At 71.5% G+C, this 57,142-nt stretch carries 42 protein-coding genes, 3 tRNA genes and 2 pseudogenes (2 of these 47 only partly in view); 28 read left to right on the forward strand and 19 right to left on the reverse strand.

Going from position 1 to position 57,142, the window contains the following annotated elements; all coding sequences use genetic code 11:
* Nucleotides 1–790: the 3' portion of a carboxyl transferase domain-containing protein gene (locus ACLVWQ_RS12745; RefSeq protein WP_414108568.1), read on the forward strand. The gene continues 596 nt to the left of window position 1, outside the view; the window shows 790 of its 1,386 coding nt (coding positions 597–1,386); the start codon falls outside the window, past its left edge; the stop codon is at nt 788–790.
* Nucleotides 791–801: 11 nt separating this feature from the next.
* Here ACLVWQ_RS12745 and ACLVWQ_RS12750 read toward each other — a convergent pair whose 3' ends face one another.
* Nucleotides 802–4,527 carry a S8 family serine peptidase gene (locus tag ACLVWQ_RS12750; protein ID WP_414108569.1) on the reverse strand — a complete coding sequence of 1,242 codons (3,726 nt, stop codon included), beginning with the start codon at nt 4,525–4,527 and terminating at the stop codon, nt 802–804.
* Nucleotides 4,528–4,883: 356 nt separating this feature from the next.
* Between ACLVWQ_RS12750 and ACLVWQ_RS12755 the strand changes: the two genes are divergently transcribed.
* On the forward strand, nt 4,884–5,921 hold the full coding sequence (locus ACLVWQ_RS12755; RefSeq protein ID WP_414108570.1) for a rod shape-determining protein: 1,038 nt from the start codon (nt 4,884–4,886) through the stop codon (nt 5,919–5,921).
* Between the two features lie 10 nt (nt 5,922–5,931).
* Nucleotides 5,932–7,536, forward strand: coding sequence for a GAF domain-containing protein (locus ACLVWQ_RS12760; protein ID WP_414108571.1), 1,605 nt, complete (start codon nt 5,932–5,934; stop codon nt 7,534–7,536).
* A gap of 13 nt (nt 7,537–7,549) precedes the next feature.
* Here the strand turns inward: ACLVWQ_RS12760 and ACLVWQ_RS12765 are convergent, their stop codons facing one another.
* Nucleotides 7,550–8,482 carry a LysR family transcriptional regulator gene (locus tag ACLVWQ_RS12765; protein ID WP_414108573.1) on the reverse strand — a complete coding sequence of 311 codons (933 nt, stop codon included), beginning with the start codon at nt 8,480–8,482 and terminating at the stop codon, nt 7,550–7,552.
* 133 nt (nt 8,483–8,615) lie between these two features.
* On the opposite strand from ACLVWQ_RS12765, the gene ACLVWQ_RS12770 reads away from it, so the two are divergent.
* Both ACLVWQ_RS12770 and ACLVWQ_RS12775 read left to right on the forward strand, forming a co-directional pair.
* Complete coding sequence (locus ACLVWQ_RS12770; RefSeq protein ID WP_414108575.1) at nt 8,616–9,014, forward strand: YybH family protein; 399 nt, start codon at nt 8,616–8,618, stop codon at nt 9,012–9,014.
* Nucleotides 9,015–9,225: 211 nt separating this feature from the next.
* On the forward strand, nt 9,226–9,381 hold the full coding sequence (locus ACLVWQ_RS12775; RefSeq protein WP_414108577.1) for a DUF6131 family protein: 156 nt from the start codon (nt 9,226–9,228) through the stop codon (nt 9,379–9,381).
* 43 nt (nt 9,382–9,424) lie between these two features.
* Here ACLVWQ_RS12775 and ACLVWQ_RS12780 read toward each other — a convergent pair whose 3' ends face one another.
* On the reverse strand, nt 9,425–10,252 hold the full coding sequence (locus tag ACLVWQ_RS12780; RefSeq protein ID WP_414108578.1) for an aldo/keto reductase: 828 nt from the start codon (nt 10,250–10,252) through the stop codon (nt 9,425–9,427).
* 239 nt (nt 10,253–10,491) lie between these two features.
* Nucleotides 10,492–12,903, reverse strand: a complete 2,412-nt coding sequence (locus tag ACLVWQ_RS12785; RefSeq protein WP_414108579.1) for a hypothetical protein — start codon at nt 12,901–12,903, stop codon at nt 10,492–10,494.
* A gap of 600 nt (nt 12,904–13,503) precedes the next feature.
* On the opposite strand from ACLVWQ_RS12785, the gene ACLVWQ_RS12790 reads away from it, so the two are divergent.
* Nucleotides 13,504–16,176: a glycoside hydrolase family 97 catalytic domain-containing protein gene (locus ACLVWQ_RS12790; protein ID WP_414108580.1), complete on the forward strand. Its 2,673-nt coding sequence runs from the start codon at nt 13,504–13,506 to the stop codon at nt 16,174–16,176.
* Between the two features lie 216 nt (nt 16,177–16,392).
* Nucleotides 16,393–16,658 (forward strand): annotated as a pseudogene (locus tag ACLVWQ_RS12795) (hypothetical protein); the annotation flags it as partial.
* A 19-nt stretch (nt 16,659–16,677) separates the two neighbouring features.
* On the opposite strand, the gene ACLVWQ_RS12800 reads toward ACLVWQ_RS12795, so the two are convergent.
* Nucleotides 16,678–17,667 carry a zinc-dependent alcohol dehydrogenase family protein gene (locus ACLVWQ_RS12800; protein ID WP_414108581.1) on the reverse strand — a complete coding sequence of 330 codons (990 nt, stop codon included), beginning with the start codon at nt 17,665–17,667 and terminating at the stop codon, nt 16,678–16,680.
* A gap of 124 nt (nt 17,668–17,791) precedes the next feature.
* Here ACLVWQ_RS12800 and ACLVWQ_RS12805 point away from each other — a divergent pair, with 124 nt between their 5' ends.
* Complete coding sequence (locus tag ACLVWQ_RS12805; RefSeq protein WP_414108582.1) at nt 17,792–18,736, forward strand: AraC family transcriptional regulator; 945 nt, start codon at nt 17,792–17,794, stop codon at nt 18,734–18,736.
* Between the two features lie 968 nt (nt 18,737–19,704).
* Here the strand turns inward: ACLVWQ_RS12805 and ACLVWQ_RS12810 are convergent.
* The 3 genes from ACLVWQ_RS12810 to ACLVWQ_RS12820 all read right to left on the reverse strand — a co-directional run bounded on the left by ACLVWQ_RS12810 (nt 19,705) and on the right by ACLVWQ_RS12820 (nt 20,110).
* Nucleotides 19,705–19,781: transfer RNA gene (locus ACLVWQ_RS12810), tRNA-Ile, on the reverse strand.
* Nucleotides 19,782–19,958: 177 nt separating this feature from the next.
* Nucleotides 19,959–20,031 (reverse strand) — tRNA-Asn (locus tag ACLVWQ_RS12815).
* 6 nt (nt 20,032–20,037) lie between these two features.
* Nucleotides 20,038–20,110, reverse strand: a tRNA-Asn gene (locus ACLVWQ_RS12820).
* 182 nt (nt 20,111–20,292) lie between these two features.
* Between ACLVWQ_RS12820 and ACLVWQ_RS12825 the strand changes: the two genes are divergently transcribed.
* From ACLVWQ_RS12825 to ACLVWQ_RS12840, 4 genes are all read left to right on the forward strand, one after another.
* The gene (locus tag ACLVWQ_RS12825) at nt 20,293–20,601 is read left to right on the forward strand and encodes a YtxH domain-containing protein (protein WP_414108584.1); all 309 of its coding nucleotides are present in this window, start codon (nt 20,293–20,295) and stop codon (nt 20,599–20,601) included.
* 129 nt (nt 20,602–20,730) lie between these two features.
* On the forward strand, nt 20,731–22,185 hold the full coding sequence (locus ACLVWQ_RS12830) for an FGGY family carbohydrate kinase (RefSeq protein WP_414108585.1): 1,455 nt from the start codon (nt 20,731–20,733) through the stop codon (nt 22,183–22,185).
* 141 nt (nt 22,186–22,326) lie between these two features.
* The gene (locus ACLVWQ_RS12835) at nt 22,327–24,060 is read left to right on the forward strand and encodes an ABC transporter ATP-binding protein (RefSeq protein ID WP_414108586.1); all 1,734 of its coding nucleotides are present in this window, start codon (nt 22,327–22,329) and stop codon (nt 24,058–24,060) included.
* On the forward strand, nt 24,060–25,988 hold the full coding sequence (locus ACLVWQ_RS12840) for an ABC transporter ATP-binding protein (RefSeq protein WP_414108587.1): 1,929 nt from the start codon (nt 24,060–24,062) through the stop codon (nt 25,986–25,988). The genes ACLVWQ_RS12835 and ACLVWQ_RS12840 overlap by 1 nt, the downstream gene beginning before the upstream one ends.
* A 223-nt stretch (nt 25,989–26,211) precedes the next feature.
* On the opposite strand, the gene ACLVWQ_RS12845 is transcribed toward ACLVWQ_RS12840, so the two are convergent.
* The 5 genes from ACLVWQ_RS12845 to ACLVWQ_RS12865 form a co-directional block, all read right to left on the reverse strand.
* Complete coding sequence (locus tag ACLVWQ_RS12845) at nt 26,212–27,552, reverse strand: RNA polymerase sigma factor (protein ID WP_414108588.1); 1,341 nt, start codon at nt 27,550–27,552, stop codon at nt 26,212–26,214.
* A 213-nt stretch (nt 27,553–27,765) separates the two neighbouring features.
* Complete coding sequence (gene dnaG / locus ACLVWQ_RS12850) at nt 27,766–29,673, reverse strand: DNA primase (protein ID WP_414108589.1); 1,908 nt, start codon at nt 29,671–29,673, stop codon at nt 27,766–27,768.
* Between the two features lie 87 nt (nt 29,674–29,760).
* A complete protein-coding gene (locus ACLVWQ_RS12855; RefSeq protein WP_414108590.1) occupies nt 29,761–31,026 on the reverse strand; it encodes an NAD(P)/FAD-dependent oxidoreductase in 1,266 nt (421 codons plus the stop codon).
* A 185-nt stretch (nt 31,027–31,211) separates the two neighbouring features.
* A complete protein-coding gene (locus ACLVWQ_RS12860) occupies nt 31,212–32,624 on the reverse strand; it encodes a deoxyguanosinetriphosphate triphosphohydrolase (protein WP_414108591.1) in 1,413 nt (470 codons plus the stop codon).
* 108 nt (nt 32,625–32,732) lie between these two features.
* Nucleotides 32,733–33,635 (reverse strand): sirohydrochlorin chelatase, encoded by a 903-nt coding sequence (locus ACLVWQ_RS12865; protein ID WP_414108592.1) that lies wholly within the window; start codon nt 33,633–33,635, stop codon nt 32,733–32,735.
* 210 nt (nt 33,636–33,845) lie between these two features.
* Between ACLVWQ_RS12865 and ACLVWQ_RS12870 the strand changes: the two genes are divergently transcribed.
* The 3 genes from ACLVWQ_RS12870 to ACLVWQ_RS12880 all read left to right on the forward strand — a co-directional run bounded on the left by ACLVWQ_RS12870 (nt 33,846) and on the right by ACLVWQ_RS12880 (nt 38,839).
* Nucleotides 33,846–34,568, forward strand: a complete 723-nt coding sequence (locus ACLVWQ_RS12870; protein WP_414108593.1) for a vancomycin high temperature exclusion protein — start codon at nt 33,846–33,848, stop codon at nt 34,566–34,568.
* Nucleotides 34,569–34,717: 149 nt separating this feature from the next.
* Nucleotides 34,718–36,868 (forward strand): molybdopterin oxidoreductase family protein, encoded by a 2,151-nt coding sequence (locus tag ACLVWQ_RS12875; protein ID WP_414108594.1) that lies wholly within the window; start codon nt 34,718–34,720, stop codon nt 36,866–36,868.
* A 324-nt stretch (nt 36,869–37,192) separates the two neighbouring features.
* On the forward strand, nt 37,193–38,839 hold the full coding sequence (locus tag ACLVWQ_RS12880) for a M4 family metallopeptidase (RefSeq protein ID WP_414108595.1): 1,647 nt from the start codon (nt 37,193–37,195) through the stop codon (nt 38,837–38,839).
* A 164-nt stretch (nt 38,840–39,003) separates the two neighbouring features.
* Here ACLVWQ_RS12880 and ACLVWQ_RS12885 read toward each other — a convergent pair whose 3' ends face one another.
* On the reverse strand, nt 39,004–39,489 hold the full coding sequence (locus ACLVWQ_RS12885) for an Rrf2 family transcriptional regulator (RefSeq protein ID WP_414108596.1): 486 nt from the start codon (nt 39,487–39,489) through the stop codon (nt 39,004–39,006).
* A 306-nt stretch (nt 39,490–39,795) separates the two neighbouring features.
* On the opposite strand from ACLVWQ_RS12885, the gene ACLVWQ_RS12890 reads away from it, so the two are divergent.
* Nucleotides 39,796–40,266 (forward strand): nuclear transport factor 2 family protein, encoded by a 471-nt coding sequence (locus ACLVWQ_RS12890; protein ID WP_414108597.1) that lies wholly within the window; start codon nt 39,796–39,798, stop codon nt 40,264–40,266.
* A gap of 474 nt (nt 40,267–40,740) precedes the next feature.
* A complete protein-coding gene (locus ACLVWQ_RS12895; RefSeq protein ID WP_414108598.1) occupies nt 40,741–41,133 on the forward strand; it encodes a VOC family protein in 393 nt (130 codons plus the stop codon).
* A gap of 7 nt (nt 41,134–41,140) precedes the next feature.
* Here the strand turns inward: ACLVWQ_RS12895 and ACLVWQ_RS12900 are convergent, their stop codons facing one another.
* On the reverse strand, nt 41,141–41,644 hold the full coding sequence (locus ACLVWQ_RS12900) for an ATP-binding protein (protein ID WP_414108599.1): 504 nt from the start codon (nt 41,642–41,644) through the stop codon (nt 41,141–41,143).
* Between the two features lie 193 nt (nt 41,645–41,837).
* Here ACLVWQ_RS12900 and ACLVWQ_RS12905 point away from each other — a divergent pair, with 193 nt between their 5' ends.
* Together ACLVWQ_RS12905 and ACLVWQ_RS12910 are read left to right on the forward strand one after the other, a co-directional pair.
* Entirely contained in the window at nt 41,838–42,725 is an 888-nt protein-coding gene (locus ACLVWQ_RS12905; RefSeq protein WP_414108600.1) for a helix-turn-helix domain-containing protein, read from the forward strand.
* Between the two features lie 3 nt (nt 42,726–42,728).
* Nucleotides 42,729–42,902: a DUF397 domain-containing protein gene (locus ACLVWQ_RS12910; RefSeq protein WP_414108601.1), complete on the forward strand. Its 174-nt coding sequence runs from the start codon at nt 42,729–42,731 to the stop codon at nt 42,900–42,902.
* Here ACLVWQ_RS12910 and ACLVWQ_RS12915 read toward each other — a convergent pair.
* Nucleotides 42,870–43,157: pseudogene (locus ACLVWQ_RS12915) on the reverse strand (transposase); the annotation flags it as partial. The gene ACLVWQ_RS12910 and the pseudogene ACLVWQ_RS12915 sit on opposite strands and share 33 nt — an antisense overlap.
* A 47-nt stretch (nt 43,158–43,204) precedes the next feature.
* Between ACLVWQ_RS12915 and ACLVWQ_RS12920 the strand changes: the two are divergent.
* From ACLVWQ_RS12920 to ACLVWQ_RS12935, 4 genes are all read left to right on the forward strand, one after another.
* On the forward strand, nt 43,205–43,939 hold the full coding sequence (locus ACLVWQ_RS12920) for an SDR family NAD(P)-dependent oxidoreductase (RefSeq protein WP_414108602.1): 735 nt from the start codon (nt 43,205–43,207) through the stop codon (nt 43,937–43,939).
* Nucleotides 43,940–44,603: 664 nt separating this feature from the next.
* Nucleotides 44,604–46,208, forward strand: coding sequence for an MFS transporter (locus ACLVWQ_RS12925; RefSeq protein ID WP_414108603.1), 1,605 nt, complete (start codon nt 44,604–44,606; stop codon nt 46,206–46,208).
* Between the two features lie 50 nt (nt 46,209–46,258).
* Nucleotides 46,259–46,756: an FBP domain-containing protein gene (locus ACLVWQ_RS12930; RefSeq protein ID WP_414108604.1), complete on the forward strand. Its 498-nt coding sequence runs from the start codon at nt 46,259–46,261 to the stop codon at nt 46,754–46,756.
* A 588-nt stretch (nt 46,757–47,344) separates the two neighbouring features.
* A complete protein-coding gene (locus ACLVWQ_RS12935) occupies nt 47,345–48,601 on the forward strand; it encodes a cytochrome P450 family protein (RefSeq protein ID WP_414108605.1) in 1,257 nt (418 codons plus the stop codon).
* A 12-nt stretch (nt 48,602–48,613) separates the two neighbouring features.
* Here the strand turns inward: ACLVWQ_RS12935 and ACLVWQ_RS12940 are convergent, their stop codons facing one another.
* On the reverse strand, nt 48,614–49,348 hold the full coding sequence (locus ACLVWQ_RS12940) for a translation initiation factor IF-2 (protein WP_414108607.1): 735 nt from the start codon (nt 49,346–49,348) through the stop codon (nt 48,614–48,616).
* A 116-nt stretch (nt 49,349–49,464) separates the two neighbouring features.
* Here ACLVWQ_RS12940 and ACLVWQ_RS12945 point away from each other — a divergent pair, with 116 nt between their 5' ends.
* Entirely contained in the window at nt 49,465–49,962 is a 498-nt protein-coding gene (locus tag ACLVWQ_RS12945) for a GNAT family N-acetyltransferase (RefSeq protein ID WP_414108608.1), read from the forward strand.
* A 43-nt stretch (nt 49,963–50,005) separates the two neighbouring features.
* Here ACLVWQ_RS12945 and ACLVWQ_RS12950 read toward each other — a convergent pair whose 3' ends face one another.
* Nucleotides 50,006–50,605 carry an NADPH-dependent FMN reductase gene (locus tag ACLVWQ_RS12950; protein WP_414108610.1) on the reverse strand — a complete coding sequence of 200 codons (600 nt, stop codon included), beginning with the start codon at nt 50,603–50,605 and terminating at the stop codon, nt 50,006–50,008.
* Between the two features lie 313 nt (nt 50,606–50,918).
* On the opposite strand from ACLVWQ_RS12950, the gene ACLVWQ_RS12955 reads away from it, so the two are divergent.
* Both ACLVWQ_RS12955 and ACLVWQ_RS12960 read left to right on the forward strand, forming a co-directional pair.
* Nucleotides 50,919–51,470 carry a hypothetical protein gene (locus ACLVWQ_RS12955; protein WP_414108612.1) on the forward strand — a complete coding sequence of 184 codons (552 nt, stop codon included), beginning with the start codon at nt 50,919–50,921 and terminating at the stop codon, nt 51,468–51,470.
* A gap of 110 nt (nt 51,471–51,580) precedes the next feature.
* Nucleotides 51,581–52,207, forward strand: coding sequence for a class F sortase (locus ACLVWQ_RS12960; RefSeq protein WP_414108613.1), 627 nt, complete (start codon nt 51,581–51,583; stop codon nt 52,205–52,207).
* Between the two features lie 24 nt (nt 52,208–52,231).
* Here ACLVWQ_RS12960 and ACLVWQ_RS12965 read toward each other — a convergent pair whose 3' ends face one another.
* Nucleotides 52,232–53,014 carry a sulfite exporter TauE/SafE family protein gene (locus ACLVWQ_RS12965; protein WP_414108614.1) on the reverse strand — a complete coding sequence of 261 codons (783 nt, stop codon included), beginning with the start codon at nt 53,012–53,014 and terminating at the stop codon, nt 52,232–52,234.
* 720 nt (nt 53,015–53,734) lie between these two features.
* Here ACLVWQ_RS12965 and ACLVWQ_RS12970 point away from each other — a divergent pair.
* Nucleotides 53,735–54,973: an NAD(P)/FAD-dependent oxidoreductase gene (locus ACLVWQ_RS12970; RefSeq protein WP_414108615.1), complete on the forward strand. Its 1,239-nt coding sequence runs from the start codon at nt 53,735–53,737 to the stop codon at nt 54,971–54,973.
* Nucleotides 54,973–57,142, forward strand: the 5' portion of a protein-coding gene (nirB, locus tag ACLVWQ_RS12975) for a nitrite reductase large subunit NirB (protein ID WP_414108616.1). It continues 467 nt past the right edge of the window; only the first 2,170 of its 2,637 coding nucleotides appear in the window; it begins with the start codon at nt 54,973–54,975; its stop codon lies off the right edge, out of view. Before ACLVWQ_RS12970 ends, nirB begins: the two co-directional genes overlap by 1 nt.

Below are 57,142 nucleotides of genomic sequence, written 5' to 3' on the forward strand. Positions count from 1 at the left end.
GGCCGAGGCGCAGCTGGCGGCGGGCGCGGTCGACGCGGTGGTGCCGGAGCGGGAGCTGCCGGACGCACTCGCGCTCTGGCTGCGCCTGCTGAGCCACCCGACGGCCGACCCCGTGCCACCTCCCCGGGCCCTCTCCCGCACCGGCCTCCCGGCCACCGGCTGGGAGGCCGTGCACCACGCCCGTGCCCCCGAACGCCCGCACGCGCACGCCTACTTGGATGCCCTCTTCGCGCACCGCGCGGCGATCAGCGGCGACCGCTGCGGCGGCACCGACGACGGCATGCTCTGCGGTTTCGGCATCGGCGTCGGCAACGGGCCCGAGGACGGCCGTACGGTCGCCTACGCCGCCCAGACCGGCACCGCCACGCGCCCCGCCGGCTACCGCACCGCCGCCCGGCTGATCCGGCTCGCGGACCGGCTCCGTATCCCGGTGCTGACGCTGGTGGACACCCCGGGGGCCGCCAATGACGCGGAGGCGGAACGGCAGGGCGCGGGCGCGGCGATCGCGGACCTGTTCGCAGCCGTGGCGGCCGCCCGGACCCCGGTCACCACCCTGCTGATCGGGGAGGGCGGCTCGGGCGGTGCGCTGGCCCTCGCGGCACCGGACAACACGTGGGCCACGCCGGACAGTTACTTCTCCGTCATCGCCCCCGAGTGGGCGGCCGCCATCCTCAAGCGCCCGGCGGCGGAGGTACGGGCCACGGCCGACCAACTCCGTATCCGGCCGCAGGACTTGGTGGAGCTGGGCGTGGTGCGCGGCGTCGTCGAGCCCTTGGCACCGCCCTCGTAGCGGGCGTGGGCCTACCGCACGCCCACCGCCCGGATGATCTCCTGCGTCACCGAGCCGCCCCGGTCGTCGCCGGCCGAGGCCCGCAGCGACACGTACTCGGCGTCATGCGGCACGCTGAGCACGCCCTGCCAGGCGGCCTCACCGGCGTCACCCACACCTGTGCGGGAGAGGCGGACCGTCCGCCACGACGTGCCGTCGTCGTACGACACTTCGAGCTTCCCTCCGTCGAGGGTCCCGGTGGCTCCGGTGGCCGGTGCGCCCGCCACGTACGCGGAGTGGATGCCGACGGGCAGCCGGCCCCCGCCCCGCACGTTCCCGGCGAGATCGGTGTCGACGTCGAAGCCGAGGTTGATCAGCGGCAGGGTCGTCCAGCGGTCCTCCGGGGTGGCCGCCGACCTGAAGGTCCACTCGGAGTGGCCCCTGGTGCCGAGCCTCCAGCGGTCCGCGTCCAGGGTCGTGTCGGTGACGACCTTGTACGCGTGCTCGTCGGCGGGCGCGTCCCAGACGTACGCGCCGGAGCTGGTCCGCCGGTCCACCAGCTCCCCGTCGAGGTACGCCTCGGTGAACTGGGTCATGCCGGTGCTCTCGTCCCATACGTTGCCGAAGCCGGTGTGGTCGGGCCCGGAGTCGCCCCAGCCCGGTGTGTTGAACTGCAGTGTCGTGCCCGAGCGTTGCTGTCCCCAGCCGAGCCCCGAGCCGAGCCAGGGGTGCCAGACCGGCTTGAACCAGTCGAGGTCCGCACGCGTACCCCCGCGGTACCGGACGAGCCCGCTGCGCTCCTCCAGGTCACCGGCGCCCAGGTTGACGGACTCGTGCCACAGCTGGCCGGGGCCCGTGGACACGTAGTCGGTCCGCTCGGCCGGGAAGGCGGCCCGCTCCTGGAAGCCCAGCCCGACGGGGAACGAGTCCTCGGTGAGCGAGTACCGGAACTCGCTGCCCGCGACGGGCTTCACCGCGTGGAACGAGGTGTCCAGCACGGCCAGTTCACGGCGCGACGGCTCGTAGGTGAGGTCGCCCGACGGGATGCGCCCCTTGTGGCCTTCCGAAAGGTCGTACATGTAGGGCGTGTCGACTGTTCCCTTCGTCTCGACCTTCCTGGCCGACCGGAGCCGCTTGGCGTCCGCCGCGTCGACGGTGGCGATCTGGAGGGGCCGGTCGGCGTTGTCGTCGGTGCCGAACCAGGCGTTGAGCCGGCCCGGTACGTCGTCCGTCACGAACAGCGCCTCGGCGCCCGCGTCCTGGGCGGCCCGGGCCACCTCGGAAGGCACGGCGCCGTCAGCCATCCGGACGAGAACGGCCTTGCCCCGTACGGACTTTCCGTCGTACCGCCCACGCGTCCCGCTGCCGACGTCGACGAGCGACAGCGTGCGGCGCCCCTCGACGAGCGTGCCCCCGGGCTGGACCACGGCCTCCTCGACGCCCTTGACCTCCAGCTTCGGCTTCCCGAGCCGCCACACGGTCCGGTACTCGAAGCTGCCCTCCGTCACCTTCGCCGTGGGCGCCGCGAAGACGCTGTCGTACCTGATCGGCACCTGGACGGCCCCCGACACGTCCGAGCCGTTCGCCGCCCGGTGGTACTCCATGAGCAGCTGCCGGGTCTCGGTACGCCGGTCGACCCGCGCCGAGAGCTCCCTCAACCCGCGCCCGTCCAGAGTGACTTCGCGGTCCCGGTCGAGCCGGATCTCGGGCGCCGCCAGGAAGCCGAGCCCGAGCGAGTCGGCGCCGCGGCTGCCGCGTACGTCGAGGAAGGAGCTCAGGCTGTACGTGCCCGGCCTCAGCCTCAGCTCCGCCGTGCCCGTGTCACCGACCCGCTCCGAGAACGGGGCCGTGTCCTCGGCGAGTCGCTGCACCGCGACGTCGGCGGCGGTGGCGTCGCCGTCCCGGTCCTTGACGTGGACGGTGAGCGTGTACCGCTCCTCCTCCTTGACCAGCCCGAAGGCGGTGTGCGCGACAGGCGTGCCGTCCGCCGTCGAGGCGACGATCCGCCCAACGCTGTTGCCGACCGGGGCCTTGACCCCGTCCCCGGTCACGTCCGTCGACGCGGTCCCATGTGCGGGCACGGCCAGCGTGGTGTCGGCGAGCGTCGCGACGCCCTCGGGCGCGCCCTGCACCGCGAGGTTCAACTCGACCGGCGCGGCGGAGGAGTTGGTGTAGGTGAGGGTCCGCGTGACCGGCTCGTCCGACGCGTACGGCCAGCGGTGGAAGCCCAGATCCACGCTGCCCGTGGCCGTGACCTCGGCCGCCACCGCGCCGGGGACGTTCACCCGTCCGGCGCCCAACACGTAAGGGGAGGCGTCGAGTTGCCTCGACGTCGACATCAGCGCGTCCTTGAGCCGCGCGCCGGTCCAGTCGGGGTGCCGCTCGGCGAGGAGCGCGGCCACGCCCGCGACATGGGGCGCCGCCATCGACGTACCGCTCATGGTGGTGTAGTCGCCGCTGCCCGCGGAGAGCCGGGAGCGGGCGGCGAGGATGTCGACGCCCGGCGCGGACAGGTCGGGCTTCAGCGCGTTGTCACCGTGGCGCGGGCCCTCGCTGGTGAAGTACGCGGCGGTGTCCCGCGCGTCGACCGCGCCGACGGTGAGTGCGGAGTCGGCGGCGCCGGGCGAGCCGATGGAGGAGGGGGCGCCGGTGTTGCCCGCGGCGACGACGAAGAGGGCGCCGGTCTCCTCGGTGAGGGTCTCGACGGCCTGGGCCATGGGGTCGGTGCCGTCGCTGGGCTCCGTCGTGCCGAGGCTCATGGAGACGACCGTGGCGCCGACGTCCCGCGCGGCCCACTCCATGCCGGCGATGATCTGCGACTCGCTGCCCGTGCCCTGGTCGCCGAGCACCTTCCCGACGGCGAGCGTGGCGCCGGGCGCGACGCCCCGCTCCGCGCCGCCGGACGCGGCGCCGCTGCCGCCCACGGTCGAAGTGACGTGGGTGCCATGGCCGTTGCGGTCGGCAACCTCTTCCCCCTCGATGAAACTCCTCGTGGCGGCGACCCGCCCGGCGAGATCGGGATGACCGGCGTCCACCCCCGTGTCCAGCACCGCGACGGTGACGCCCTTGCCGGTGAGCCCCGCCTCCCAGGCCTCGGGCGTGCCGATCTGGGCGTTGCTCTCGGCCATGTCGGCACGGACCCGCCCGTCGAGCCAGACCTTGTCGATCCCCTCTTCGCCGGTGGCGTCCTGGTGGGTGAAGGCCTGCCAGAACGTCCGCCCCCTGCCTGCGTCGACGGCGATGCCGCGGACGCTCGGCAGCCCGCGCGTCCTCTCGGTGCCGCGCGGGGCCGCCACCCGCGCGCTCTTCCCGTAGGTGACGATCAGCGGCAGCTCGTCCGTCGTCCCGGCGGTGAGCCCTTGGCGTATCAGCTCACCCACGTCGAACAGCCGCCGGTCGAGGGTGCCCGCCCGCAGATACGGCAGGGCCTCGTCCGGTACGACGGACAGGGCGCCGTTCGCCGTCCGCGTACGGACCGCTCCGGTCGCCCCCTTCGGCCGTTCGACGGCCACCGTCCGCCTGCCGCCGCCGAGTTCGGTGACGGTCACCCGGTCGCCTGTGACGAGGGTGACGGTGTGGGCGGAGGAGCCGGGGTGGGCGCGGGACGGCGTACCCGCATCGCCATGCGCACCCAGACCGGTCTTCGAACCGAGGCCCGGACCGATGTCCTGTGCGTGGGCGCCGCCCGCGGGGAGCAGCGCGAGCACGAGCCCGGCCGCCGCGAGCGCCGCCCCGCGTCTCGCAGATCCTCTGATCATCCGTGTCCCTCTCCTCGAACCCGGGTGATGCCCGGGGCTGCGAAGAGTGTCGGGGGCCAGTGTTTCGGCAGCGCTGACGGAGGCTGGCGGGAAGCTGCCCTGGCGGCTATCCGCCAGGCCGGGAGGTGACCTGACGGATGGTGACCTGGGACCGTCCCCGGCCCCGCCCCTCGGTCCCGGCCCCCGTCACTCGGCCCCCGTCACCCGATTGCCCCGCCGCCGCCGAGAACCACCCGTCCAGCCGCACCCCGCCCGGCCCACCAGAAAAGGCGACACCCCGTCAGCTCCCGCACGATGCGTAGTGAGGACCGCCGCCCGGTGGAGTCCCACGGTCTGCGCTCTCGGGAGGACCCGCCATGACCGCCAGCCTGGAGCAGTTGCGCCGCTGCCACTTCGCCGTCGACCTGGGGGCGGCGCGTACCCGTGTCTTCGTGAAGGGGGCCGGGCTGATCGTCGACCAGCCGAGCGTCGCCGCGGTGAACACGCGGACCGGCGCGCTGATCGCGGTCGGAGAGTTCGCCGAGAAGATGACGGGCCGCACCCCGCACTACATCCGTGTCGTACGCCCCGTCTCCGGCGGCACGGTCGTCGACATCGAGATGGCCCAGCGCATGCTCCGCCAGCTCCTCGGGGACAAGGTCCGCCGCACCCTGCGCCGCAAGCCGCTGCTCCGGGCCGCCGCCTGCACCCCGCACGACTCCGACCCGCTGGCCCAGCGCGCCACGGTCGAGACCCTCGTCGGCCTCGGTGCGCGCCGCGTCGAACTGGTCGACACGCTCATCGCCGCCGGGGTGGGCTGCGGACTGCCCGTGGAGCGCCCCGAGGCCACCATGATCATGGTGTGCGGGGCCGCCACCACCCAGGTCGCCGTACTGTCGCTCGGCTCGATCGTGACCGCCGAACGCATCCCCGTGGGCGGCGAGGCCATCGACAACGCGATCGTCCAGCACCTGCGCCACCACCACGAGCTGATGCTGCCCTCGCAGTCCGTACGCCCGCTGCAGCTCGCCCTCTCCGGGAACGGGCTCACCCCGCACGGGCCCGCCTCCACGGAGATCCACGGCAGGGACGTCGCCACCGGGCTCGCCCGTTCCGTCCAGGTCGACACCGCGGCCGTGCGCAACGCCATCCAGACCCCGCTGACCGCGGTGCTCGACGGCATCGGCAAGGTGCTGCGCGTCTGCCCGCCGGACCTGGTGGCCGACCTCGCCGACCGCGGGATCATGATGGTCGGCGGCAGTGCGCTGCTGCCGGGCCTCGACCAGATGCTGCGGCAGGCGACGGGGATGCCGGTGCACATCGCCGAACGGCCCGACGTGTGCGCGGTCCTCGGCCTGGGCGCGATGCTGGAGGGCAAGATCGAGCCGCTGGTCCTCGACCCGACAGCCGGCTGAGCTCCCCTACATGGCCGCAGGCGAAGAGCCCCCTTCCCGCTCCCCTTCTTCATCTTCCCCCTCCCTCCCGCTGCCCCGGCTCCTCGAAGCCGTCCTCGGTGCCGGCAGCGATCTCGAACTGCGGGCCACGCTCCAGCGCATCGTGGAGAACGCGGCCGCGCTGACCGGCGCCCGGTACGCGGCCCTCGGCGTGCTCGGCCCCGGCGAGAACGGCCTGTCGGAGTTCTGCACGACGGGGCTCTCGAAGGTGGAGCGGGCGTTCATCGGACACCCGCCCAGCGGCCACCGGGGGTTGCTCGGCGTTCTCGTCGAGGAGTGCGCGCCGCTCAGGCTCACCGACCTGACCGCCGACCCGCGCTCGTGCGGAGTCCCGCCCGGACATCCGCAGATGCGCGGCTTCCTCGGCGTACCGCTGTTCGTGCAGGACGAGGTGTACGGCACCCTCTCCCTCGCCGAGAAGCGCGACGGACCGTTCACCGCCGAGGACGAGCAGGTGGCGCGCCTGCTGGCCGCCCAGGCGGGGATCGCGATCGGCAACGCCCACCTGGCCGAGACGGCCCGCCGCCGGGAACGCTGGATCGAGGGCGCGGCGGCGGTGACGACGGCGCTGCTGACCGGCGAGGCGGCGGCCGACGCGCTGATGACGGTCGCCGAGCGTGCCCGCGTCCTCGCCGACGCGTCGGCCGGGGTGATCCTCCAGCCCACGGACGAGGGCGGTATGGAGATCGTCACGGCGTCGGCGCTGGACAGCCCGCGCGGTCTGATCGGCACGGTCATCGAGCCGGGCAGCGCGGTCCTGGAGCAACTCCTCGGCGGGGAGCCGGTGTTCCTCGACGACTCGGCGACCGACCCGCGGATGACGACCGCGGTACGGCACCGGTTCGGGCCCAGCATGATGCTGCCGCTGCAGGCCGGGGGCCGGCTCATCGGCACCCTCGCCCTGCCGCGCCGGCGCGGCGATCCCCCGTACAGCCCGGCGGAGAAGCTGCTGGCCACGCAGTTCGCCTCGCAGGCCGCCCTGGCGCTGGTACTGGCCGACGCCCAGCAGCGCCGGGAGCGGCTGGCCGTGTTCGAGGACCGTGACCGGATCGCCCGTGACCTGCACGATCTGGTCGTGCAGCGGCTGTTCGCCACCGGCATGATGCTGGAGTCCACGCAGCGCCGCACGGCCGCGGAGGAGCGGGACGCCGAGGTCCACGCGACGATCGGGCGGGCCGTCGACGAGCTCAGGTCGACCGTCCAGGAGGTCCGTACGGCGATCTTCGCCCTGCAACAGCCGCCCGCCGACGCCCCGACCAGCTTCCGGGGCAAGGTGCTGCGCGAGACGGCGGGCGCCGCGGCGGTCCTCGGCTTCCAGCCGTCGGTCCAGTTCACCGGGCTCGTCGACACCCGCATCCCGGACACGGTGGCCGGACAGCTCCTCACCGCCCTCCGAGGCGCCCTCGCCGCCGCGTCCCGCCGTACCGGCACGTCCCGTATCGGGATCACGGTCGACGCGACGGTGCGGCTCCCGGACGGCAGGAACGGAGTACGCCTGACGGTCTCCGGCGACGGAGAGGCGGAAGCCCCCGGCCAGGAGGAGGACACGACAACGACGTGGCAGTCTCCCCTTTAGCCGTGCTTCTGGTTCAGCCGTCCGTCTGGTCCCGCTTCTGGCCCTGCTTCTCCCGCACCGCCGGGCCGGGCCCGGTGAAGGCCCGTCGGCTGTGTACGAGGAGTTCGCGGACCGCGGGGCCGTGCGTGTTCCGCCAGACCAGGGCGAGCAGAGCGGGGGCCGCGATGTCGTCGATGGTGTGGGCGACGAGCCGGTCGCGGTGGTCAGCCGCCATCGAGTCGCTCAGGACGGCGACGCCGAGGCCACGGGCGGCGAGGTCGGCGATGGCGTCCGCGGCGCTGGCCTGGAAGGCGATCGTGGGGCAGAGGCCCTGAGCGGCGCAGGCACGGTCGAACAGGGTGCGCAGGCCCGTGCCGGGTGGCATGCAGACGATCGGGTGGGCGGCCAGGTCGCGCAGCGCGACCCGGCGTCTCTTCGCCAGGGGGTGTCCGGCCGGCACCGCCGCGACGAGCCGCTCACTGACGATCGTCAGCGCCTCCAGCCCGTCGGGGGTGGCGGCCGCGGTCCCGATGAGGGCCAGGTCGACGGTGCCCGCGCGCACCCCCTCGACGAGCCGGTCGGAGCTGTCCTCCAACAGGGCGATCTCCACCCCGGGATGCGCCCGGTGGAACGCGGAGAGCGCGTCGAACAGCGGCGTGACGGTGCAGCCGGTGACCATCCCGACGGTGAGCCGGCCCCGGATCAGGTCGGTCACCTCGCTCACCGCCTGGCCGACCGCTCCGGCCGCGGCGAGTGCCACGCGGGCGTGTTCCAGCGCGGCCTTTCCCGCGACGGTGAGGGTGGCGGTGCGCGCCGACCGGTCGAAGAGCTCGGCGCCGAGTTCACGTTCCAACTGACGGATCTGGGCGCTGACGCCGGACTGGCTGATGTGCACCCGCTCGGCGGCCCGCGTGAAGTTCTGCTCCTCGGCGACCGCGACGAAGTACTCCAGCTGACGCAGTTCCATGACTGGAGATTCTAGCTCCCAGCAGAACCAGCTGTTGGACTTCTGGTGGCCGTGCGCCGACGCTGGGTCCTGCCGCCGGAAGCCCCAGAAGCACCACGCCGGCCCGCACCGAAGCCCGCCCTTGGAGGAACCCATGCCGGAATCCACGCACGAGGAACACGAGAAGTACGAGACGTACGAGAAGGCCCTGCGCCCCGAGGACATCACCCGCCTGTTCGTCGAACGGTCCAACGCCGGCGACGCGGCCGGGGTCGCCGCGCTCTACGAGGAGAACGCGGTGATGGCGTACCCGCCCGGCGCTCGGACGGTGGGCCGGGAGGCGATCCGGGCGCTGTGGGAGAAGGTGCTGGCCGCCGGGCCCCGGTTCGAGCCGGAACAGCCCCTGCCGACGCTGATCAGCGACGGCATCGCCCTCACCTCGACCCCGCCGAAGGACGGGACCGGCGCCCGCGCCCAGGTCGTCCGGCGCCAGCCCGACGGAAGCTGGCTGCGCCTGCTCGACCAGCCCGAGTTCGTCCCGCCCGCCGCCTGAGCCCCGCCGACCGTCCACGAATACCTGCATGAGGCATGAGCACCGCGAGGCGGGGCACACGGAGCGAGCACGAGGCATGCGGAAGCCGCCGACGGAGGCGGCCGACCGGGATGCCGGACCACCCGGCTCACTCAGCGGGTGGAACGGGGTACCGCAGGCTTGACTCGACGTCGCCCCGCACGTGCCGAAGAGACGGAATGAGGGAATTGCAATGATTGTCCTTGGTGCCATCCTGCTCGTCATCGGCCTGCTGGTCGGTGTCTCGCTCCTGACCACGGTGGGCGGGATACTCGTGGTGGTCGGCGCGGTCCTGTGGATCCTCGGCGCGACCGGACGCTCGGTCGGTGGCCGCAAACACTACTTCTGACAGCCGCCCCCGGCGCGGCCGTCACGGGGGACACGGCAGGCCCTCAGCCGTTGAAACGGTCCGGGTCGAAGCCGGTCCGCTCGTCACGGTTCAGGGCTGAGATCTCACCGATGTCGCCCTCGTCGAGCTCGAAGTCGAAGAGGTCGAAGTTCTCCTCGATACGCTTCCGGGTCACCGACTTGGGAAAGACGATGTCCCCGCGCTGAAGGTGCCAGCGCAGCGTCACCTGGGCCGGCGACCTGCCCACTCGCTCCGCGATGCGGCCGATGGTCGGATCGTCGAGCACCTTGCCCTGCGCGATGGGCGACCAGGCCTCGGTGGCGATCTCGTGCCGGGCGCCGAAGCCCCTCACCTCGTCCTGGGTGAGGTAGGGGTGCACCTCGATCTGGTTGACCGCGGGTACCACCTGGCCCTCCTCCAGCAGCCGCCTCAGGTGACGGGGCTGGAAGTTGGACACTCCGATCGCCTTGGCCCGGCCGGAGCGGTAGATCTCCTCCAGGGCCTTCCAGGTCTCCACGAAGTCGTCCTTGGCGGGCAGCGGCCAGTGGATGAGGAAGAGGTCCAGGTGGTCGAGGCCCAGCTTTTCCACACTGCGGTCGAACGCCTGAAGAGCGTTGTCGTACCCGTGGGCGTCGTTGTCGAGCTTGCTGGTGACGAAGACGTCGGCGCGATCGAGGCCGGAGTCCCGGACCGCCTGGCCGACCTCCTTCTCGTTGCCGTACATCTGCGCCGTGTCGATGTGCCGGTAGCCGGCCTCCAGCGCCGCCAGCGTCGTCTCCCTGGTGTCCTCGGGCGGGATCTGGAAGGTGCCGAAGCCTAGCTGCGGGATCCGCACTGCGTTGTTGAGGGTGATGACGGGTACTGCGGTCACGGGGGCTCCTGTGGTCGCGGTTTTCGGGAACGGAAGGCCTCAGGAACAGAAGGCCTCAGGAACGGAGGGGATCCGCATCCTTGCCGGGGTACCCAACACGAAAACGCACAAACAGGACCATACGGGCTCACGCAGGGCGGCAAGGTGCACACACGTAGCAGCGTTCGACCGCGCCCGCAGCCAGGTGGCGCCCTGACAGCGGCAGCGCAGTGGCACGACAGCGCACCTCCCGGGGCACCTCACAGGGCCGGATGCAGCCCTTCGAAGCGCAGCGTCCAGCGCCGGTCCGTCGGAAAGCCCGGCGCGTGCCGGTCGGGTGCGTCGTCCCAGCCGGCCGCCATGAACGCGACGGCGTACAGCAGCGCGGCGTTGCTCGGGAAGTACGGGAACGGGCCGCCGGTTGCCAGACCCGCGTCGTCGAACTGGAAACCGTCGGCCGGGTGCAGCAGGAAGTCCACCGCGTCATCGGGACGCCCGAGCCGCGCGGCGCACATGGCGAGCATCGGGAAGTCCCATCCCCAGGTCCGGTCGAACCGCCAGCCGGTGAAGACCTTCTCGGCGGTGCGGGCCATCGTGGGGACATCGACGCCGTCGCCCGGCAGCCAGCCGTACGAGCCGATCAGGGCCGGGTGCTCGTAGTTCCACCGCGTCCACATGTCCTCGACGCCTTCATGCAGGACGTACGCGCCGTCCTGCACCGGCAGCGGCGCGAGCCCGTCGTGGACACGCTGCCACTCCGGATCGCTCCGCATGCCGAGCCGTTCACGCCACTGCTGCGCGACCCGCAGGCCGAAGCGCCAGTAGGCGAGCTCGAACGTCGGGTTCTTCGTGGTCTTCGGATCGGTGTTCTCCGAGACGACGTGCATGGGCGGGCCGAGGATGTAGCGACGCGTGTCCTCGTCCCAGAAGGCCCAGGAGGAGAGGAAGTCGGCGGTGTCGAAGACGATGTCGCGCCACTTGTGCAACGTGCTCTCGTCGGGATGCGCCCGGTAGTCCATCTCGGCGAGGAAGATCGGGTGCGGCTGTTGCCACATCAGCAAGGCGTGGATGACATGCGGTGACTCGCGCCCGTCGGCCGTCGTGCACTTCGGCCAACGCGCCCCGCGGAAGCCCTGGGACTCCGCGCGTTCGCGCGCCGACCGGTGGAAGCGTTCGTAGACGTCCAGGCTGCGGTCGAGCATCGGCCAGCGGTTCCACAGCGCCCAGTGCGCGCTGTGCCACCAGTACATCTCCATGTGGAACTTGCCGTTCCAGCCGTTGTTGACGAGCCCGGATTCCTGCGGCGGCAGCGAGCCCGCCTCGTTCGCGCGCATCAGGTACTGCGAGAGAACGACACGCCGCTCCAGTTCCGTCCAGCGCGGGTCGGCGCTCGCGGAGAGGTCGATCGCTCCGCCGGAGAGCCAGTACTGCCGCCAGGCTCGCGTGCTCGCCGCGAAGGCCGCGCCCGACGTCGGCACCGACCCGGCCCGCTCGGGCGCGAACGTGCAGGTGAACCGCAGCCGATCGGCTCGGCGGTCGCCGGCGAGCCGGTAGCGGTGCCGGTTGGCCGCTGCTCCGATCGACAGGTTCTGGCCGTCGGGGACGACGATGTCGTGGTCCTGACCCGCGTACGTGTAGCCGAGCACCAGGCGCTTGGCCATGCCGGGCGCCGGGTCGCCGAGGCTCAGGTAGTCGACGAGGAGGGTGAGCGAGTCGTCCGCGACCAGTTGCCCGAGCTTGCCCGCGACATCGGCCCAGTGACCGTCGGTTCCGTACTGCGCGGTGCGGATGACGAGTTCCCCGGCGGTGGAGCCCAGGCCGGTGAACACCCCGTGGCCTTCCCAGGCGAGCGCGGCGTGGTACTCGGTGGAGTCCAGGCGGTGGGTGATGTCGGCGTGGTTGTGTCCGCGTGCCGTCGCCGTCGTCTCGTGGGCGTCGGGGACACCGTAGGTGCCGACGTACTCGGCGAACTCCTGCCCGTCCGCGTAAGGGAAGTCGAGGAAGACCGCCAAGCGCTCGGCGGCGACGAGCGGTGAGTCGATGTGCACGGCGACCGTGTCGTGATCGGGGTGGCAGCAGGTGCGGACGTGCACCGGTTCACCGGCGACCTCGAACCGGCTGTCGACGACGCCGGTCCACAGGTCGAGCTCCTGGTGGATCTTCGTGATGTCGTCGGCGACGGCGGCGCGGCCGTCGGGCAGGGTCAGTTCCAGACCGATACGTCCGAGGTTGATGCGGGCCGGGTTGGCGTAGAGCCACGACGACAGGTCGGGCTGGTCCGGATTGGGGATGGGGTACTCGACGGGGCGGCCGTGCGTGTCCCAGGTCTGGCCGCGGAAGTCCGCCGGCTCCTGGCCGGGCGGCAGCGGGAACTTGTGCCATCCCCAGTCGGACATGGTGTTGAAGGGGACGAACGTCTGCAGTCCGGTGACGTCGACACCGAACGCGAACCGGCCGTTGCCGACCTGCAGCGGGCTCTGCGTGTCGAGTTTCCCGCGCACGACCCGGTGGCGGGCCACGACGGACTGCCGGTCGATCGGACGCGCCGGCGGATGCGCCGACAGGGCATCGCCCGGCGTGGAGACCGCGGCGGCCGCGGCGGCCGGGTCCGAAGTGGCTCCGACCACCGCCGCGGCAGCCGAGCCGGACAGGAACGTTCTACGTGTGACCATGCGGCGCTTCCTGACGGTGAGATGGAATGGCCATCCGCGTCGGCCATGTGGGCGAGATGTCGGCGGTCGTCTCCGCAGTCGCCACGGGACCTGACGCGACATCGGTGGAAGGGCGGAGCGTCCCGGTCCGCCACATCACGTGTTCGGGCAGGAGACAGGGCGACCAGTCAGCCGACCGGTGCTGGCTGTTGATTCGATTCAACCGTGCGAAAGGCTAGGCCAGTTGTCTCGATTCAGGCAATGCGCAGGAAGCAAGTCATCTGAGCCGCCCCTCGGCGTGCGACCTCACTCGGTCTCAACTGACGGCATTGAACGTTTCAATGGCTCGCTCGCTCCGACGGGAGGACGGCCCGGCAGGTCGGTCGGGCGACGGACGCGGCGTGGTGGACCCCACCGCCGTCGAGTCGGCAGCCGCGGCGGATCTTCCCGGTTCGCGAACCGTGTGCAGTGAAACGATTCCGGCGCAGTCTGTATACAGGCTCCGTTCCGACCTGTAGGCAAGCACCAGCACTGTGCGAAGCCGTCCGGTGCTGTTGTTGATAGTTGGTCGATTCCGATACGGAGGACTGGATGAGACGGGGAAACCCACGTGGTGGCCGCATGGCGCTGACGGCCGCGGTGGTCGGCGCCGCACTGGCCCTGGGTTCGGCCGGTCCGGCGAACTCATTGCCTGACAACGTTGCCAGTCCAGTTGCGGGCCCCGCGGCCACGTCATGGACCGTGCAGCGCGGCGGGCCCACCGCGGTCGTCACCCTCGACCGGACCGACGGCTCGCTCGACTTCTCCGTCCGGCGGAACGGACGGACGGTCCTCGAACCCGCGCCCGTCGGTGTGGTCACCGACCAGGCGGACCTGACCTCGCGACTTCATCTGCTGCACCGTGCCGACCGGGTGGTCAACGAGAAGTACACGACCACCGTCGGCAAGCAGCTCCGGCGGTCCGTCCACATGAACGAGTCGCGGTTCGCCTTCGAGGGGCAGGACGGCGCGCGCCTCGATCTGGTGGTCCGAGCCACCGACGACGGCGTGGCCTACCGCTATGTGCTGCCCGGCAAGGACGGCGTGACCATCCGGCACGAGGCCTCCGCCTTCCAGCCGCCGGCCTCCTCGCCGGCCTGGCTCAGCGCCTACGCCGCCCCGCACGAGCAGCCTTACGACCGGACCACCGCGGCCTCCGCGGCCGACGGCCAGTACGGCTACCCGGCGCTCTTCCAGGTGGGCGACCAGAACGTCGTACTCGCCGAGTCGGACCTCGACGGCCGGTACTCCGGCAGCCGACTGGTACACGAACAGGGCAGCGGACGCTACGAGTTGGCGCTGGCCGACAAGGAGGTCCACTCGGACGGACCGCTCACCACCCCGTGGCGCACCGCAATCATCGGCGATCTCGCGACCGTCACCGAGTCCACCCTCATCGACGACCTGGCGCCGCCGTCCCGGATCCGCGACACCTCCTGGATCAAGCCCGGGAAGGTCGCCTGGTCATGGCTGGCCGGGTTCAGCGAGGCTCAGCGCAGCCTGGAGACGCAGCAGAAGTTCGTGGACTACGCGGCGGCGCACGGGTGGCGGTACGCCCTCGTCGACGACGGCTGGAAGACCACGGACTGGATGCCGCAGCTCATGGACTACGCGAAGCGGCGCGGAGTGAAGATCCTGCTGTGGATGCCCTGGACGGACCTCGACACCGCCGCCGAGCGTGACGCGCAGCTGGACAAGGTCAAGAAGTGGGGCGTCGCCGGCCTCAAGATCGACTTCATGGACTCCGACACCCGTGAGCGTTATCAGTGGTACGACGAGATACTCGAAGCCACGGCAGAGCGCGAGCTCATCGTCGACTTCCACGGCTCCACGGTCCCGAACGGCATCCAGCGCACCTGGCCGCAGGTGATGTCGATGGAGGCGGTGCACGGCGCCGAGCAGGGCGACGTCCGGGCCGACAACATCGCGACGCTGCCGTTCACCCGTAACATCGTCGGCTCGATGGACTTCACCCCGATGGGTTTCCAGTTCGGTCAGCGCAACACGTCCGACGCGGCTGAACTGGCTCTGTCCGTCGTCTTCGAGTCGGGACTGCAGAACTTCGCGGGCAGCATCGAGGAGTACCGGGCCCGCCCCGAACTGGCCCGCTTCCTGGAGCAGGTACCGACCGTCTGGGACGAGACGAAGCTGCTGAAGGGCAGCGCGCCCGGTCTGAGCGCCGGCTTCGCACGGCGTGACGGCGCCCGATGGTTCCTCGGTGAGATGGCCGCGGGCGCGGCGCGTACCCACCGGGTGCCGCTGGACTTCCTGAGTGGCGGGAAGTGGCGTGTCGACGTGGTCCGCGACGGCTCGGACGGCCTGGTCCGGGAGAGCCGGCTGCTCACGCGTCACAACACCCTGGAGGTGCCCGGGACCGAGAACGGTGGGTTCGCCGCGATCGCCTGCCGTGCGGTGCCCGGCCGGGCCAGTTGCGACGAGCCCGTACGCCATGTCCCCTCGGGCACGCTGACGGTGGACCCGCGGCAGACCTCGACGGATCCGGGCGCGGAGGTGAAGCTCGGCGCCACCTTCACGATCGACGAGTTCGGTCCGGTCACCGATGTCACGCTCGACGCGAAGACCCCGGAGGGCTGGAGCGTCGAAGGGCAGGGGGCGACCGCGGCCGAGCTGGCCACCGGTCAGGCACTGACCGCGGACTGGCGGATCACCGTGCCGGAGCAGGCCGCCTACGGCTGGACGGAGATTCCGGTCACCGTCGCCTACCGGGATCCGGCGGCGGGCGCGGCAGCCCCGAAACTGAGTCTGCAGAAGCAAGCCCGTGTCTTCGTGTCACCGCCCGGCATCGACTACGTCAGCGACCTCCCCTTCGCGGCGGAGAGCAACGGCTGGGGCCCTGCCGAGCGGGACACGTCCAACGGCGAGTCGGCCAAGGGCGACGGGGGTCCGCTGCGTATCGGTGACCGGACCTACGACAAGGGGCTGGGCACGCACGCGGCCTCCGAGGTGACGGTCGACCTGGGCGGTGCCTATGACCGCTTCAGCACCGACGTCGGGATCGACGAGGAGACGTCGGACAAGGGTTCCGTGGTCTTCGAGGTCATCGGAGACGGAAAGGTACTCGGCACGAGCGGGGTCATGGGCCCGACGGAGGCCGCCCATGCCTTCGACATCGACGTCACCGGCGTGCAGCGGCTGACCCTGCGCGTGACGGACGGCGGCGACGGCAACGACTCGGACCACGCGGACTGGGCCGACGCACGGCTGCACATCACGGCCGACACCGCCCGCCGGTAACCGACCGGTCCGGGCGACCGCCCCTGCCGTGAGCCGCGCGAACATCGACGGCTCACGGCGGGGGTGGCGGCGGTGGCGGTGGCGGTGGCGCTGTGGGGTACGCGATCAGTCGACGGCGGTCGCACGGGACAGCGCCGCCTGCAGCGCGGCCACGTCAACATCGCAGCCACTCTGCTCGATGAGCTCCCACTCCTCGATGAACACGTCGCCGTCCCGGTCGTCCCCGACGCCCTGGAAGACGAGATCGACCAGGCTTTCGCCATGTGGAGCGCACGCTCGCCACGGTCGGCGCACCATGGAAGGACGTCGTCCACGTCAACTCCCACCACAAGGTCGCACCGGGAGACGACGCCCTCGGCGACGACCACAACACGGTCATGGCCGAGCAGTTCCGCCGCCCCTTCGACGGCCGCGCGCCGATCTGGACCGAGACCGGCGTCACGGTCCTCGGCCTCGTCACACGGGACCGCCTTCGGCGCTGAGGCAGCGGCACCACCCGCTTCAACCGTGACTGATGACGACCTTTCCGAGGTGGCGCCCCTCTTCGAAGTAGGCGAACGCCTCCGGAGCCTCTTCGAACGGGAAGACGCGGTCGATGACCGGTCGCAGGTGGTGCCGGGCGATGTGCCGGTTCATCTCTTCGAAGTCGCTTCGACTGCCGACGCTGACAGACCGGAGAGTCGCCGCGCGCCGGAAGAAGCGCGTCAGTTCCATGCCGCTCCCCGACGCGAGGTTGCCGACCAGGGCGATCTGCCCTCCGTGGGCAAGGGCCTCCACGGACTGGTCGATGCTTTCGCCGCCACCGCCGATTTCGACGATGCGGTCGACACCGCCGTCCGTCAGCTCGTGCACCCGGGCGCCCCACTCCCGTGTACTGGTGTAGTCGACGACGTCCGACGCGCCGAGGTCGCCGAGGCGGCGGGCTTTCTCGGGGCTGGATGTCGTGGCCAGCACACGTGCGCCGGCCAGGCGGCCGAATTGCAGCCCGAAGAGCGACACGCTCCCCGAGCCCTGGACCAGCAATGTGTCCCCCGGGCCCACACCGCGCACGGCCGACCACGCCGTGAGAGCGGCGCACGGCAACGTGGCCGCCTCCTCGAAGGACAACTGGTCCGGCATCGCCACCAGGCTCTGTTCGTCGACAGCGAGGTACTGCGTCAGCCACCCGTCGCGGTGCGTCCCACGCAGCTCGCCCCACCCCGGGAACGGGCCGTCCAGCCAGTCGGGGTGGAACGTGCCCACGACACCGTCCCCGACCCGGAATCGCGTGGCCCCGTCCCCGACTGCCTCCACGACGCCCGCGCCGTCGGAGAGCGGGATGCGCCCTGTCGGCACGTCGACGACGTACTTGCCCGCGACGATGAGGCGATCGCGCGCGTTCACGGAAGTGGCCCTCACCCTCACGAGCACCTGGCCTGCCGACGGCTGCGGCGTCGGACGCCCGGTCGAGGCCATCAGGCCCCCGCCGGCTCTTAGCTGAAAGGCACGCATCTCCTACCTTCGCCACCTTTTCGTTCGTTGGTCGCCGATCTGGCCCTCATCACGATAGGAAGGGAGGGCTGGACGGGTTGTATCTTGAAGTCCCTGTTTTAGTGCAGATCGTCCAGGAGAGCGGATGGACCCGATCGACGACCTCCTCGCCACGATGAAGGTCGAGGACGCCCGCTACGTACGCGTGGACGCCCACGCTCCGTGGGGCATCGCGTTCCCTCCACGACATATCGCCCGGCTGGTGCTGGTCTCCAGCGGCTCGTGCCAGCTGACGGCGGACCCACTGGACCGACCGCAGTGGCTGAAGAGGAACGACTGCATTCTGGTGCGCGCCGGTGTGGGCTTCACGCTTCAGGACGCTCCGGGCCGCGAGGTGGTCGACTGCGACGGCCTCACCTTCCAGCCATCGGGCCGCTCGGCGAGAGCGGGCGGCGAGGGCGAACCGACAAGCATCGTGTCCACGCGCTTCGCCTTCGACGCGGTGGCCGCCGAGCCGCTCTTCGCGCTCCTGCCGCCGCTGTTCCGGCTGAACCTGGACGACGACGCCGGCCGGCTCCTGCGTACCACCTTCGACCTCATCGCCAGGGAGAACTCGGCGGGTGGCCTCGGCAGTGGCTTCATCATGAGCCGTCTGTCCGACGTGCTCTTCGTCCAGGCCCTGCGCACCTGTTGCGCGGATGTGAGAAGTGGCACCGTCGGCTGGATCGCCGCGCTGCGCGATCCGCACCTGGCGTCAGCCATCCGGGAGTTGCACGCGGACCTGTCTCACCCCTGGACGGTCGAGGAGCTGGCTCACAGGGCAGGGATGTCGCGTTCGGCGTTCGCCGCCCGGTTCAAGGAGAAGACGGGAGACACTCCTCTCGGCCACCTCACGGCATGGCGCATGTACCGAGTGAAGGTCCTGCTTCGCGACACACCCCTGAGCATTCAGGAGATCGCCGTCCAGGTCGGCTACGACACCGGAACCTCACTGAGCCGCGCCTTCGCCAAAAGAGAAGGCATCTCCCCCGGAACCTGGCGAACACAGACAGCGGAGCAACCCCTGACCGGGAGGGCAACACCCCACTGAGCCCCGTCCCGCCACCACAACCATCTCTTGCCGCGCAGCGCGTGGTGGCGCGGGCGGGACTCGAACCCCCTTGCCGGTCAACATCCGTCTTTGACGTTTTCCCAGGTCAGACGCGCCGATCGAGGTCAGGCCTGTGTGGTGTTTGCCGATGCGTTCCTGTCCTTGCGGCCCCTCAATGGCCCCTGGGAGGGCTTCGGGGGCGCTTACAACCGCAGTAGACCTCATCCCCCCAGCTCAGCCAAAGGGACGGAAAATTCGCGCAGCGGATTCCCTTTCCAACCTGCAGAGGCTCCGCCCCTCTACTTCGGGGCGGAGCCTCTGCAGCCATTTCCGCAGGCCAGACGTTGTCTCGTCAGCTTACGGGATGCCCCGTGATTGACCTCGCCTGCCGAAGTCGAGGTCGGCGAGCAACTCCTTGACGGCATCCCAGCCACTCTGACCTGATCTCGGATCAGCAACTGAAACAGGTGGTGTCGACGACGGGTCAATCGTGACCCTGCCGCCCGAGACAGCGTCCTCCTCGCCGGCCTCGGGCATGACGGTGCCGCGCCAGGACCACCCCTGCAACTGCGGGGAGCACGTCGCCAGCTCCCTGTCCCTCTGGGCCGGCTTGGGACCATCCCCGCACCCGCGGGGATGGCCCCGTGTAGGTGGAGGTGAGGTCGATGGTCGTCATCTGCTCCCCGCACCCGCGGGGATGGCCCCAGTGCCGGCCCCAGGTCGTGGTCCGAGCGGGCCTGCTCCCCGCACCCGCACCCGCACCCCCAGGGATGGCCCCACCAGCATCAGCGAGGCCTTGCCGTCGGGGCGTTGCTCCCTGCACCCGCAGGGATGCGTGCGGATCGGGTTCCGGGGCGGGCTGTTCCGTTGAGCGCGGGATCATGGGTACGAAGCGCCGTTCGCGTCCCTGCAACCCCCCGACCCTCCAGCGAACTTGCTGGTCAGATCGATTCTTCCCGCGTAGCGCGTGGTGGGGCGGGTGGGACTCGAACCCACGGCCGGCGGATTATGAGTCCGCTGCTCTAACCGGCTGAGCTACCGCCCCATTACGGCGCGCCGCGCACATGTGTGCGCGCCGTCTGCCGCAGCATAGCCGCTCATACGATCTCCTGCTTCGGATGGTCGACTTCGCCTGCCTACAAGGACCCCACCTGGGACGCAGTGGTTCCCGCGGGCATGAAAAAGGACCCCGATGTGGTCCATGGGGTCCTCGTTCAGGTTGCTCTCCCGACTGGACTCGAACCAGTAACCTGCCGGTTAACAGCCGGCTGCTCTGCCAATTGAGCTACGGAAGACCGAAGCTCCCCCGACTGGACTCGAACCAGTAACCTGCCGGTTAACAGCCGGCTGCTCTGCCAATTGAGCTACAGGGGATTGCCTCGTCTGCATCGAACGTACCTCCCTGGGTATTCGCCAAGGAGCGTGCGCCCGCTGCGACACATACATTAGCGCAAGCAGGGGGGTGCTCCGCCAATCGGTAACCTGCCTGCGACCGACGCCGCCGCACGGCAGGACCGTGAGGCAGGACCGAACTCACAAGAGGAAGGGTGGCCGCCATGCGCTACCGGCTCACGTTCGTCGTCGGACTGGCTGTGGGATACGTGCTCGGCACACGCGCCGGGCGAGAGCGCTACGAGCAGCTCAGGAAGACCGCCCGGCAGGTCTCGCAGAACCCCGCCGTGCGCAACACCGCCGAGTCGGCGGCCCAGCAGGGGCGCCACTACGCCGGGAAGGCGTACCACGTGGTCAGCGAGAAAGTGGGCGACCGGGTTCCCGACTCCGTCTCGGAGAGGGTGCGTTCCCTGCGTGAGCGCAACACGAACGGCACCCGGACCCAGGACGACTGGGGCACCAGCAACACCTAGGGCCGGTGACGAAAGCGGCCTCGTCGCCCGAAGCGCGGCAGAGGCCACTTTCGCACCAGGCCCCGGCCGGCACGGGCGCCCGGGACGGTCCGGTACGGCCCGCTCCGGTCGTACGGCAGAATTTCCGCCATGGGGATAGTCGCCGGGTTGGACAGTTCGCCCGATTTCACACGCATCGTCGTCTGTGACGCGGACAGCGGAGCCGTACTCCGGCAGGGGTTCGCCCCGCATCCGATCGACGGCCCGGCGGAGGGCCCCCGGCCCTCGGACGTCGACCCGCAGGCCTGGCTGCTCTCCCTGGGCGAGGCCGCGGGCGGCGGGCTCCTGGAGGGCGTGCAGGCCATCGGCGTGTCCGCACAGCAGAACGGGCTCGTCCCGGTGGACAGCCAGGGCAACACCGTCCGCCCCGCGATGGTCGGCGGCGACAAGCGTGCCCAGGTCGCCGCCGCCGATCTCGTCGACGCGCTCGGCGGGCGGGAGGCCTGGGCGCAGGCCGTGGGCTCCGTGCCGCAGGCCGCGCAGCCCGTGACGAAGCTCCGCTGGCTCGCCCGGACCGAACCCGAGGCGGCCGCGCACACCACCGTGCTGCTCCAGGCGCACGACTGGCTGGTGTGGCAGCTGCTCGGCAGGCCCGCGCGCCGGACCACCGACCGCGGCGGCGCCTCGGGCACCGGTTACTGGTCGGCGGCCACCGGCGCGTACCGGCCCGACCTCGTGGAGCTGGCCCTCGGCCACCAGGCGCTGCTGCCCGACGTGCTCGGACCCTGGGAGGCCGCGGGCACGACCCCCGAGGGGCTGCTGATCTCGGCGGGCACGGGCGAGACGATGGCGGCGGCCTTCGGCCTGGGCATCGGGCTCGGGGACGCGGTGGTGTCGCTCGGCGCCTCCGGTTCCGTGATGGCCGTCCACCACGAGGCGCTCGTCGACTCCACCGGGATGATCACCTCGCTCGCGGACGCGACCGGCATGCACCTGCCCGTCGTCACCACCCTCAATGCCGTACGGGCCCTGCGCGGCGCCGCCGAACTCCTCGGCGTACCCGATCTGGAAGCCCTGTCGGACCTGGCCATGAAGTCCACTCCGGGGTCGCACGGGCTCGTCATGCTGCCCTATCTGGAAGGTGAGCGGACGCCCAATCTGCCGCACACCGCGGGGACGCTGGCCGGGCTGCGGCGGGAGTCGATGCGGCCCGAGCATCTGGCGCGGGCCGCCTTCGAGGGCATGCTGTGCGGGCTCGCCGACGCGATGGACGTCCTGCGCAAGCGGGGCGTGGAGGTACGGCGGATCTTCCTGCTCGGCCCGGCCGCGGAGCTGAGCGCGGTGCAGGCGTGCGCGCCCGCGCTGCTCGGTACGCAGATCGTGGTGCCGGGGCCCGCGGACTACGCGGCGATCGGCGCGGCCCGCCAGGCGGCCTGGGCGCTCGGCGTCTCGCAGGGCACCATCCAGCCGGGGCTGCCGCCCGTCTGGCAGGGGGCCGCCGCGCAGGTCCTGGAGCCGGGCGAGGAGCTGGCGGTGGGGCAGGCCGTGCGGCAGCAGTACGTGTCGGTGCGCAAGCAGACCCACCCGGGCGCCTTCCGCGCCTGAGGGCGGCCCGGTGGTCAAGATGGGCCCGGTCCGTCCTTGGGCCACTCTTGGGTTAATCAGTTGAGGTAACACGGGTGGAGTGTCCGACGATAGGGGCCAGGGGCAACCAAACGCCCCGCCGTCGACTCCGAGAGACCCAGCGTGCTCATAAGACTCCTGCGTACCCATCTGACGCCCTACAAGAAACCCATCGCCCTGCTCGTCCTGCTGCAGCTCCTGCAGACGTGCGCCACGCTCTACCTGCCCACGTTGAACGCCGACATCATCGACAACGGCGTCGTGCAGGGCGACTCGGGATACATCCTGACCTTCGGTGCCCTGATGATCGGCATCTCCCTGATACAGGTCGTCTGCAACATCGGGGCCGTCTACTACGGCGCCCGTACGTCCTCGGCGGTCGGCCGGAACATCAGGGCCGCCGTCTTCGACCGCGTGCAGTCGTTCTCCGCGCGTGAGGTCGGTCACTTCGGGGCGCCGTCCCTGATCACCCGCACGACGAACGACGTGCAGCAGGTCCAGATGCTCACCCTGATGACGTTCACGCTGCTGGTGTCGGCGCCGATCATGTGCGTGGGCGGCATCGTGCTGGCGCTCGGCCTGGACGTGCCGCTGTCCGGGGTGCTGCTGGCCGTCGTGCCGGTGCTCGGGATCTGCGTCAGCCTCATCGTGCGCCGGCTGCGGCCGCTGTTCCGCACGATGCAGGTACGCCTCGACACGGTGAACCGGGTGCTGCGCGAGCAGATCACCGGCAACCGCGTCATCCGTGCCTTCGTGCGCGACACCTACGAGGAGGAGCGTTTCCGCAAGGCGAACGCCGACCTCACCGAGGTGTCGCTGGGCACCGGGCGGCTGCTGGCCCTGATGTTCCCGATCGTCATGACGGTCGTGAACATCTCCTCGGTCGCGGTGGTGTGGTTCGGCGCCCACCGGATCGACAGCGGCGGGATGGAGATCGGCGCGCTGACCGCGTTCCTCGCCTATCTCATGCAGATCGTGATGTCCGTGATGATGGCCACCTTCATGTTCATGATGGTGCCGCGCGCCGAGGTGTGCGCCGAGCGCATCGAGGAGGTCCTGGGCACCTCCAGCAGCGTCGTCCCGCCGAAGGCTCCCGTCCTGGAGCTGCGCAGGCACGGGAACCTGGAGCTGCGCGGGGCCGGCTTCCGCTACCCGGGCGCCGAGGAACCCGTCCTGAAGGCCGTCGACCTGGTGGCGCTGCCCGGCGAGACCACCGCGGTGATCGGCTCGACCGGCAGCGGCAAGTCGACCCTCCTCGGCCTGGTCCCCCGGCTGTTCGACGTCACCGAGGGCCAGGTGCTGGTGGACGGCGTCGACGTACGGACGGTCGAGCCGCGGCTGCTGGCGCGCACCGTGGGCCTCGTACCGCAGAAGCCGTATCTGTTCGCGGGCACCGTGGCCACCAATCTGCGGTACGGCAATCCGGACGCGACGGACGCCGAGCTGTGGCACGCGCTGGAGGTGGCGCAGGCCAAGGGGTTCGTGGAGGGGCTCGAGAACGGTCTGGACGCTCCGATCGCGCAGGGCGGCACGAACGTGTCCGGCGGTCAGCGGCAGCGGCTCGCCATCGCCCGGACCCTCGTACAGCGTCCCGAGATCTATCTCTTCGACGACTCCTTCTCCGCGCTCGACTACGCGACGGACGCGGCGCTGCGTACGGCGCTGGGGCGGGAGACCGCCGACGCGACCGTCGTGATCGTCGCGCAGCGGGTGTCGACCATCCGGGACGCCGACCGGATCGTGGTCCTCGACGAGGGCCGGGTCGTCGGGACCGGCCGCCATCACGACCTGATGGCGGACAACGAGACCTATCGGGAGATCGTCCTCTCGCAGCTGACGGAAGCGGAGGCAGCCTGATGGCCGGGCCGATGGGGCGGATGATGGCCGGGGCGGGCCCCGACCAGCACTCGATGAATTTCAAGGAGTCCGGCAAGCGGCTCCTCGCGCAGTTCAAGCCGGAACGCGCCACGCTCTACGTGATGCTCGCGACCGTGGTCTGCAGTGTGGGCCTGTCGGTCGTCGGGCCGAAGATCCTGGGCCGGGCCACCGACCTCATCTTCGCCGGGATCATCGGACGGGACATGCCCGCCGGGCAGTCCAAGGCCGAGGTCCTCGCGGCGATGCGCGAGCGCGGCGACGGCGGTATGGCCGACATGCTCTCCGGGACGGACTTCACGCCCGGCGAGGGCATGGACTTCGGCGCGATCGGTGAGGTGCTGGGGCTCGCGCTGCTGGCGTTCCTGGCGGCCGGTCTGCTGATGACGGTGGCGACGCGCCTGGTGAACCGGGCCGTCAACAGGACCATGTACAAGATGCGCGAGGACGTGCAGACCAAGCTGTCGCGGCTGCCGCTCTCGTACTTCGACAAGCGGCAGCGCGGTGAGGTGCTCAGCCGCGCCACGAACGACATCGACAACATCGGGCAGACCCTCCAGCAGTCGATGGGCCAGCTCGTGAACTCGCTGCTGACCATCGTCGGTGTGCTGGTGATGATGTTCTGGGTGTCGTGGCTGCTCGCGCTCGTCGCGCTGGTCACCGTGCCGCTGTCGTTCTTCGTCGCCACCCGGGTGGGCAAGCGGTCGCAGCCGCACTTCGTGCAGCAGTGGCGGACCACCGGCAAGCTCAACGCGCACATCGAGGAGATGTACACCGGGCACAACCTGGTCAAGGTCTTCGGGCGGCAGGACGAGTCGGCGGCGCAGTTCGCCGAGGAGAACGAGAAGCTGTACGAGGCCGGGTTCCGGGCGCAGTTCAACAGCGGCATCATGCAGCCGCTGATGATGTTCGTGTCGAACCTGAACTACGTCCTGGTCGCGGTGGTCGGCGGGCTGCGGGTCGCGTCCGGCTCCCTGTCGATCGGTGACGTGCAGGCCTTCGTCCAGTACTCCCGGCAGTTCTCCATGCCGCTCACCCAGGTCGCCTCCATGGCGAACCTCGTGCAGTCCGGGGTCGCGTCGGCGGAGCGGGTCTTCGAACTGCTGGACGCCCAGGAGCAGGAGCCGGATGCCGTCAGCGGGACGCGTCCCGAGAAACCGCGGGGTCTGGTGGCTCTTGAGCGGGTCTCCTTCCGGTACGAGCCGGAGAAGCCCCTCATCGAGAACCTGTCGCTGACGGTCGAGCCGGGGCACACGGTGGCGATCGTGGGGCCGACCGGCGCCGGCAAGACGACGCTGGTGAACCTGCTGATGCGGTTCTACGAGACGACGGGCGGGCGGATCACCCTCGACGGGGTCGATGTCGCCACGATGTCCCGGGACGAGCTGCGGGCCGGTATCGGCATGGTCCTCCAGGACACCTGGCTGTTCGGGGGGACGATCGCGGACAACATCGCGTACGGGGCCTCGCGGGAGGTCACCCGGGAGGAGATCGAGGAGGCGGCTCGGGCCGCGCACGCCGACCGGTTCGTCCGGACGCTGCCGGACGGGTACGACACCGTCATCGACGACGAGGGGTCGGGGGTCAGCGCGGGTGAGAAGCAGCTGATCACGATCGCTCGGGCGTTCCTGTCGGATCCGGTGATCCTGGTGCTCGACGAGGCGACGAGTTCGGTGGACACGCGGACCGAGGTGCTGATCCAGAAGGCGATGGCGAAGCTCGCGCACGGGCGGACTTCGTTCGTCATCGCGCATCGTCTGTCGACGATCCGCGATGCCGACACGATTCTGGTGATGGAGGACGGGGCGATCGTGGAGCAGGGGGCGCATGAGGAGTTGTTGGCGGCGGAGGGTGCGTACGCGCGCCTCTATCAGGCGCAGTTCGCGCAGGCGGTGGTGTCGGTCGACTGACGGGGTCCCCCTCCGGGGGGGGTGGGCCAGGGGCTTTCCTCGCCCCCGCCGCCCCTACCCGTCCCGTCCCGTCCTCGGGGGCTCCGCCCCCGAACCCCCGTTGCGCAGTTCCCCGCGCCCCCAATGGGGGCGCGGGGAACTGCGCAATCTGTTGGCGGGGGTCTGGGGGCGCAGCCCCCAGGGACGGGACGGGAAGGGGCGGCGGGGGCGAGGAAAGCCGTTCTCAGTCCAAGTAGCCCCTCAGCTGGTCCGCGAACGCGTGGTCCCGGAGTTTGTTCAGGGTCTTCGACTCGATCTGGCGGATGCGTTCGCGCGTCACGCCGAAGATCCGGCCTATCTCCTCCAGCGTCCGCGGCCGGCCGTCCGCCAGGCCGTAGCGCAGCTGCACCACCTTGCGTTCGCGCTCGCCGAGCGTGGAGAGGACCGCCTCCAGATGCTCGCGCAGGAGCAGGAACGCCGCCGACTCCACGGGACTCGTCGCGTCCCCGTCCTCGATCAGGTCGCCCAGGGCCACGTCGTCCTCCTCCCCCACGGGGGCGTGGAGGGAAACCGGCTCCTGGGCCAGCCGCAGGACCTCGCTGACCCGTTCGCCGGTCAGGTCGAGGTGCGCGGCGACCTCCTCGGGCGTCGGCTCGTACCCCCGTTCCTGGAGCATGCGGCGCTGCACGCGGACGACCCGGTTGATCAGTTCCACCACGTGGACGGGGACCCGGATGGTGCGGGCCTGGTCGGCGAGGGCCCGGGACATGGCCTGGCGGATCCACCAGGTCGCGTACGTCGAGAACTTGTACCCGCGGGCGTAGTCGAACTTCTCGACCGCCCTGATGAGGCCCAGGTTCCCCTCCTGGACCAGATCCAGCATGGTCAGGCCGCGTCCCACGTACCGCTTGGCGACGGAGACGACGAGCCGCAGGTTCGCCTCGATGAGGCGGCGCTTGGCCATCCGGCCCATGACCACCAGTTTGTCGAGGTCCAGGGCGAGTTGGCTGTCGAGGTCGGGGGCCAGGCGGAGCTTCTCCTCGGCGAAGAGGCCCGCCTCGACCCGGCGGGCGAGCTCCACCTCCTCCACCGCGGTGAGCAGCGGGATCCGGCCGATCTCCCGCAGGTACTGGCGGAACAGGTCGGACGAGGGTCCGCCGGTGTCCGCACGCCCGCGGGGCAGCTCCACCGGCTCCGGTGCCTCGGCCTCGCTCTCCACGAGGACGGCGGGGGGCGGCTCCGGCGCGCTCTCCGGCTCCGCCGCGGTCTCGGGACGGCGCTGATCGGGGTGGTGCTCGGGGTGGCGCGCGGCACGGGTCTGCGGCGGTACGGCTGCCAGGGCGTCGGCGTCCGGTTCCGGGTCCGTACCGGTGTCGCTGCTGTCGTCGTCTGTCTGGGTCTGGGGCAGGGTCTGGGTCTGCACGGGGGCGACCTCCAGGAATGTCGCTGCTGAGGCGTGCGGCAGCGGTACGTCGGGGATGGGGTCGACGGCCTTGCCGCAGTCCATCCCGAAGTCATTGAGCGGAATCGCGGGGACTTCGGACCCGTCGCGTTCGGGTCGGCCGCGCTCCGAGGACTCAGGCACCGGAACCCAGTGTGGAGTACGACACATCGTCGCCACGAGGGGCGTGCGGTGACTTTTTGAGTCCTGTCCGTGACGGCGTGGTTACCCTCGCGGCAAGTTCGTGTGGTCGTCCGTGCCCTGATCTGGCACGTTCCCCGCATGTCCGGTTCGCTCCGCGGAACGCGTCCGTGACGGAACGCGTCCGACGCCGGTGCCCGCAACGGCAGAGACCCCTCAGAGCGCGGACGGGCCCTTCTCGCGCAAGGCCTGGTCGTACTGCTGGAGCACCCACAGCTCGTTCTGCACGGCGGCCAGCTGGGCCGGGTCGCCCTGCGCGCTGGCGCGGGCCAGCGCGCCCTGCACGTCGCGCACCCGGCGCTCGACGGCGCGGCGGCGGACGGTCACCAACTGCTCGCCCGCGTACGCCTCGTCGACGGTCTTGCGCAGGATGGCCTCGACGGCCAGCTCCGTGACCATGGCGCGCACCACGTCGTCGGCGGCGGTCTCGCGGACCCGGACCAGGTACTCCTGCGGGTCCTGGACGCCGTACTCCGCGCCGCCGGCCTCGATGATCGTCTCGCGGACGGCCGCGTACGGCGGGGCGGTGAACTCGTCCACCCCGTACGCGTCGAAGGCCGGGGCGACCAGGTCGGGGCGCTGCAGGGCGAGTTTGAGCAGTTCCCGCTCGGTGGCGAACACCGGGTTGCGCAGGGTGAGGGCGGGGCCCGAAGGGGGTCTGGGGCCGCTGTTCTCGTACTGCTGCGGGGAGCGGCCGGTGCTCACCGGGGCGGGGCCCTTGCCGCCGCGGTCGCGCGCCCAGCGGGCCAGCTGGGCGACCCGCTTGACGACGAACTGCGTGTCGAGGATGCCGAGCATGCCCGCGAGCTGGACGGCGACCTCGTGCTGGGCGCCGCTGTTCTTGATGCGGGCCACGACGGGCGCGGACTCGTCGAGCGCGGCGGCGCGGCCCGCGGGGGTCTCCAGGTCGTAGCGGGCGACGATCTGGCGGAGGGCGAACTCGAAGAGCGGGGTGCGCGGTTCGACCAGGTCGGCGACGGCCGCGTCGCCCTTGGCGAGGCGCAGGTCGCAGGGGTCCATGCCGTCGGGGGCGATCGCGATGTACGTCTCGGCGGCGAACTTCTGGTCGTCCTCGAAGGCGCGCAGGGCGGCCTTCTGGCCGGCCGCGTCACCGTCGAAGGTGAAGATCACCCGCGCCGAGCCGTTGTCCATCAGGAGCCGGCGGAGGATCTTGATGTGGTCGTTGCCGAAGGCGGTGCCGCAGGTCGCGATGGCGGTGGTGATGCCGGCGAGGTGGCAGGCCATGACGTCGGTGTAGCCCTCGACCACGACGGCCCTGCTGCTCTTGGCGATGTCCTTCTTGGCGAGGTCGATGCCGTACAGGACCTGGGACTTGCGGTAGATCGGCGTGTCGGGCGTGTTCAGGTACTTCGGGCCGTTGTCCGACTCGTAGAGCTTGCGGGCGCCGAAGCCGACGACCTCGCCGCCGATGTCGCGGATCGGCCACATCAGCCGGCCCCGGAAGCGGTCGATGGGGCCGCGGCGGCCTTCCTGGGCGAGCCCGGACAGCACCAGCTCCTTGTCGGTGAAGCCCTTGCCGCGCAGGTGGCGGACGAGGTGGTCCCAGCCCTGGGGGCTGTAGCCGACGCCGAAGTGGGTGGCCGCCGCCTGGTCGAAGCCGCGCTCGGCGAGGAACGTGCGGCCGGCGTCCGCCTCGGAACTGGTGCCGAGCTGCTCGATGTAGAACGTGGCGGCTGCCTGGTGGGCCTCGACCAGACGGATCCGCTCGCCGCGCTGGTGGGAGGGGTTGTACCCGCCCTCCTCGTAACGAAGGGTGATGCCCGCCTGTCCGGCGAGGCGCTCGACCGCCTCGGAGAAGGTGAGGTGGTCGACCTTCATCACGAAGGTGATGGTGTCGCCGCCCTCCTGGCAGCCGAAGCAGTGGAAGAGCCCCTTGCTCGGGCTGACCTGGAAGGAGGGCGACTTCTCGTCGTGGAACGGGCACAGTCCCTTGAGGTTCCCGCCGCCCGCGTTACGCAGCTGGAGGTACTCGGAGACCACGGCGTCGATCGGGACCCCGTCCCGAACCGCCTTCACGTCCTCGTCGTTGATCCTGCCTGCCACGCGCCGAGTCTACGGGGACGGTGTGACAGCGGAGTCCCTCCGTCGGCCGGTGGGGTTCCTCCGGCGGTCGGTGGAGTGGCCCGTCGGTCACGGGACCAGGCTGTCCAGCGGGACGTGCGGGTCCGCGAGGGCCTCCGTGGCCACCTTGGTCCCGGAGCGGATCAGCTGCTGGATCGGTTCTGTGACGTCCCACACATTCACGTTCATCCCGGCGAGCACCCGCCCCTCCTTCACCCAGAAGGCGATGAACTCGCGCTTGCCGGCGTCTCCTCGGATCACCACCTGGTCGTACGTGCCCGGCGGCGCCCAGCCGGAGTACTCCAGCCCTACGTCGTACTGGTCGGAGAAGAAATAGGGCACCCTGTCGTACGTCGTCTCGCGGCCCAGCATCGCTCGGGCCGCCGCGGGGCCGCCGTTCAGCGCGTTCGCCCAGTGCTCCACGCGCAGCCGGGTGTCGAACAGGGAGTGGTGGAAGGCGGCCACGTCACCGGCCGCGTAGATGTGCGGGTCGGAGGTGCGCAGCCGCTCGTCGACCGCGATGCCGCCGCCGTGCGCCCGGTCCGCCAGCTCCAGGCCCGCCGCCTCGGCGAGTCCGGTGCGCGGGGCGGCGCCGATCGCGGCCAGGACGTCGTGCGCGGGGTGTTCCTCGCCGTCGTCGGTGCGGACCGCCAGGACCATGCCGTCGTGGCCGGTGATCTCGGTGAGCCGGGCGCCGAAGTGGAAACGGACGCCGTGCTCGCGGTGCAGGTCGGCGAAGAGCTGGCCCAGCTCGGGGCCGAGGACCGAGTGCAGCGGGGTCGCCTCGGGCTCGACGACGGTGACCTCCGCCCCGTACTCACGGGCGGCCGCGGCGATCTCCAGACCGATCCAGCCGGCGCCCGCGATCACCAGGTGGCCGTTGTCCCGGCCGAGGGCGGCCAGTACGTGCTTGAGGCGCTCGGAGTGGGCCAGGCGCCGCAGGTGGTGGACGCCGGCGAGGTCCGTGCCCGGGATGTCCAGCCGGCGGGGTTCGGCGCCGGTCACGAGCAGCAGCTTGTCGTAGTGGACGAGCGTGCCGTCGTCACCGAAGCGGACGGTTCTGGCCGTCCGGTCGACCGCGTCGACGGTCTGGCCGAGGTGCAGCTCGACGTCGTTGCGCGCGTACCAGGCGGGCTCGTGGACGAAGACGCTGTCGCGCTCCTCCTTGCCGAGCAGATAGCCCTTGGAGAGCGGAGGGCGCTCGTACGGGTGGTCCCGCTCGTCGCAGATCAGTATCACGCGGCCGGTGAAACCCTCCGTCCGGAGCGTCTCGGCCGCCTTGGCTCCTGCCAGGCCTCCTCCGACGATGACGAATGTCTGATCTGCGTCGACCACTTGATGCCTCCTCGTAAGGATGTCGCCACATGCGAGCCTCCCGCACGCAGCGTGATGGGGGAAGGGGGAGTGACCCGATCAGCCGCCCGACCGCATACCTGTCCGGGTACCCGACCGAGTGCCCGGACAGGCCCGGACGGGTGCTCGACCGGGCCGCACAGGGTCGCTACGGCCCGGTGCGGACGTCACACCTGCCCCCTGAGCCTCGTGTGCAGTGATCGGGCGGCGGCGTCCGTGAGCGAGGCGATCTGGTCGACGATCACGCGCTTGCGGGCGCGGTCGTCGGACGCCTCGTCGAACAGTGCGCGGAACTGCGGGTCGAGGCCCTCCGGGGCCCGCTCGGTGAGCGCCTGGGCCAGTTCGGCGACGACGATCCGCTGGTCGGCGCGGAGCAGTTCCTGCTCGACGCGCTGCATGACGTAGCGGTCGGCGACGGCCTTGAGGACCGCGCACTCCAGGCGGGCCGCGCGCGGTACGACCAGCTCGGCGGCGTAGCGCGTGAGCCGGCCGGTCCCGTACGCGGCCCGGGTGGCGCCCTCCGCGGCGAGGCAGAACCTTCCGATGAGCTGGCTGGTGGCGTCCTTCAGCCGGGCCTGGGCGACCGCCGAGCCGTCGTAGCCGTGCGGCCACCACTCCTGGTCGAGGAGGCGGTCGAGGGCCTCGGACAGCTCGGCGGGGTCGGTGTCCGCCGCGACGTACCGCCCGACGGCGACCTGGAAGATCTCCTGCCGCTCGGACTTCGCGTGCAGGCACTCGGGGTCGATGTGGCCCGCGTGCAGACCGTCCTCGACGTCGTGCACCGAGTACGCCACGTCGTCGGCCCAGTCCATGACCTGGGCCTCGAAGGTGATGCGGGTGCCGGGGGCGCCCTCGCGGACCCAGTCGAAGACGGGGCGGTCGTCCTCGTAGACCCCGAACTTCGGGGAGGCCGGGTCGGTTGGGTGGTGGCCGCGCGGCCAGGGGTACTTGGTGGCGGCGTCGAGGGTGGCGCGGGTGAGGTTGAGGCCGACGCTGACCAGGTCGTCGGCACCGCCGTGTCCGGACCCGGCCCCGCCTCCGTCGCCGTCCCCGTAGGCGGTGGCGGCCGAGGGCACGGCCGCGGGGCGCACGAAGCGTTTGGGTTCGATGCGGGTGAGGAGTCTGAGCGACTGGGCGTTGCCCTCGAAGCCGCCGCAGTCCTCGGCGAACTCGTTCAGCGCCTGTTCTCCGTTGTGCCCGAAGGGCGGGTGGCCCAGGTCGTGGGAGAGGCAGGCCGCCTCGACGAGGTCGGGGTCGCAGCCGAGGGCGGCGCCCAGCTCGCGGCCGACCTGGGCGCACTCCAGGGAGTGGGTCAGCCGGGTGCGGGGGCTGGCGTCCCAGACCTGGCTCCGGGTACCGGGCGTGACGACCTGGGTCTTGCCCGCGAGGCGGCGCAGCGCGGAGGAGTGCAGCACGCGCGCGCGGTCGCGCTGGAAGGCGGTGCGGCCGGGGCGTTTGTCCGGCTCGACGGCCCAACGGGTCACTGACGTGGGGTCGTAGCCGGGGGGTGGGGTGTGGTGGGCGTCCGCGTGTGCGTCTGTGTGTGCCTGGTGGGTGGGGTCGGTGCTGGTGCCTTCCATGTCTTGACAGTAAGCGGAGGGGCCGACAATCAGGGCGTGGGGGATTGCGGCCGCGCGTCCGGCGGGGGCTGGTCGCGCCGTCCCCCGCGCCCCTGTAGCCCTGTAGCCCTAATGGATCGTTGCCAGGGTTCGGCTCGGGTGGGGTGGGGTTGTCGTCGTCCGGTCGTAGCGGTGCAGGATCAGGCGGGCCATGGCCGGGTGGGCGCCCAGCGGGGCCGCGGCGATGCCGGTGGCCGCTGCCGCGCACTCGGTCGCGAAGCGGCCGGGGGCCGTGAAGTACGAGGCGACGGCGATCCGGTGACGTCCCCGAGCCGTGAGCGCGCGCACCGCGTGCGCGACCGTCGGCGCGGCCGCGGAGGCGTACGCCGGCACGACGGGCACCCCGAGCCGCTCGGCGAGCAGCGCCGCGGTGCGGCGGGTGTCGACGGCCGCGTCGGGGTCGCGTGAACCGGCCGCGGCGAGCACCACCCCGCTCGCCCGGCGGTCCACGTCGGCCGGGTGCGCGGGCCAGCCCGCCTCGACGAGTCGCGCGTACAGCGTCTCCACGAGCAGCGGGTGCGGGCCCAGCGGCACGGCGATCCGGACGCGCGCCGCCGCGGCGGCTGCGGCCGCGGGGATGTCCCGCTTGACGTGTTGGCCACGGCTCAGGAGCAGTGGTACGAGGACCGCGTCGCCGGTGCCGAGCGCGTCGAGCGTGTCGGGCAGCAGGGGTGCGTTCAGCTCGATGTGTCCGAGGTGCACGGGCAGACCGGGGCGCAGCTCGCGGATCCGTTCCATGAGGGTCCTGACGGTGCTCAGGGCGCGCGGGTCGCGGCTGCCGTGGCCCACCAGGACGAGCGGCGGCGGGGCGGGGCGCGGGGTGCCGTCGAGGGACACGCGGCCGAGCTGGGTGCCGAGCTGGCTGCTGATCCGGTTCATGAGTTGCGCCGTACTGTCGAGGTGACCGCCGAGGATCGGCCGGCCGCCGGGGTGGGGCTTGAACTCGTCACGAGGAGGGTTCGACGCCGTCATGCGCCAAGGGTGCCGGTACGAGGTTGCCATGCCGTTGCGCGGGAATGACGGGGCTTTTCCGGGGTTTCACGGTGGGGCACCGGGGGTCTGTGAGGTGCCGTGCGCCGCGCCGGCCGGGTGCCGAGTGAAGCTGGTCACGGTCCGTGAGGTGAACCGGATCACCGTGCGCGGCGTCTCCGGGACCGAGGCCACCCGGGGAGGGACCGAACGATGCGTCGTCCGCGACTGCCAGAACTGCCGATTTTGCGGGGCCTGCGAAGGCTTCCGCGGCCGCGGTTGCCGCGTACCCGTACCGGACAGCGCCGGGCCGTGCAGGCCGTGATGGCCGGGTGCGTGCTCGCGCTGTCCCCGGCCACGTGGCTGTTCACGGCCACGGGCGACCGGCTGCGGACGGCGACGGACGTGCCGCGCACCGACGTCGCGATCGTCTTCGGGGCCGGGCTGTGGCAGGGCGAGCCGTCGCCGTATCTCGCGCACCGGCTGGACGCGGCGGCGGGGCTGTACCGGTCCGGCCGTATCCAGGTGGTCCTGGTCACCGGCGACAACAGCCGCGAGGACTACGACGAACCGGACGCCATGCGCGCCTACCTCACGGAGCAGGGCGTGCCCGACGGACGGATCGTCAGCGACTACGCCGGTTTCGACACCTGGGACTCGTGTGTCCGGGCCAAGAAGATCTTCGGCGTGGACGAGGCCGTACTGATCAGCCAGGGCTTCCACATCCGGCGGGCGGTCGCGCTGTGCCAGGAGGCGGGCGTCGCGTCGTACGGGCTCGGGGTGGCCGACGCGCACGACGTGACCTGGTACTACGGAGCCGCTCGCGAGGTGGTCGCAGCGGGGAAGGCGCTGCTGGACGCGGTCTTCGAGCCGGACCCGATGTTCCTGGGGGCGCGGGAGCCGGGCGTGCACCGGGCGCTGGAGACCAGCCGGTAGCCGATGACGTGGATGTGGGACGCGTGGATATGGGGCGCGTGGATGTGGGACGCCCTCACCGCCGTCCGGGGCGTACCGGGAGGTCCCCGTGCCTGCCGTGTAACGGGGTGCGTCCCGCCGCGTAACACGTCCGACGCACCCTGAGCCGTATGCAGACCTCCGTGACGCCGACCCACTGCCCGTACTGCGCGCTGCAGTGCGGCATGAACCTGACGGCCGTGCCGGACGGCGGCGTCGACGGCGGCGGCACCGTCGAGGTGACGGAGCGCGCCGACTTCCCGGTGAACCGGGGCGCCCTGTGCGGCAAGGGCCGTACGGCGCCCGCGCTGCTCTCGTCCCGGGTGCGGCTGACCTCCCCGCTGATCCGCACGGACGGCGAGCTGCGGCCGGCCGGCTGGGGCGAGGCGCTGGACCGGATCGCCGAGGGGCTGTCCCGCACGCGTACGGAGCATGGCCCGGACGCGTGCGGGGTCTTCGGCGGCGGCGGGCTGACCAACGAGAAGGCGTACACGCTCGGCAAGTTCGCCCGGGTCGTGCTCGGCACCTCGCAGATCGACTACAACGGTCGCTTCTGCATGTCCTCCGCGGCGGCGGGCGGCATCAAGGCCTTCGGCCTGGACCGGGGGATGCCTTTCCCCCTGGAGGACATCCCCAAGACAGGGTGTGTGATCCTCGTCGGCTCCAACCTCGCCGAGACCATGCCGCCCGCGCTCCGCTATCTCACCGAACTCCGGGAGAACGGCGGCACGTTGATCGTCATCGACCCCCGCCGCACCCGCACCGCCGAGCAGGCCGACCTGCATCTGGCGCCGCGCCCCGGTACCGATCTGGCGCTGGCCCTGGGCCTGTTGCACCTGGTGGTGGCGGAAGGGCGTACGGACGAGGCGTACATCCAGGAGCGTACGAGCGGCTGGGAGGAGGCGCGGGCCGCGGCGATGGCGCACTGGCCGGAGTACGTGGAGCGGATCACGGGCGTGTCCGTGCCCGAACTGCGGGAGACGGTACGGATGTTCTGCGAGCCGGAGTCCGCGATGGTGCTCACCGCGCGCGGGCCCGAGCAGCACTCCAAGGGCACCGACACGGTCGGCGCGTGGATCAACCTCTGTCTGGCGACGGGGCGTCCGGGGCGGCCCTTCTCCGGGTACGGCTGCCTCACCGGGCAGGGCAACGGGCAGGGCGGACGCGAACACGGCCAGAAGGCAGACCAGTTGCCCGGCTACCGCAAGCTCGACGACCCGGCCGCCCGCCGGCACGTGGCCGAGGTGTGGGGCGTCGAACCGGACTCCCTGCCGGGCCCCGGCCGCAGCGCCTACGAACTGCTCGACGCCATGGGTACGGACATCCACGCGCTGCTGCTGATGGCCTCCAACCCGGTGGTGTCCGCGCCCCGCGCCGCCCACGTCGAGGAACGGCTGCGCTCCCTGGACTTCCTGGCGGTGGCCGACGTCGTGCTCTCCGAGACCGCGGAGCTCGCGGACGTCGTCCTCCCCGTCACCCAGTGGGCCGAGGAGACGGGCACGACGACCAACCTGGAGGGGCGGGTCCTGCTGCGCAGGCAGGCGATCACACCGCCGGACGGTATCCGCAGCGACCTGTACGTGATGCGTGAACTGGCCGCCCGCCTGGGCGTGGAGAAGGGCTTCCCCACGGACCCGGAGGAGGTCTTCGAGGAACTGCGCCGGGCCAGCGCGGGCGGGCCCGCCGACTACTCGGGCATCACGTACCGCCGTCTGGTGGAGGAGAACGGGGTGTTCTGGCCGTGCCCGGGTCCGGTCCCGGGCGGCCCCGCCGCGGCCGAGGTCCATCCCGGCACGCCGCGCCTCTTCCTCGACCGGTTCGCCACGCCCGACGGCCGGGCCCGCTTCGTCGCCGTGCACCACCGCCCGCTCGCCGAGGAGCCCGACGACGAGTACCCGGTGATGCTGACCACCGGCCGGGTCGTCTCCCAGTACCAGTCGGGCGCGCAGACCCGGCGCGTGGCCGAGCTGAACGCCGCGGCGCCGGGCCCCTTCGTGGAGCTGCACCCCCGGCTGGCCGAGCGGCTCGGGGCGGTGGAGGGGGAACCGCTGGCGGTCGTGTCCCGGCGCGGGCGGGCGGTCGCGCCGGCCCGGATCACCACGACGATCAGGCCCGACACGGTGTTCATGCCGTTCCACTGGCCGGGCGAGGGCCGCGCCAACACACTGACGAATCCGGCCCTGGACCCGACGTCCCGGATGCCGGAGTTCAAGGCCTGCGCGGTTCGGGTGGAGCGGGCTCAGGGGATGGAGCGGGGCTCGGGGGCGGGGCGGGTGCGCTGAGGTCGGTGGGACGCCGCGGGGTGCCGTGGAGTGCCGTGGGTGAGCCCGCAGTTCCCCGCGCCCTTGAAGGGGCTGGCCAGTTGCCACTTTCGATGAGCGTCCCTGTCGATCGCAGCCCGGCTGCCGCGGCCTCACCTCCCTGACCACACGCTCGCGCCTCCTTTGCAGAAACGATTCTTACTCCTCACACATCCGCACACGTCCCCCAGTGATCGGCTATGGACATGACATGGTCCGGCCACCTAGAACTGAGCGGACATCGCGCCCCCACTCCCCTCCCCCTCACCCCCCACCACGCGTCCGCGTGCCTTCTTGAGGAGTTCGATGAGTAGTCGGACACGACACATCCGAGGCTCACGCCTCGCCACCGTCGGCATGTCCGCCGCGGCCACCACCTTGCTGGCGGGCGCACTGTCCCCCGCCGCGGGTGCGGCCGACGAGCCGAGCCGGGACACCGCACTCGGCAACGCGGCAGCGGTGATCGCCGACCAGGCCGCCCGACTGGGCCTCACCTCCGCCCAGGACACCACGGCCCGCGACGTGATCGTGGACACGGACGGTACGCAGCACGTCCGGTACGACCGGACGTACCGTCAGCTGCCCGTCCTGGGCGGTGACTTCGTCGTCCACCTGACGTCATCCGGTGAGTACCAGAACTCCGACCGGGCCACCACGCGTCCGCTCTCCCTCACGAGCGTCGAGCCGTCGGTGTCGGCCCCGAAGGCGGCCGACCTCGCCACGGCGGCCCTGCGCCTCGCCAACGTCGGCGAGACGCTCCGCAAGCTGACGGCCAAGCCCCAACTGGTCGTCGACGCCCTGCACGGAGCACCCCGGCTGGCCTGGCGCACCGAGGCCGCCGGCCAGGACTCGCTCGGCAACCCGACGGCCCGCGTGGTCCTCACGGACGCCCGCACCGGCGACCAGATCGACGCCTGGGACAGCATCGAGACGGCGACCGGCGACGGCCGTTCCCTCTACGGCGGAACGGTCCCGCTGGAGACGACGCCGTCCGGTTCGACGTACCGACTGACCGACCCCACAAGGGGAAACACGTACACGGGCGACGCGCAGAACAAGACGGACACCTGCATCCTGTTCCTCTGCCTCGAACGTGCCGCCGCGCCCGTCCTCACGGACACCGACAACCACTGGGGATCGGGGGCCGCTTCGGACCGCGCCTCGGCGGCGGTCGACGCGCAGTACGGCACCGACACCACCTGGGACTACTACAAGAAGGTCCACGGGCGCACCGGTATAGCGGGCGACGGCAAGGGCTCGTTCAACCGTGTGCACTACGGCAGCGCGTACAACAACGCCTTCTGGGACGACACATGCTTCTGCATGACGTACGGCGACGGCGACGGCACGACCTTCGGGCCGCTGGTGTCACTGGACGTGAGCGGCCACGAGATGTCGCACGGCGTGACGTCGAAGACGGCGGCGCTCACCTACTCGGGCGAGCCCGGCGGCCTGAACGAGGCGACCTCCGACATCTTCGGCACCCTGGTCGAGTTCTACGCCGCCAACTCCTCGGACCCCGGGGACTGGCTGATCGGCGAGAAGGTCGTGAAGTCCGGCTTCGGCCGCTCCGCGCTCCGCTACATGGACCAGCCGTCCAAGGACGGCAACTCGGCGGACTGCTGGACCTCTTCGGTCGGTGACCTCGACGTCCACTACTCCTCGGGGGTCGCCAACCACTTCGCGTACCTCCTCGCCGAGGGCAGCGGCCCCAAGACCATCGGCGGCGTCGCCCACAACGGCACGACCTGCGACGGCTCGAAGGTGACGGGCATCGGCAAGGCCGAGCTGGGCGCGATCTGGTACCGGGCGCTGACGGTCTACATGACGTCGTCGACGAAGTACGCGGGCGCCCGCACCGCCACGCTCTCCGCGGCGAAGGACCTGTACGGCGCCGACAGCGCGGAGTACGCGGCGGTGGGCGCGGCCTGGTCGGCGGTGGGCGTGAACTGAGCCGGGCAGCAGGCCCGGTCGGTCGCCCCCCACCGGGGCCGCCGACCCGGGCCGCCGCCGCCCGGCAGCCGCCCGGCCATCGGCTGGATCGACTCGCGCCACCCCTCCAGCACCAGCCTCCGGCAAGCTCTTGATCAGCGACAACGCGGCGGGCTGACGAAGCACTACCGGGAGCCGGACGACCGAGGTGCCTGGTCGGCGGCGTGGCCTGCTGCCGGGTAGGCGGCCAGGGTGTCGCGGAGCACATCGGCGACGGTCACCTCGGCCAGGGACTGGCGCAGTGCGTCGGTCGCCCGGTCGTAGATCCCGGTCAGTACCGGCTGGATGCCGTGGCCGACGTAGCACTCCGCGTCGGGGTCCGAGGCGTGCAGCCCGAAGACCGGCTCGTCCGCACTCGCGCAGTACACATCGAGCAGCGTGATCGACGCGGCGTCGCGGGCGAGATTCCAGCCGCCCCCCTTGCCGTGGTCGATGGTCACGAGCCCGTGATCCTTCAGCCGGCCCAGGCTCCGGCGGATCACCACCGGGTTGGTGTTCACGCTGGTCGCGATGCGCTGGGAGGTCGCGACCTCCTTGTCGGTACCGCGCCGGTCGTACGCGAGCCAGGTCAGGACGTGCACGGCCAGGCTCATGCGGCTGTTCGCGCTCACGCTGCTGCTCCAAGTCTCCGGGGGCCTGTCATCCACACGTTCCCTGTCGAGCAAGTGTAACGAGAGCAGATACAGCAAGCTGTACTCTCGACATCTGTCGAATAGATCACCGCGTACGACTTGCCGCCCGAGCCTGTAACTGATTTAGTTACGCTGTAAGCATCTTGGTTACAAGCAATCCCGGCCGTGGGACCACTTTCCAGATGTGACCGCACGCCGACCTCACTCCGCACTCCGCCAACGAACGATCCGTCCGCCGCAAGAAGCAAGAGAACAAACGAACAAGCGAACAAGGGACCAAGGACGATGACATCGCACACCCAGCAGATCGACGGCCGCGACGAAGCAGAGATCCGGTCGGTGCTCCTCGGCTATGTCGAGGCACTGGACGGCCGCGACTTCGCGCGACTCGCCGACACGTTCACCGAAACCGCGGAGCTCGAGAACACCTTCGAGAGCTACATCCCGGGCGGCGACGAGTTCACCGGCGTGATGGCGCGCGGGGCGAAGGAGATCGCAGGGGCCATCGGCGGTCTCATGGGCCAACTCGACGCCACCCAGCACTTCTTGGGAGCGATCTGGTTCGAGCCCACTGCTGAGGGTGCGCGGACGCGCACGCAGGTCATCGCCCACCACCACCGCGGCACCGGCTTCTACCACACCGGCGGCACGTACACGGACTCCTTCGTCCGCACCGACAACGGGTGGCGCATCGACCGCCGTGTACTCCACACCTCGTGGACCACGGGCGACCCGGCAGTGGTCACCGGCGGCTGAACCGGCACGTAGTGGTGGTCCACCGGCCGGTACGCGGGAACGCACCGGTCCGCGGACGCGTCGACATCGCCGGTGACGCCACCGCCGGCATGGCCGCCCTGCTCCCCGGACACACCGTGATCGCCGTCGACCTGCCCGGGTTCGGCGACTCCAGTGGGGTCCAGCTCGTCGCCCACGACGCGGGCGGCGCCGTCGCGTACGCCCTCGTCGCGCAGTGGCGTGAACAGTTCTCCGGCCTCCTCATGATGGGCTTCCCGGTGACCGGCGGAGAGCCGACCTACGAACAGGTGAAGCCGCTGTCCGGCCAACTCACCCGGAACCGAAGAGCCCGTGCCGTCGCATGCCGTGGACGAATACACCCGCGCCCACTCCCAGGCCTGGCCACAGGACGAAGAGGACAACCGGCGCTTCATGACCGAGCCGCTCCCCCTCCCCTCCTCGGACCCCGACGCTTCACACGAGACCGGAAGAACCGTGCTGAACCACGTAGAGATCCAGACCACAGATGTACGGGCCAGCGCGGCGTTCTACGACGCCGTACTCGCACCCCTGGGCGCCGGCCGCCGGATCGAGCACCAGGGCCGCGTCGGATACGGCGACGAACGCCCCGAGTTCTGGATCGGCCCCGTCCCGGAACCGACAGGTTCCCGCTCCCGCTCCCGCGCCCGCGCCCGCGAGAGCCACCTGGCCTTCACCGCGCCCGACCGGTCGGCGGTCGACGCCTTCCACCGCGCCGCTGCCGCCCTGGGCGCGGAGATCCTGCACGCGCCGAAGGTATGGCCGCGGTACCACGACACCTACTACGCCGCCTTCGTACGTGATCCCGACGGCAACAACATCGAGGCGGTCTGCGAACGCCCCGAGTAGCCGTTCCTCACCCACGGCCGACAGGGCGGGAAGAGCCGCCCGCCGGCGCGCCCCCGCCACCGTCACCGGCGGCCTTCTGGCACGCCGCCTCCAGATCCAGCTCGCACCAGACGGACTTCCCGACCGTCAGCCTGCGCACGCCCCACCGGTCGGCCACCTGCCCGACGATCAGCAGCCCGCGCCCGAAGGTGTCGTCCGCGGCGACCTCCCGCAGCTGCGGCCGCAGCTCCCCTCTCGGGTCGGATACGGAGACCCGTACGACCCGCTCGGTGAGGGTGAGCTCCACCCGGAACAGCCGGTCACGAATGCCCCCGTGCAGCACGGCGTTGCCACCCAGCTCGGACACCAACAGGGCGGTGTCCGCGGCGAGTTCCGGGTGCCCCCAGTCCGTGAGCAGCCGGTGCGCGCGACGCCGGGCGAGGGTGACGCTCTTGGGGAGCGGGGTGTAGTCGAGACGGTCGTGACGGAGAACGGGGACGTCGGGCTCTTCTGACGCGTGGGGGGTGACCATGGCGCACACCTTCGGGCAGGGGCGAGCGGCTCCAGGCTTCAACTGACTCCGCTCTGTGATCGGTTCGCCACCGAAGGTAGGCATCGGATCAAGGTCGCGCAAGTTTGCCAGGGAACAATTAATCCGATCGAGGTTGCAGGACGGCTACTCACCGCGACACACTGATCGCGCACCGGGGCCGAAGGAGTACGACGTGAGCGCGAATCAACCGACGTTGGGCAACAGCACTTCCTCTGTGCTGGGACGCCGGCTGGGCGGAGAACTCATCAAGCTGCGCACGGCGGCGGGACTGAACCAGTCACACGCCGCCAAGGCACTTTCCTCATCCATCACGAAGGTCACCAAGATGGAGCGGGGCTGGGTCCCCATGCGCGACCCGGACATCCGAGCGCTGTGCGACCTGTACGGCATCCATGACCCCCGGGCCGTCGGCGGGCTCCTGGAACTGGCGAGGGTCGACCGCGAGCGCCGTAAGGCCAAAGGCTGGTGGAACGACTACACGATCCCTGGCGTCATGCAGGAATACGTCACCCTGGAAAGCGCGGCGACCACCATCAAGGCCTGGCAGCCCGCGTTCGTTCCGGGGCTGCTTCAAACGCCGGAGTATGTACGGGGCTTGAGGGCAAACCCCACGGTGAAAGTCACCAAGGGGCCGGACACGGACGACGAGTTCATCGCGGCGCGTCTCGCCCGTCGCCGACGCTTGACCGACGAACCGTCACTCTCACTGCAAGCAGTCGTTTACGAAGCCGTTCTCCGCAACTTCCCAGGCGGCCCGGCGACAGCAAGGGGCCAGCTCGAAGCACTCACGAAAGTTGCAGACCTGCCAAGTGTCAGCCTGAGAATCTACCCGTTCAGCGCCGGTACGCACTCGGGCCTCAATGCTTCGTTCAACATCATCTCGTTCGCTGCCCCCGGAGCCATGGACGTGGTGTACGTAGAAGTCCCCTTCGCTCAACGGTGGGTGGAAGACGAGGCAGCCTCAGCCTCCTACAGTGAGATGTTCGAGGTGATCGCCGAAAGGTCGCTCGACGAGCGGCAGTCGGAGTCGTTGCTCCACGAGCTACTCAAGGGACTGTGAACCATGACTGAATTCACGTACCGCAAGGCCACCTACAGCGACGAAGTAGCGGAGTGCGTCGAGATAGCCACCAACATCCCCACCACCATCGCCATACGCGACTCCAAGAACCCCGCCGGCCCCTCCCTCCAGATCCACCCCACCACCTGGACGGCCTTCCTCCGCGCGCTCCACTAGATGAATGAGTCCAAGAGGCGTCGTTACGGTCAGTGATCGTAGGCCGTGCTCGAACTCGCGGCCGAAGTAGTTCTTGTCCCCGATGATCGTCTGCCCAGGGTGAACGGCGAGGGCGTCTGGAGCGGTATCAAGCATGTCGCGCAGCGTTTCGCGCTCGTCCGCCTTGGCCCCGGTGAGCGCGAACAGGACCGGCAGTCCGCCGAGTGTGCACACCAGGTGCAGACGCAGCCTCCAGAAGTACCGCGAGTGTGACGCGCGGGAAAGTTATGGACGCAACAGTCCATAACTTGAAGGAGGACGGCATGGCCGTCTTGGAGAACAAGGTCGCCGTGATCACCGGGGGCGGCACCGGCATCGGGTTCGCGACCGCGCGGGCGTTCCGCGACGAGGGCGCCACCGTGTTCGTCACAGGCCGTCGCAAGGACGCGCTCGGCGCCGCGGTCGCCGAACTCGGACCTGGCGTGACCGGCGTGGTCTGCGACGCCTCGGTGCCCTCGGAGCTCGACGCGTTCTACGGCACCGTGCGCGACCAGGCAGGACGTATAGACGTACTGGTCGCCAACGCCGGCGTCGGCACCGCGGCGCCGTTCGGCGAGGTGACGGAAGAGCTGATCGACTCGGTGTTCGCGACCAACGTCAAGGGAGTGATCTTCACTCTCCAGCAGGCGCTGCCGCTGCTCAGCACGGGCGCTTCGGTGATCCTGACGGGTTCGACCGCCGCGACCCGCCCCGACCAGGGGCTTGAGATCTACGCCGCGTCGAAGGCCGCGGTCCGCGCGCTCGCCCGCGGCTGGGCCCTCAGCGCCCGCGCACACGGCTTCCGGGTCAACGTCGTGTCCCCGGGCGGTACGCGCACCCCTGGTCTGCTCGAACTGGTCTCACCCGAGGTGCTCAAGGAGGCCGAAGACGCCATCCCCCTCGGCCGGCTCGCCGAGCCCGAGGAGATCGCCGCCGTGACGACGTTCCTGGCCTCGGACGCGTCGAGCTACGTGAACGGTGCCGAGTTCTTCGCCGACGGGGGATACGCGCAGGCATGAGCGCCCTCGTCAGCGCCGATCCAGGTGTGTCTCGACAACCAGCGATCACCCCTTCCGTGTGGACGCCTCCCGGGTGCGCCTCCCCGGTGTGCGTGGGCGGCCGGTAATTCCGGTCGCCCGGTGGCGTCGATGGGATATCCTGCTCCGGAATTTCGCGCGGCAGGTTCTCTGTCGCCCCACTCGGCGCGCTCGGCGCCGACACGTACCGCGTGCCCTGCCCGGAAGGAGGCGAGAGACATGGACCGTGCTGAATGCGTTGCGGCCATAGTTGCCTCCGGCCGTGTGCCCTCCCTCCTCTGCGGCGCGCGGTAGTTCCTCCCCCTCCCTTCTGTTTCCTGTCTTCGGCGTCTTCCTGAGATGCCGCGTCACGAGACGTCCTGGCCTGCGCGGTTCGTCGCCGCACTGGCCGCGGGGGCGCGCGCCCGATGACGGGCCCTTCTCTTGCCTGCCACCGTGATCTCGGCACTCTCCGCCGCACGGCCGGCAAGAGCGCCTGCGTGAGTGACACGCGGCTGGTGAGGCAGACCCCGGGTGCTGTCCGCGGTTCCCGCTGCCCCACCGCCATGCCGTGTCCCGTGCTGCGTACACCGGCCCGTCGTCACCACTGCGACCGTCCCTGGCCGGCTGTCTCGACAGCACAAGACACGAAACGTGCGTGATCGCCATGAGCAAGAAACGTCCCGGAGGGGAATCCACCCCGTCCGTCCCGTCCACGCCTTCCACGCCTTCCACGGCCACCGGCCGTTCCCCGGACCACGAGGTTCCCGCCGCGACTCCGGCACCGGAACCGACTCCTGCACCTGCACCGGCACCGGCACCGGCACCGGATCCGAAGCGCTGGTGGGCGCTGGCCGTCATCGCCCTCGCCCAGCTGATGGTGATCCTCGACGGCACCGTCGTGAACATCGCGCTGCCCTCCGCCCAGCGCGCTCTCGGCATGTCGGACGCCGACCGGCAGTGGGTGATCACCGCCTACACGCTGGCCTTCGGCGGGCTGCTGCTGCTCGGCGGCCGGATCGCCGACCTGGTGGGCCGCAAGCGCGCCTTCGTCATCGGCCTGGCCGGGTTCGCCGCGGCCTCCGCGCTGGGCGGCGCGGCGGCCGGTCCCGGGACGCTGTTCGCGGCGCGGGCCCTGCAAGGCGCGTTCGCGGCGGTCCTGGCGCCCTCGGCCCTGTCGCTGCTGACGACGACCTTCACCGACCCCAAGGAACGGGCCAGGGCGTTCGGGGTCTACGGTGCGCTGGCCGGCGGCGGCAGCGCGGTCGGGCTGATCGTCGGCGGTCTGCTGACCGAGTACCCGAACTGGCGCTGGTCCCTGTACGTCAACGTGCCCATCGCGCTGGCCGCCCTGCTCGGCGCACCGGCCTTCCTGCACGACCGCTCCGGCCGCCGGGGCGGGCGCCTGGACGTGCCGGGCGCGCTGCTGGGCTGCGGCGGGCTCGTCGCCCTCGTGTACGGCTTCAGCGAGGCCGAACCTCGCGGCTGGAACAGCCCCTCGGTGCTCACCCCGCTCGTGGCCGGCGTGCTCCTGCTCGCCGCCTTCGTGTGGTGGCAGAGCCGCGCGGCGAGCCCGCTGCTGCCGCTGCGCATCGTCAAGGACCGTGTCCGGGCCGGGTCGCTCGCGACGATGGGCCTGGCCACCATCGGCATGTTCGGCGTCTTCCTGTTCCTGACGTACTACCTGCAGGTCGTCCTCGGCTACCCGCCGGTGCGGACGGGCCTGGCCTTCGTGCCGATCTCGGCCGGCATCGCCGTCGGCGCGACCCAGATCGCGGCCCGCCTGCTCCCCCGCACGGCGCCGCGCGTCCTGATGTCGTCCGGCATGGTGCTGGCCGCCGCCGGCATGGTGCTGCTCAGCAGGCTGACCGTGCACGCGCAGTACGTCCCGCACGTGCTGCCCGCCCTGCTGCTGCTCGGTCTGGGCATGGGCCTGACCTTCATGCCGGTCTACGCGACGGCCACCGCAGGCGTGCCCGCGCAGGACGCCGGTGTGGCCTCGGCCGTCCTCAACACCGTTCAGCAGATGGGCGCTTCGCTGGGCACCGTGCTGCTCAACACCATCGCCACCGGCGCCACCAGCCGTTACGTCCACTCGCACGCGCCCGATGCGGACCACGGCGGCGCGGCCGTCGACGCGGGCACGGTGCACGGCTTCTCCGTCGCGTACGGGTGCTCGGCGGGCGTCCTGCTGCTCGCCGCCCTGGTAGCGGGCCTCACCGTACGGGGCAGGACGCCGAAGCCCGCCGGAAACGACGCACCGGCCCCGTGAGCCGGGGCCATGTCCCGCCACCGTCCGCCTCACCTCTCGAAGGATCAGCCGTGAAACCCCTGACCGAGCGCGACATCCGTACCTCGTTCGTCAACTGCTCGAAGGGCGAGGCCAGACGCCTCCCCCTGCCCAAGAACCTGGCGGACCTCGACCACTGGGACGACCTGGACTTCCTGGGCTGGTTCGACCTGTCCGCGCCCGATCGCAGGTACCTCGTCGTCGAACGCGCCGATGAACTCGTCGGACTCTCCCTGCGGTTCGCGTCCGGCAACCGCGGCTTCCTGCGCCGCAGCCTGTGCTCGCTGTGTCTGACCACGCATCCCGGCAGCGGCGTGATGCTCATGACCGCGCCCAAGGCGGGCCCGGCCGGCCGCGAAGGCAACTCGGTGGGCCTCTACCTCTGCGCCGACCTGGACTGCTCGTTGTACGTACGGGGCAAGAAGAAGGCGGCACCGGGCGGACGCATGGAGGAGTCCCTCACGGTCGAGCAGCAGATCGAGCGCCTGCGCGGCAACCTCGACACGTTCGTGGAGCGGGTCCTCCACTGAGTCGGACGGGGCTCGGCGACGGCGACCAGGAGGCCGCTGGCCCACATCGGCCCGCGGGCTCAGAGCTACGAGCTCACTGATCCAGGGGGCTGACCTCGATCACCGCCTGTGGCGCGGCGTCCGGACCGGCATGGTGCGGACGCCGCACGACGGGAGCGGGCCGTGCCGGTGCGTCGCGGTCCGTCGCGTAGAGCTCCTGCAAAAGGGCCGCACCCTCCCGTCTTCGGGCCGTACACCCGGAAGGCGACGGACTCGACGTACCGGCACGGCCCCGACCCACGGACGTCGCTCGGCGCGTTTCGCTGAGCCCTGCCGCCGGCCGAGCCCGCGGGCCCGTTCCGAACCGGTCAACGTACCGGGGGAACAAGACGACTTGAGTCCCCCGGTCGCGGGCTTCGTCCGCTTCGTACGCATGCGCGGGCCGGGTCGTTACGATGACGGCGGTGGGGTCGGCTCCGGATTTCGCGCCCGGCGACGGTTCCGGCCCTCGGGCGGTCGGCCCGGACCCGGCACAGCTTCCTTCGCGGTACGGCCGCACACGGCAGACGGACGCAAGGCAACGTATCCCACGTGCAGTTGGAGCTGTCCATGCGCATCGACCATTCGAAACTGTCGCTCGACCAGCCCGTGTCCTCGCTCGATCCGAACCGCGGGACCCACGAGGAGGCAGCCGAGTGGCTGCGGCACGGCCCCGTGGTCCCGGTGGCGCTGCCGGACGACGTCCACGTCTGGGCGGCCATGTCGGCCGAGGCCGCCCAGACGGTCCTGGACGCCCACCCCGACCTCTCCAGCGATCCGCGCCACTGGGGTGCCTACACGCGCGGGGAGATACCCGCCGGATGGCCCCTGCTCAACCTGATCGTCGGAGAGTCCATGCTCAACGCGGACGGGGCCGACCACCGCCGGCTCCGCCATCTGGTGAGCCGCGCCTTCACCCCCCGGCGCATCGACGCGCTCGCACCCCGGATCCGTGAGATCACCGGGGAGTTGCTGGACGGCCTGGAGTCCGCGGAGCCAGGGACGGTGACGGACCTCAAGGAGGGGTTCGCCTATCCGCTCCCGCTGCTGATCATCTGCGAGCTGTTCGGCCTCACCGACCCCGCCCAACAGCACCGGTTACGCGGTCACTTCCGGACGATGCTGAGCGTCGAGGTGAGCGGCGCCGAACGGCAGAAGGCCGCGCTCGGACAGCGCGAGGTACTGGCCCGTCTGGTCGCCGACCGGCGCGCGGCCCCGCTCGGCGATCTGACCAGCGCGCTGATCGAGACGTTGGACGAAGAGGACGGCAGGCTGTCGGAGAAGGAACTGATCGACACCCTGGAGATCATCCTGCTGGCCGGCCACGAGACCACGGTCAACTCACTGACCAGCACCGTCCACGCCCTGCTCACCCGCCCCGACCAGCTCACCGCGCTCCTCGACGGCGAACTGGACTGGCCGGCCGCCGTGGAGGCGGGCCTGCACTGGAACACCCCGCTGCGCAACCTGTTCATGCGCTACGCGCTGCGGGACACCGTCCTGCAGGGAGTGACCGTGCGGCGCGGCGAGCCGATCGTCGTCGGGCTGGCCGCCGCCAACCGCGAACAGCACGGCACGGTCCCGGCGCGCTTCGACATCCACGACTCCCGCCACTACGAGCGCCAGCTCGCCTTCGGCGCGGGCCCGCACTACTGCCTCGGCGCCGCCCTGGCCCGCCTGGAGAGCGCGATCGGGCTCTCCCAGCTCTTCACCCGGTTCCCCGCCATGCGGCTGGCCGTGCCCGAGTCGGAACTGGTACCCGTGATCTCCACGGCGATCAACGGCCTGGCCGCCCTCCCGGTCGTCCTCCGGCCGGCCTCCGCCTGAGGCGAGACCTTGTCAGTGCGGTGGCGCCACCGGGTCCAGCGCGTTGCCGACGGTGCAGCCGCCCTCCCCCGGCATCCGCTGCGTCCGGGGCGGCGCCCACACCTCCGTGGCGCCGGGACCCACCCTGGCGAGAAGGCAGTCCTGCGGGTCGAACCCGTTGCCCCGCACCGACAGGAGGACCCCGACCCGGCCGTCGTCCGCCTTCACCTCCGTACGGATCGCCGGATCCAGCTCCAGCGCGGCGAGAGCGCGCCGCACCTCGGCCTCGTCCGCCCGGCCCCCCTCCGGCACCCGGGGAAGCCCCGCCCGCAGCTCCTCGTACGGCAGCCGGGGCGGTTCGGGCGGCGCGGCGAAGGTCAGCGGACGGCCGTGCGGGCAGTCCACGTCACGCGGATCCGCACGCCACCGCGCCTCGGGCGACACCCGCACGCCGAAGCAGCGCAGCACGGTGACCTCATCAGGGTCGAACAGCCCGTCGTACGCCGAGCCGGACGTACGCACGATCAGGTCGACGCCGTCGCCGTCATGCGTCGAGGTACCCGTCACCCGCAGTACCTCCACCCCGTCGATGCCGACGGCGGCGCGCCCCACCTCCTCCGCCGTGCGCGGACGCTGGCCGTAGAGGCGCTCGCCCGCCTTCCTGGCCACCTCCCGCGCGGCGTCCGTCGCCTCGCCCTCGGAGGACGACGCGACCCCGCAGCCGACGGTGCACAGCAACAGCGTCGCGAACAGCAGCAGTTGGCGCATGCACGCATTCTTCCGGCGCCCCCGCGCCGCGGGCAACCGCTCGCGTACTCAGGCGCCTACTCAGTCGCGCGCGAAACTCACGTGACCTCCGCGTGCCCCCTGGATACGGTGGGCCGATGCCCGAGCTGAAGCGGCTGAGCGCCGGCCACGCCCCGGCGGTCCTGGCCTTCGAACTGGCCAATCGCGGCTACTTCGCCGCCTCCATCTCCGACCGCGGCGACGACTTCTTCGCCCGGTTCACCGACCGGTACGACGCCTTGCTGGCCGAGCAGAAGGCGGGCGTCTGCGCCTTCTACCTGCTCGTCGCCGAGGACGGCTCGGTGCTCGGCAGGTTCAACCTGGTCGACATCGAGGACCGCACCGCGGAACTCGGCTACCGGGTCGCGCAGCACGCCACCGGCCGCGGCGTGGCGACCGCGGCCGTCCAGGAGGTGTGCCGGCTGGCGGCGGCGCGGCACGGGCTGCGCACCGTACGGGCCGCCGTGTCCCACCAGAACGCCGCGTCCCGGAAGGTGCTGGCCAAGGCCGGGTTCGCGCCCGCCGGCCCCGCCGACCCGGCCCACCTCGGCGGCAAGCCGGGCACCTGGTACCGGCGCGACCTGCCGCCCCGGTAGGCCGTACCGCGCACACCCCCGCTCCGCGCGGGACGCCGGCGCCTCAACCGCCGTACGGGCGCACCGCCTTCGCGTCCCGCAGCGCCGACGCCCACCACACCAGCTGGTCCAGCATCGCCTTCGCCGCCGCGTCGGGGGCCGCGGGGTCCCGGTGGCGGCCCTCGTCGTCGAAGGCCGCGCCCGCGTTGTGGAAGGACACCGTGTCGCGGACGGTGACGGCGTGCAGTTCGGCGAAGACCTGGCGGAGCTGTTCGACGGCGCGCAGACCGCCCGAGACACCGCCGTACGAGACGAAGCCGACGGGCTTGGCGCGCCACTCCTGGACGTGCCAGTCGATGAGCGCCTTGAGCGACGCGGGGAAGGAGTGGTTGTACTCGGGGGTCAGGACGACGAAGGCGTCGGCGGCGGCCAGCTTCGGGGTGACCTTCGCCAGCTCGGCGGCCACCTCGGGGGACGGGGAGAAGGACAGGGCCGTCGGCAGCCCCGCGTCGGCGGTGTCGACGACCTCGACCGTGACGTCGTCGCGTTCACGGAGCCGGCCGAGGAGCCAGTCCGCGACGACGGGCCCGAAGCGGCCCTCCCGGTTGCTGCCTGCGATGACGGCGACCTTGAGGGCCGCGGGAACTTCGGTGGTGGGGTTCATGGAGCCGAGCCTCACACCTCAACCAAACTTGAGGTCAAGCCGCCGCCGGTGAGCACCGGTCACCCGTTCACACGCGCCGCGCGCAGCCTTCGGGTTCTTTTTGTCCGCGCCCGCCGACACCCCGGTGACCTGGTCAAACACCGCCGGTACGGCACGGCGGACGCCCCGCCGGGACCTCGTTCGCCCGGTTTCCGACGCGCCATCAGGAGGCGCGCGCCGTCGACTGCCACTTACCTCGGTAGGGCAGGGCACGACCGAGGCAGCGGCACATCGCGGTGTCGCGGGTCGTGCCCCACTCCGAGGAGCAAGCACGATGCGCACAGCCCGCCTGCTGACCGGTACCGCGCTCGCCGTCGCCGCGGCGGGCTTCTGCGCGGCGCCCGCCCACGGAGCCGGAGCCGAAACCGGGACCGGAGCCGGGTCGGGGTCGAGCTCCATCGAGCTGTACCCGGCCACCGTCGCGCCCGGCGCCGAGGTCACGGTGAACACGGCGGCGTGCGAGGCGAACGACGCCGCGTCGGGCGACGCCGGCGCCGTCGGCGCGGGCGGCTTCACGCTGATCCCCAGCGCGCACGAGGGCGACGCGGTCGGCCATTTCAAGGTGCCGCCTTCCGCCCAGCCCGGCACGTACGAGATCGTCGCGCGCTGTTCGAACGGCCTGCGGATGACGGGCGACCTGGTGGTCACGCTCACCTCCACCCAGGAGAGCAGGCCGCAGGTCCCACGAGGCAGTGTGAAGACGGGGGTCGGCGGCGCACTCGGCCCCGACCCCGTGCAGACCGCGGCGGGAGTGGCGGCCCTGGCCGTCGCCGCCGCGGGCGGTACCTGGCTCCTGCATCGCCGGGCGAGAGGCGACGGGATCTGACGGACACCCTCCGCTGTCCACCGGTACCGCCGTCCCCTCCCCCTCCGGGCCCGACGCCCCTCGCGGCCGGGAGGGGGACGCGGGACCCCCACACCGAGAGGGGGGCCGCCGTGCGCCCGTCCAGCAATGTCCCGATAGCCGCCGCCACGCTCGTCGCCCTCCTCTGCGGCGCCTGGCTGCTGCACCTCGGCACGCAGACGCACGCGCCGCCCCAGCCGTCGGCGGCGCAGTTCCGTGCGGGCGGCCATGTGGACCGGCCGGCGGCCGCGGCGCTGCCGCACTCGCCGCCCGACCGGGTCCGGATCCCCTCGATCCGGGTGGACGCCCCGCTGATGGGCCTCGGCCTCACCCCGCAGGGCAGCCTCGACGTGCCGCCGGCCGCCAGGAAGAACCTCGCGGGCTGGTACGCGGCCGGGACCGCGCCGGGCGACAAGGGCACCGCGATCGTCGCCGGCCATGTGGACAACACCGAGGGCCCCGCCGTGTTCTACCGCCTCGGCGCACTGGAGAGGGGCAGCACGATCGAGGTCGGACGCCGGGACGGCAGCGTCGCCGTCTTCTCGGTCGACACGGTCGAGGTGTACGACGCCCGCGACTTCCCGGACGAGAAGGTGTACGGGGCGGCGGGGCGCCCGGAGCTGCGCGTGATCACCTGCGGGGGCGGTTACTCGGCGGGCACCGGCTACCGGGGGAACGTGGTCGTCTTCGCCCACCTCACGGGCAGCCGCCCGGCGTAGGCGCCGTGGCCACCCGCGGGGCCCTCAGAGCCAGAAGTCGTACCCGAGCTTCGCCACCAGCGCGAACACCACCGTCAGCAGCACGACCCGGACGAACCCGCTGCCCTTCTTGAGCGCGGTGTGCGCCCCGACCATGCCGCCGGCCAGGTTGAACACCGCCATCAGCGCGGCCAGCTGCCAGAACACGGTGCCCTTCCAGGCGAAGGTGGCGAGCGCGCCGGCGTTCGTGCAGCAGTTCACGATCTTCGCGGTGGCGGAGGCGGTCACGAGGTCGAGGTGCAGCAGCGCGGTCAGGGCGAGGACCAGGAACGTACCGGTGCCGGGGCCGACGAGCCCGTCGTAGAAGCCGATGCCCAGGCCCGCGAGCCCGATCGCGGCGAGGACGCGGCGCGGCGTCACGGGCTCGGCCGAGGGCGCGGTCCCGAAGGCGGGCCGCATGATCACGAAGGTGCCGACCCCGAGCAGGACGACCATGACGACCGGCTTCAGCACGTCGGTGCTCATCCCGGCGGCCACGAACGCACCGCCCGTGGACCCGGCGAGCGCCGCCAGACCGATCCGTACCGCCGTGCGGACGTCCACGGGCGCCTTGCGCGCGAACGTGACCGCCGCGCCCGTCGTACCGACGATCGCCACGGCCTTGTTGGTGCCCAGCGCGTACTGGGCCACCGAGCCCGAGTTCGGCAGCCCGAGCAGCAGCACGGGAAGGAGGAGCAGCCCGCCGCCACCCACGACCGCGTCGATCCACCCGGCCGCGAGCGCGGCGACGCACAGAGCAACGACCATGGTCAGCGATATATCGGGCATGATCACGACCCTACCGGCCCCGCTCCCGACCCCCCAGCGACGGTCCCGGGACCGGTTTCGGGGCCGGGACCGAAGCTGGTCCCGGGCCTGTGCCCGGGTCCGTGGTCGTGGTCGGGGACCGGGCCCGAGGCCGGGGCCGGGGCCGTGCCCGGGTCCGGCCCGGGTTCGAGGCCAGGGCCGGGGCTGGCCCGTGGCCGGGTCCAAGGCCGTGGCCATGGCCGGGTTCGAGGCCGGGACCGGGACCGGGCTCGGGGCTGGCCCGTAGCCAAGGCCGGGGCCCGCGATGGCCCGTGGCCGAGTTCGAAGCCGGGACCGGTCCCAGGACCGTGGCCGTGCCCGGGTCCGAGGCCGGGACCAGGGCCGGGCTCGGGGCTGGGCTCAGGGCTGGCCCATAGCCGAGTTCGAAGCCGAGACCGGTCCCAGGACCGTGGCCGTGCCCGGGTCCGAGGCCGGGACCGGTCCCAAGGCCGTGCCCAGGTCCGGCCCGGGTTCGAGGCCGGGACCGGGACCGGGACCGGGACCAGGGCCGGGGCCGGGCTCGGGGCCGGCGCCGGAGGTAGGCGCGGGGCCAGGGGCGGTGCGGTGCCCGGTGGCTCGCCGTGGCCTCCTCCGTCCGTCGAGAACCCTCACATGCGCGGTCGGGGTTCGCTGAGGGCAGCGTTCCCCGCGGGAAACAGGGGGGATGCGGTCGGGTAACACCGGCACCGCACGCTGCCGTACATGACCTCGAATACGCGTGTGGTGGTGATCGGCGCCGGTCTCGCGGGCGTACGTCTCGCCCGCAGGCTCGGAGAGCTCGGCGGGTCCGCCGTACTCGTCGGCGAGGAGGAGCACGCCCCGTACAACCGGGTCCTGCTCGCGGAGGTCCTGGCGGGCCGGTACGCCCCGGAGGTCATCGCGCTCCCGGCGCCCGAGCGGCTGACCCGCGGCCGGGCGGTGGGTGTCGACCGCGCCGCACGGCAGGTGCACCTCGCCGACGGCACGGTGATCGCATACGACACGCTGGTCCTGGCCACCGGCTCCAACCCCGTACTCCCGCCCCTGCGCGGCCTGTTCGCGCCCGACCGGCACGAACTGCCCGAGGGCGTACACGCGTTCCGCACGATGGACGACTGCCTGGGCCTGTCGAAGGCCGTACGGCAGGGCACCCGGGCCGTCGTCATCGGCGGCGGCCTGCTCGGCGTCTCGGCCGCCCGCGCACTCGCCGAACGGGGCGCGCAGGTGGTGCTGGCCCAGCAGGGCGAGCGGCTGATGGAACGTCAACTCGACCCGTCCGCGTCCATGTTGGTGCTCCGGCACCTCAAGGACCTCGGCGTCGAGGTGCACACCGAGAGCCGGGTACGCGGCGTGCGCTGCGCCGCCGGCGCGGTCCGCTCGGTCGAGATGGCCGACGGATACACCCTCGACGCCGACCTGGTGGTGCTGGCCTGCGGAGTGCATCCGCGGGTGGGCCTCGCCCAGGACGCGGGGCTCGCCGTGCACAAGGGCGTCATCGTCGACGACGAACTGCGCACCTCCGACCCCCGCATCAGGGCGATCGGTGACTGCGCACAGCACGACGGCCAGGTCTACGGACTGGCCGCCCCCGCCCTCGAACAGGCCGAGGTGCTCGCGGAGTTGCTGGCCGGCCCGCCGGCGCACACCGCACCCGCGGTGGGCGCCGCCCACTACCGGGGCACCCGCGCCCTCACCCGGCTCACCCTCGCCGCCACCACCCCCCTCGACCTCGCCGCGTTCGGCGAGCACACCCCGCTGCCCGGCGACGACGTCGTCCAGCTCACCGACGCGACCCGCGGCACCTACCGCAAGGTCGTCGTCCGCGACGACCGCCTGGTGGGCGGCGTCCTCGTCGGCGAACTCGGCACCGTCGGCGCGCTCGCCCGCGCCTGGGAGGGAGCCGAGCCGCTCCCGGACGGCGCTCCGCTGCTCCACCTGCTCACCAACGATGGAGGCTCCTGATGCCCACGACGGCTCCCCAGGCCCGGCCCCGCCCCACGATCGTGCTCGTCGGTCACGGCATGGTCGGCCAGCGCTTCCTCGAAGCACTGGCCGAGCGCGGTCTGACCGCCACGCACCGCGTGGTCGTGCTGTGCGAGGAGCCGCGTCCCGCGTACGACCGCGTGCAGCTCACCTCGTACTTCTCGGGCCGCACACCCGAGGAACTGTCCGTGACGGACCCGGAGTTCATCAGGGACCACGGCATCGAGCTGCACATCGGCGACCCGGCCGAGAGCGTCGACCGCACCGCGCGGACCGTCACGGCCCGCTCGGGGCTGGTCGTCGGGTACGACACGCTGGTCCTGGCCACCGGCTCGTTCCCCTTCGTGCCGCCCGTGCCGGGCAAGGACGCCGAGGGCTGCTTCGTCTACCGCACGATCGAGGACCTGCTCGCCATCGAGGAGTACGCGAAGGCGCGGGCCACGACCGGCGCGGTGGTCGGCGGCGGCCTGCTCGGCCTTGAGGCCGCCGGGGCGCTGAAGGGGCTCGGACTCGCCACGCACATCGTGGAGTTCGCGCCGCGCCTGATGCCCGTACAGGTCGACGAGGGCGGCGGCGCCGCGCTGCTGCGCACCATCGAGAACATGGGCCTGACGGTCCACACCGGCACGGGCACGCAGGAGGTCGTCACCGGTGCCGACGGCGCCGTGACGGGCATGCGGCTCTCCGACGGCTCCGAGGTGGCGACCGATCTCGTCGTGTTCTCGGCCGGGGTACGCCCCCGTGACGGGCTGGCCCGCGACTGCGGCCTGACCGTGGGCGAGCGCGGCGGCATCAGCGTCGACGAGCAGTGCCGTACCGTCGGCGACCCGCACGTCTTCGCGATCGGCGAGTGCGCGCTGGCGTCCGACGGCCGGGTCTACGGCCTGGTGGCACCCGGTTACGAGATGGCCGAGACGGCGGCCGCCACGATCGCCGCCACCCGCACCGCGGACGCCGCGGACAGGGCCGACGCGGCGGCCTTCACCGGCGCCGACCTCTCCACCAAGCTGAAGCTCCTCGGCGTCGACGTCGCCTCCTTCGGGGACGCGCACGGCGCCGCCGGCGACTGCCTCGACGTCGTCTACTCGGACTCCCGCTCGGGCACGTACAAGAAGCTGGTCATCGGGCGCGGCGGCGAGTTGCTCGGCGGGATCCTGGTCGGCGACGCGGACGCGTACGGCACCCTGCGGGCGTTCACCGGCTCGGTGCCGCCGGTCGCCCCGGAGCAGCTCGTCCTGCCGGCCGGCGCGGGCGCCCCCGTCCGGCTCGGCCCGTCCTCCCTGCCGGACGAGGCGATCATCTGCTCCTGCCACAACGTCACCAAGGGCGCGATCCGCGGCGCGGTCACCGAGCACTCCTGCACGACGGTGCCCGAGGTCAAGAAGTGCACCAAGGCCGGTACGGGCTGCGGCAGTTGCGTCAAGGTGCTCGGCCAGCTCGTCACCGCCGAGCTGGAGGCGGGCGGCGTCGAGGTCGACAAGGGCCTGTGCGGCTGCTTCGCGCAGACCCGCGAGGAGCTGTACGAGATCGTCCTCGCCCTGCGCGTCGCCTCGTACCGGCAGCTCCTTGACCGGTACGGCCGCGAGAGCGCGCGCGGCGGCGAGGGCTGCGAGGTCTGCAAACCCACGGTCGGCTCGATCATCGCCTCGCTCGCGCCCACGATCGGCGCCGACGGCTATGTCCTGGCCGGTGAGCAGGCCGCTCTCCAGGACACCAACGACCACTTCCTCGCGAACCTGCAGAAGAACGGCTCGTACTCGATCGTGCCGCGCATCCCCGGCGGCGAGATCACCCCCGAGAAGCTCATCGTGATCGGCGAGGTGGCCCGGGACTTCGGCCTCTACACGAAGATCACCGGCGGCCAGCGGATCGACATGTTCGGCGCGCGGGTCGAGCAACTGCCCCTGATCTGGGCCCGGTTGGTGGACGCGGGATTCGAGTCCGGGCACGCGTACGGAAAGTCGCTGCGGACGGTCAAGTCGTGCGTCGGGCAGACCTGGTGCCGCTACGGCGTCCAGGACTCGGTGCGCATGGCCATCGACCTGGAGCTGCGCTACCGGGGCCTGCGCTCCCCGCACAAGCTCAAGTCGGCGGTCTCCGGGTGCGCCCGCGAGTGCGCGGAGGCCCAGTCGAAGGACTTCGGCATCA

Origin of the sequence: Streptomyces sp. CWNU-52B, assembly GCF_047444975.1 — a bacterium.
Classification (GTDB): Bacteria; Actinomycetota; Actinomycetes; order Streptomycetales; family Streptomycetaceae; genus Streptomyces.

What these genes read in the sequence shown, in the direction of transcription:
- ACLVWQ_RS12900 (WP_414108599.1), bottom strand. Translation starts at nt 41,644, where the DNA reads ATGGTCACCCCCCACGCGTCAGAAGAGCCCGACGTCCCCGTTCTCCGT.
- ACLVWQ_RS12920 (WP_414108602.1), top strand. Translation starts at nt 43,205, where the DNA reads ATGGCCGTCTTGGAGAACAAGGTCGCCGTGATCACCGGGGGCGGCACC.
- ACLVWQ_RS12770 (WP_414108575.1), top strand. Translation starts at nt 8,616, where the DNA reads ATGCCGGAATCCACGCACGAGGAACACGAGAAGTACGAGACGTACGAG.
- ACLVWQ_RS12785 (WP_414108579.1), bottom strand. Translation starts at nt 12,903, where the DNA reads ATGGTCACACGTAGAACGTTCCTGTCCGGCTCGGCTGCCGCGGCGGTG.
- ACLVWQ_RS12935 (WP_414108605.1), top strand. Translation starts at nt 47,345, where the DNA reads ATGCGCATCGACCATTCGAAACTGTCGCTCGACCAGCCCGTGTCCTCG.
- ACLVWQ_RS12865 (WP_414108592.1), bottom strand. Translation starts at nt 33,635, where the DNA reads ATGACGGCGTCGAACCCTCCTCGTGACGAGTTCAAGCCCCACCCCGGC.
- ACLVWQ_RS12970 (WP_414108615.1), top strand. Translation starts at nt 53,735, where the DNA reads ATGACCTCGAATACGCGTGTGGTGGTGATCGGCGCCGGTCTCGCGGGC.
- ACLVWQ_RS12945 (WP_414108608.1), top strand. Translation starts at nt 49,465, where the DNA reads ATGCCCGAGCTGAAGCGGCTGAGCGCCGGCCACGCCCCGGCGGTCCTG.
- ACLVWQ_RS12765 (WP_414108573.1), bottom strand. Translation starts at nt 8,482, where the DNA reads ATGGAACTGCGTCAGCTGGAGTACTTCGTCGCGGTCGCCGAGGAGCAG.
- ACLVWQ_RS12775 (WP_414108577.1), top strand. Translation starts at nt 9,226, where the DNA reads ATGATTGTCCTTGGTGCCATCCTGCTCGTCATCGGCCTGCTGGTCGGT.
- ACLVWQ_RS12830 (WP_414108585.1), top strand. Translation starts at nt 20,731, where the DNA reads ATGGGGATAGTCGCCGGGTTGGACAGTTCGCCCGATTTCACACGCATC.
- ACLVWQ_RS12950 (WP_414108610.1), bottom strand. Translation starts at nt 50,605, where the DNA reads ATGAACCCCACCACCGAAGTTCCCGCGGCCCTCAAGGTCGCCGTCATC.
- ACLVWQ_RS12880 (WP_414108595.1), top strand. Translation starts at nt 37,193, where the DNA reads ATGAGTAGTCGGACACGACACATCCGAGGCTCACGCCTCGCCACCGTC.
- ACLVWQ_RS12925 (WP_414108603.1), top strand. Translation starts at nt 44,604, where the DNA reads ATGAGCAAGAAACGTCCCGGAGGGGAATCCACCCCGTCCGTCCCGTCC.
- ACLVWQ_RS12800 (WP_414108581.1), bottom strand. Translation starts at nt 17,667, where the DNA reads ATGCGTGCCTTTCAGCTAAGAGCCGGCGGGGGCCTGATGGCCTCGACC.
- ACLVWQ_RS12910 (WP_414108601.1), top strand. Translation starts at nt 42,729, where the DNA reads ATGACTGAATTCACGTACCGCAAGGCCACCTACAGCGACGAAGTAGCG.
- ACLVWQ_RS12860 (WP_414108591.1), bottom strand. Translation starts at nt 32,624, where the DNA reads ATGGAAGGCACCAGCACCGACCCCACCCACCAGGCACACACAGACGCA.
- ACLVWQ_RS12760 (WP_414108571.1), top strand. Translation starts at nt 5,932, where the DNA reads ATGGCCGCAGGCGAAGAGCCCCCTTCCCGCTCCCCTTCTTCATCTTCC.
- ACLVWQ_RS12890 (WP_414108597.1), top strand. Translation starts at nt 39,796, where the DNA reads ATGACATCGCACACCCAGCAGATCGACGGCCGCGACGAAGCAGAGATC.
- ACLVWQ_RS12825 (WP_414108584.1), top strand. Translation starts at nt 20,293, where the DNA reads ATGCGCTACCGGCTCACGTTCGTCGTCGGACTGGCTGTGGGATACGTG.
- ACLVWQ_RS12965 (WP_414108614.1), bottom strand. Translation starts at nt 53,014, where the DNA reads ATGCCCGATATATCGCTGACCATGGTCGTTGCTCTGTGCGTCGCCGCG.
- ACLVWQ_RS12840 (WP_414108587.1), top strand. Translation starts at nt 24,060, where the DNA reads ATGGCCGGGCCGATGGGGCGGATGATGGCCGGGGCGGGCCCCGACCAG.
- ACLVWQ_RS12940 (WP_414108607.1), bottom strand. Translation starts at nt 49,348, where the DNA reads ATGCGCCAACTGCTGCTGTTCGCGACGCTGTTGCTGTGCACCGTCGGC.
- ACLVWQ_RS12875 (WP_414108594.1), top strand. Translation starts at nt 34,718, where the DNA reads ATGCAGACCTCCGTGACGCCGACCCACTGCCCGTACTGCGCGCTGCAG.
- ACLVWQ_RS12755 (WP_414108570.1), top strand. Translation starts at nt 4,884, where the DNA reads ATGACCGCCAGCCTGGAGCAGTTGCGCCGCTGCCACTTCGCCGTCGAC.
- ACLVWQ_RS12805 (WP_414108582.1), top strand. Translation starts at nt 17,792, where the DNA reads ATGGACCCGATCGACGACCTCCTCGCCACGATGAAGGTCGAGGACGCC.
- ACLVWQ_RS12750 (WP_414108569.1), bottom strand. Translation starts at nt 4,527, where the DNA reads ATGATCAGAGGATCTGCGAGACGCGGGGCGGCGCTCGCGGCGGCCGGG.
- ACLVWQ_RS12790 (WP_414108580.1), top strand. Translation starts at nt 13,504, where the DNA reads ATGGCGCTGACGGCCGCGGTGGTCGGCGCCGCACTGGCCCTGGGTTCG.
- ACLVWQ_RS12870 (WP_414108593.1), top strand. Translation starts at nt 33,846, where the DNA reads ATGCGTCGTCCGCGACTGCCAGAACTGCCGATTTTGCGGGGCCTGCGA.
- ACLVWQ_RS12955 (WP_414108612.1), top strand. Translation starts at nt 50,919, where the DNA reads ATGCGCACAGCCCGCCTGCTGACCGGTACCGCGCTCGCCGTCGCCGCG.